We start from the raw sequence: 54854 nt of genomic DNA on the forward strand, positions 1-54854 counted from the left end.
GACGCGGTCCGTTCGCCGGCTTCCGCACGCACCCGCTCGAACAGCACGACACCGGCCGGTACGCCGTCGTCGGAATAGATCAACAACTCGCGCGTCGGGTCGGCGAGAACGCGTTCGAACCATTTTTCGTGTTCGTTCGCGGAAATCTCGTGACCGGTGAAGCTCGCCGCGCGGACCTGCGGATGATTGCGCCAACGGCGGATGTCGCCGCGGTCGGCCGGTTGTGCTCGGCGCAGCACGCCACTCTCCCGGATGTTCATTGCCAGTTCCGATTCGTACGCTACATTGCACCGCACGCATGACCCTATCCCCGGATGAACGCAAGGTAGCCGAAGAATGAATTCCATCGACCCGCCCGCCACCGTTTCCGTACTCGACCGGGACCAGATCCGCGACCTCATGACGCAGGTACTCGCGGCCCAGGGCAAGGACCTTCCGTCCGGCGAGTCGGCCGACCTGCGCGAGATCGGGTTCCGCTCGCTGGACTTCTCCGAACTGGCCCTCCGGGTGGAGGACGAGATCGGCCGCGAGCTGAACTTCGACGCGCCGGGGCTGCGCAACATCCGTACCGTCGGTGACGTTCTGGACCTGCTCGCCGAGCTCCAGGACGCGACGTGACGGCTGGCGACGCGAACCGGGTCGTCCTGCCCGACGGCACCGCGACCACGTGGCGCGCGCTGCTCGACGGCGAGCCGCTGCCCGATCCCGTCGCGGTACTCGCCGAGGACGCGGCGAGCGCGCTGCGCGCCGTCCGGCGGCACGTCGAGGACGGCACCGAACTGCTGGTCGCCGCGCGGTCCCGGGTCGACGAGACGCTGCGCGCCGAGCTGATCGAGGCCGGCTTCGCGGTCCCGTCGTACGGGGTGCCCGCGCACCGGGCGGCCGAGCCGGGCCGGTTGTGGATCCTCACCTCGGGCAGTACGGGGCGGCCGAAGCGCATCGGCCACACCCTCGACAGCCTGACCACGGTACGCGAGGCGCAGCCGCCCCGGACCTGGCTCTGCCCGTACTCGCCGGGCACGTACGCGTGGTGGCAGCTGGTGACGCTGTCGCTGGCGCAGCCCGGCCAGGACCTGGTCGTCACCGACCCGGCCACCCTGGACGACTGGCCGCGGGCGGCGGCCAAGCACGGCGTGACCGCGGTGTCGGGTACCCCGACGTTCTGGCGGCAGAGCCTGCACCGGCACGGCGACGAGCTGACAACGGTGCCGTTGAGCCAGATCACGCTCGGCGGCGAGCCCGTCGACCAGCCGGTACTCGACCTGCTGCGCGCCACGTTCCCGGACGCGCGGATCTCCTGGATCTACGCGTCCAGCGAGGCCGGCGCGGCGGTGGTGGTGCACGACGGGCGCGCCGGGTTCCCGGCGTCCTGGCTGGACCGCGACTCCGTCGACCGGCCCCGACTGTCCGTTGTGGACGGTGAGCTGCTGGTCGCCTCACCGCACCGCGGCGCGGGCGTACCGGAGCTGCTGCACACCGGGGACCGCGCGGAGGTGACCGGCGACCGGGTGCTGCTGCCCGGCCGGATCTCCGGCGACGAGATCAACGTCGGCGGGACGAAGGTGTCGGCCGGCGCGGTCCGCGAGGTCCTGCTCACCCACCCGTCCGTACGGTGGGCGCGGGTGACCGGTCGCCGCGCGCCGCTGGTCGGCCAGCTCGTCAGCGCCGAGGTCGTCACCGACGGCACCGTGGACACCGCGCTGCTGCAACGGTTCGCGGCGGAGCACCTGGCCGAGTCGGCCGTGCCGCGCCGGATCCGTGTCCTGCCCGAGATTCCCGTGAAGGAAACCCTGAAGAGCGATGTCTGACTCCCCCGTACCCGCCGCGTCCGTGGTGCTCGTCTCCGGCGGCTCCCGCGGCCTCGGACTGTCCATTGTGGAGGACCTGGTCGCGGCCGGGCTCAAGGTCGCCGCCTTCGCCCGTACGGTGACGCCGGAGCTGGCGAAGCTCGCCGACACCGAGCCCGACACCGTACTGGCCGGCTCGGTGGACGTGACCGACCTGGCCGCGGTCACCGCGTTCGTGCGGCGGACCGAGTCGACGCTGGGCCCGATCGACGGCCTGGTGAACAACGCCGCGATCGGCCAGGACTCGCTGCACGTGCACACCGCGCCGGACGCGCTGGCCCGGCTGATCGAGACGAACCTGACCGCGCCGCTGCTGCTGACCCGCCTCGTACTCCGGCGCCTGCTGGCCACCAGCCGGCGTGGCCGGATCGTGAACGTCACGTCGATCTGCGCGCAGCGCGGCTTCCCCGGACTCGCCGCGTACTCGGCGACCAAGGGCGGGATGGAGGCCGCGACCCGTTCGCTGGCACGGGAACTGCGCGACCGGGCGCTCATCAACTGCGTCGCGCCGGGCTTCTTCGCCTCGGAGATGTCGGCGGTACTCGGCAGCACGCAGCTCGACCAGATCGTGCGCCGCACGTCGACCGGCCGGCTGACCGAACCGGTCGACGTGCTGCCGGTGGTACGGATGCTGCTGACGGCGGACACCAACATCCACGGCCAGGTCCTCACCGTCGACGGCGGCTCGAACACCTGAGCCGGCGACGCCTGACGGCATCGACACCGCGAGGCAGCTACACCCGGTGTACCGGCGCCTGGCGCCCCAACGCCGGGCGCCGGTACCCCGGGGTGACGGGGCCGGTGGACCGCCCCACCGCGATCCACCGGCCGGCTTTCACTGGTGGTACACGGTGACCGCGTCGACGGACATGGTGGCCTGGTCGACGTCGCCGGCCGGGCTGGGGTGACCGTCGTCGGTGCCGCCGGCGGTGCGGTCGTTGACCGACAGGTTCACGATGAGCGCCGCGCCGTCGGACGTGAAACCGGTGTGGTCACCGGCGATCCGCTGCCCGTCGAGGTAGAAGTCGACGCGGTCGGACCCGAGGTACGCGCCGTACGTGTGGTAGCCGGCGGACAGGTCGGTGCCGGCGTCCCACCAGCAGTAGTCCTGGTCCACCTGCGGGCGGCCGACCTCGTCGGTCGTCGGGTTGTCCGGGTGGTACTCGACCGCGTCGACCTCCGGGTCCGGCCCGTTCCAGGTCCAGAAGCCGGGCCACATGCCGACGGTGCCGGACAGCTTCGCGGTCATCTCGACGTAGTCGCCGGGCCGCACCCACGCGCCGTTCTTCGGCGCCCCGCCGTTGCTGGTCGAGCCTGTCGTGACCAGCCCCGAGGTCCAGGAGTACTTCGGGTTGTCGGCGGGCCACGCCTGGCGCTTGGCGGTGATGACGAGCTTGCCGCCGGAGACGGCGAGGTTCCGCGGCAGGTTGTACTCGGACTTGTGGTCGCTGCCGTGCGGGTTGCCGGCCTGGCCGCGGCCGCCGTCGTAGTACGCGCTGGTGTCGGTGGCCCACCTGGTCGTGTCGAGCGTGTCGCCGTCGAACGTGTCCTGCCAGGTCGCGTGCCAGGTACCGGGCGGGGTCGTCGCGGCGGGCCGGGTCCGGGCCGCGGCGGTGCCGCCGGTGCAGCTCGGGCCCTGGCCGGACGACGCGGCGGCCGGTCCGGCGACGACGGTGACACCGGCCGCGAGGGCGGCGGCCAGCGCGAGCCGGGTGACACGATGTCTCATCCGTACTCCTGAGGGTGGGCACGGTGCGGTCGCACCGGGCACGAAGGGGTAGTTTCCGGTAAATGCCGGAAACCGCCCAAACAGTACCTGATGCGGCGCGGCTGCGGGCGCCGGCCGTCGCGTTCTGGTACAACGACACGACGGTGCGCGGGACTCGGCTTCGCCTGCGGCGAGCGCGATCCGCCGCACCGACCCCTTCGTGAGAGGTGACTGCGGTGACGGTTCTGGTCACGGGCGGGGCCGGCAACGTCGCCCGGATGCTCGTGCCGTACCTGGCGGATCTGCGCGTGCGGTGGACCGACCGGGTCGCGGCCGACGGCGACACGGTCGTCGGTGACCTGACCGACCCGGCGTTCGTCGCGTCGGTGACCGACGGGGTGTCGGCGATCGTGCACCTGGCCGCCGTCGCCCACCCGGCGTCGCGCTGGGACGAGCTGGCCGGGCCGAACCTGACCGCGCTCGGCACGCTGCTCGCCGCCGCGGAGGAGCACCGCGTACCGCGGCTGGTACTGGCGAGCAGCGTGCACGCGATGGGCGCGTACCTGCACGCCGGGCGTACGCCGATCGACGAGACGTGGGTGCCCGCGCCGTGCTGCCGGTACGGGTCGACGAAGGCGTTCGCGGAGTCGGCCGGGCGGGCGCACGCGTACCGGACGGGGGCGTCGGTGGTGTGCCTGCGGTTCGGCGGGGTGCAGCGGGAGCCGTTCACGCTTGGCATGCGACCGACGTGGCTCGGCCCGGACGATCTCGGCGCGCTGGTGCGCGGCGCGCTCACCGCCGACGTCGGCTACGGCGTGTACCACGGGGTCTCGGCCGGCTCCCGGTCCTGGTCGACCGCGCGGGCCACCGCCGAGCTGGGCTACGTGCCGAGTCTCGACCCCGACGCGTACCCGGTGAGCGACGACGCCGCCTCGACGCTCTGCGCCCCGGACCAGCGGTACGCCTAGTCCGACGCGTACAGGTACGCCTCGGCCAGCCAGCCGCGCAACTCATCGTCCACATCGGACGGTCCGGTCAGCCGCACCACGTTCGCGGTACGGTCGGCCGACATCCGCAGCACCCGGGTCACGCGGGGATGCCCGAGCCGGCGCGGGAGTACCAGGTAGAGGGCGAGCCAGCGGGACATCGGGCGCAGCTCGGCCAGCGTGCGCCGGCTCTTGAGGAACACGCCGACCCGCACCACGTCGGCGTACACGTCACCGAGGGTCCGCAGGAACCGCAGCACCTCCTCGTACGCGGCGCGCTGGCCCGGCGGCCGTCCCGCGAACGTCTCCTCGACGGTGCAGCCCGGCACGCACAGGTGGCCGCGCCCCGGCCGGTCGAACTCCCGTCCGCACTCGGGGCACGGCCACCGGTCCATCAGTGCATCCGGAAGTCGTACTCCGCCGGAACGGCCTCGTTGGGGAACGCGGCGGACCACAGCGCGTCGAGGCTGGTCTCACCCTCGCGCAGGTCGTCGACGACGAGCCCGGCGGACAGCACGTCCCGAGCCCGCGACGGTACGCCGGCGGCCAGCGCGGCGCGCACCTCCAGCAGCCGGACCCGCCCGTGCGTACGCAGGGCCGGCGGGGCGGCGTCGATCAGCGCGAGGCAGTCGGCGGGCCGGTCCGCGGCGAGCAGCGCGTCGCCGGCCTCCACCGCGAGCTGCCGGCAGTCCGGCACCATCCGGTACGCCTCGGCCAGCCGGTCGGCCGCCTCCCGCCGCCGCCCGGCCGCCCCGTCGAGCAGCGCCAGACCGCGCAGCGCCCACGCGGACGGCTTGTGTGCCAACGATTCCCGGTAGTCCGCGGCGGCCGACACGACCTCGCCGCACTGGTGCGCCAGCACCGCCCGGTGGTACGCGGCGAGCCAGCCACCGCCGGCGAGCCGGGCCAGCCAGTCGCCCTCGCTGCCGCCACCGCCCACATAGGACGGTGGCGGGGTGTCCGGGGTCAGGTCGGGCAGCGTGCCGTCGCGCAGCAGCGCGGTCCACGGCTCCTGCTCGGGACCGAGCGTGTCCGCACCGAACGGGGTACCTGTCTCGTCGCACCAGCCGAGCCCGGACGCGGTGCGGCGCAGGCGTTCCAGCGCGCCCCAGCCGGTACCGGCGAACAGCGCCGCGTCCGGCGCCCGGTCGGCGACGCGGTCCGCCTCGGCCAGCTCCGCGTCGAGCGCGGCCGGCGCCGGCAGCAGACCGTCCACATGGGACACCGCCGCCGCCCAGTCGCCGTGCGCGACCACCGGGTCCACCCGCGCCGGCCCGTACGTCTCCAGCCAGCTCCACGCGGCACCGCCCGGCATCGGCAGGTGCTCGTACTGCGTGGCGGCCAGCCCGGCCTGGATCTCCGCGTACCCGGAGTTGCCGGGGCTGAGCCAGTCGACCCAGTGCCGGCCGCCGGTCGAGGCGCCCCACACGAACAGCTTGCGCCCGCGCAGCCGCGCCGTGGACGTCTGCACCAGCCCGTGCCCGGCCTCGTCGACCGCGGCGATCCACGGCCGCTGCGGCGTACCGGTGTCGAAGAAGTAGTCCGCGGCGTGCAGGTTGCGCGGCGGGTACGAGCGGTCGACGCCGTCCTGCACCGGCACCGGCCGCGCCGACACCGACCCGTCGTACGCGGTGCAGAACGCGCGCGCCGCCGGGGCCAGCACCCGCACCTCCTCCGGTACGGCGGTGTTGGACCACCAGTACATGGGGATCTCGTCCGGGGTGGTGTTGCGGATCCGCACGTACACGCGCAGCGCGTCGGCGCCGTCCGGCAGCCACGCGTCGACCTGGAACACCGCGCCGCGCAGCCGCTCGTACTCCCACATGCGCAGCACCGGGACGCCGTCCGGCCGGGTGACCACCGCGGCGTGCAGCGGGGCGCAGGTGGTCGGCGAGTGACCGCGGGTGCCGATGTTCCACTCCACGCCACCGGCGAACCACGCGTTGCGCAGGGCCAGGTTGGCGGGTTGCAGCACCGGGTTGCGGTAGAGCAGCTCCCGCCCGGTACGCAGGTCGGTCAGCGACAGCAGCCGGCCGCCCCAGCCGGGCGCGAACTCCGCCCGGAGGATCCCGTTGTCGACCACCGCCGTGGTCAGCGCCGTCGTGACCCGCCGCCGCCCGTACCCGTCCTGCACCAGGTACGGCAGCAGCGTGCGCGGGTATCCGTACGCCGCGTTGCGGACGATCTCGTCCGGCAGGTCACCACCGGCCAGCTCGTACGGCGCGGCGGGCGGTCCGGCGAGCGGCGGGAGCGGATCGACCGGGCCCAGCTCGGCCACCGGCAGGTCCCGCGACGTGATCCGCACCGTACTCACGACGACCACCCTAGCCAGCCGCCCGCGCCCGCACCGCCGTCCCGCCGTACCCGGGTGACGACCGCTCAGGTACCCGTCGCGGCACCTCCACCGACCGGCCGGGTGTCCCCAGTACGGACGACCGATGACGCCCCGGTGACCGCCGTACGGCAGGCCGGCGCGGCGCCACGGGCTGCGTCGACGGGCCGTCGCGCCACCACCTCGTTATACTTCACGCCGGTCCCCGCGGTGGCGCACCGCGAAGCCAGTGGCCCTGCTGGAGAACGCGACCGGTGGTCACCAGCCCGGGTGGTGTTCTCGTCTTCTCTGGAAGGTCGTTTGTGTCCGAAGCCGCTTCCTCCGCCGGTTCCGACGTCCGTGCCGTCACCGACGCCCTCGTCGCCCAGGCCGACGCCTCCGGCCACCTCACCTCCGCGGACCTCGCGCGGGTGCTGGCCGCCGCCGAGGTGACCCCGGCCCAGGGTCGCAAGATCCTCAAGGCCCTCGCCCAGTCGGGTGTGACGGTGGTTGTCGACGGATCGGCCGGCACCACCAAGCGCCGCCGGGCCGCCGCCCCCAAGGCGCCGACGCCGGCGCGTCCGGCGACGACCACCCGCTCCACCCCCGCGGCCAAGCCGACCAACGCCGCCAAGATCACCGAGCCGGTACCGGCCGAGGAGCCGCCCGCCGCCGCGGCGCCGGCGTCCGCCCCGGCCGCCGCGCCGAAGGCTCCCGCGGCGAAGCCGGCCGTCAAGAAGGCCGCCCCAGCCAAGAAGGCCGCCCCGGCCGCCGAGCCCGCCGACGAGGCCGAGGCCGAGGCGCCCGCCGCCGCACCGGCGCGCAAGGCTGCGGCGAAGAAGACCACGAAGAAGGCCGCCGCGAAGAAGACGGCCGGGCGTACGAAGAAGGACGGCGACGAGGACGGGCCGGGCGACGACTTCGACTGGGACGACGAGGAGTCGGAGGCCCTGCGGCAGGCCCGCAAGGACGCCGAGCTGACCACCTCCGCCGACTCCGTCCGGGCGTACCTGAAGCAGATCGGTCGGGTGCCGCTGCTGAACGCCGAGCAGGAGGTCGAGCTCGCCAAGCGCATCGAGGCCGGGCTGTACGCCTCCGAGCTGCTCCGCCAGAAGGAGGAGGCCGGCGAGGAGGTCCCGCTGGAGCTGCGGCGCGAGCTGCGGCAGATCGAGCGGGACGGGGTCCGCGCCAAGGACCACCTGCTGGAGGCCAACCTGCGGCTCGTCGTGTCCATCGCGAAGCGGTACACGGGGCGCGGCATGGCCTTCCTCGACCTGATCCAGGACGGAAACCTCGGCCTGGTCCGCGCGGTCGAGAAGTTCGACTACACCAAGGGCTTCAAGTTCTCGACGTACGCGACGTGGTGGATCCGGCAGGCCATCACCCGCGCCATGGCCGACCAGGCACGTACGATCCGCATCCCGGTGCACATGGTCGAGGTCATCAACAAGCTGGGCCGGCTCCAGCGCGAACTCCTCCAGTCGATGGGCCGCGAGCCCACCCCCGAGGAGCTGGCGAAGGAAATGGACATCACCCCCGAGAAGGTGATGGAGATCCAGCAGTACGCGCGGGAGCCCATCTCGCTCGACCAGACCATCGGCGACGAGGGCGACAGCCAGCTCGGCGACTTCATCGAGGACTCCGAGGCGGTGTCCGCCGTCGAGGCGGTCTCCTTCTCCCTCTTCCAGAACGAGCTGCAGCAGGTCCTCGGCACCCTGTCCGAGCGCGAGGCCGGCGTCGTACGGCTGCGGTTCGGGCTGACCGACGGTCAGCCGCGGACGCTCGACGAGATCGGCCAGGCGTTCGGCGTCACCCGCGAGCGCATCCGGCAGATCGAGTCGAAGACGATGTCCAAGCTGCGGCACCCGTCCCGGTCGCAGCTGCTGCGCGATTACCTCGAATAGGCCGCCAGAACGTCAAAAGGGGGTGCGACCGACCGGGCCGCACCCCCTTTCCCGTCGCAGAACCAGAAAATCCACGCACCGGTACGGATTGGCGGCGTCCTGCGACCATGCACGCATGGCGGACGCGACGACGGAGTCGGCGGAGCTCCGGAACCGGGCCATGGCCCACTGGCAGGTCCTGACCCACGACTGGCGCCGGCGCAAGCTGCGCAACCGGATCGCCTGGAAGCTGTTCGGGTACGGCAGTGTCGGGTTTCCCGTCCTCGCCGCGGTCCTGGCCGGCCTCCCCCGTACTCCGAGGTGGTGGATCCTCGCCGTCAGTGCCGCCTCGGCGCTGGCCGCCGGCCTCGTGAACACCATGGGCTGGCACCAGCACTGGAGCCTGTCCCGCGACGTCGAACACCGGCTGCGTACGGAGCGGTTCCTCTTCGAGCAGGGCGCCGGCCGGTACGGCGACGTCACCGGCGACGAGCGAGCGCGCGCCTTCTCCGTACGGATCGCCGAGATCGGCACGACCGCGGACACCGTGTGGGCGGTCCACCTCGTCCGTACCGCGACGGCCCTGAAACCCACGGCCGGCGACCAGGTCGAATAGGCGGCGGCGCGGGGCACCCGGCCGGTGCCGGGCGACGCCGACCGTCCGGGTCGAGGGCCGGGTGGGAGGGCGCGGCGTCAGCCCACAACCCGGACCCGGCTGCTGGTGGCCGCGTACGTCCCGTTGATCGGGATGTCGTCGTCGAGCAGGCCGAACGTGCCGCCGACGTCCTCGTCCGGTTGGCCGTCCTTCCTGAACTCTTGTCCGGCACGATCAGCGGCACGTCGTCCGTCCCGTACGTGTGGAGCAGCTCGGCGGTGGTGTCGTCGTCGGGCAGGAACAGCCCGGCCGGTCCGCGGTACACGTGCTGCGCGGTACGGCCGTGCGGATGCGGGTGGTACCGATGGTGGCGGCGGGCTGGTCGATCGTCCCGTGCGGCTCCCCGACGGTGCCGGGCTCGACCATCCGGCGCGGGCCGTCCATGACCGCCGGGAGCAGATCAGGACGTCGGCCAGCCCGGCCTCCTACCCATGCGTACGAGGAGACGGTCCTGTTCTGTGGCGCCATCCGTCGGCGGTTTCGGGGCAGCGGCGAAGAATCGGTGCGTCGACGCGTCGTCCACGGGAGTCTCGGCAAGACCGGCGTAGATCGTAGAGATCTCCTGGTTGATCCAGCAGACCAGCTCGTGATCGAGGACGTCATCGACCCGCACGGCCCGTGCGAGATCCCAGGTGTGAACGACGGTATCCGTGGTGCGTACCGCGAGCAGCTGCCTGGCGGTGACTCGGCCGAGCGGGTAGTCGAGAACCTTGTGCAGTGCGCCAGGCTCGGCAAACGCTTCCGCGCACTCGTGTGCCGACTGGGTGAAAGCAGCCATCGGGTCGGTCCCCAGCGCGTCGACGTTCCGCAGCCGCAGGAACTCGGCGGCCGTACTTCCGCGAAGCAGGCCGACGTAGTTGATGTTGCCTCGCGTCACGTGGTTCACCAGCGCGCGCACGCTCCAGTCGGTGCACGGGTCGACCAGTCCCACTGTCCAGACCCCACCCTGGTCAGGACGTTCCTGAACCCGGCGCTGGCGAGGACGAACTTGTCGATGACTCCTTCGAGCGCCATACGCAGATCTTGAATGCCCCATCGTTGTAACGCTGGCGGCTAACGGACGCGAAGCTGCGCTTCCCGGCGGTGCGTGACGGAGATGCGAGCGGCAGGTCGGCTGACCTTTGACCAGCAGGGCACCCGGCCACGGCTAGGCTGCGACGGGCACGCCCGGATCGCCCGTTCGGCCCGGTCTCTGGCACAGATCCCGCCACGGGCACGCCGCGGCAGGTGTCGCCGTGTCGCAGGTGCCGCCGCCGGAGTCTGCGCCGCACGGGCCGGATCGGGCAGCCCTCGAAAACGAGGATGGGACTGGGTTTGCTCGTGAACGTGATCGGCTGCAAGCCGGCGAGCTGAGGGAAAGCTCCCGCGCTTGGACTCGAACCAAGAACCTGCCGGTTAACAGCCGGCTGCTCTGCCAATTGAGCTACGCGGGATCGGGTTGGCCCGCATGGGGCGAACCGACGCGGGTAAGAGTACATGAGGGGTTGCGCTGGTGACACAGGGGATCCCCGTCCCACGGCCGAGGGGTTCGCCTCGCTTTGGTCACTCTGAGCGGGCAGGATGGAACGCGCGGCGAGCGCCGGCCGGGCGACGCGCCGGAGACGTGCCAACTGAGGGGAGTCGGACATGCGCGCCAAGTGGGTCTTCCTGGCCGGACTGGGTGTCGGGTACGTGCTGGGCAGCCGGGCCGGACGGGAGCGGTACGAGCAGATCGTGGCGGCGGCCCGCCGGGTGAAGGACAACCCGACGCTGCAGGAGGCCGCCGGGGTCGTACAGGCGCAGGCGGGTCGGTTGGCGACGACCGGCAAGGACGCGCTCGGCGACCGGATCGCCGACACGAAGCTGGGCCAGACGAGGATCGCGGAGCGGCTGTTCGGCACCGCGCCGTACGAGCCGGAGCCCGCGGACCAGGGCCACCATCACCGCCGCAACGGCGTCAGCCACAGCTAGGGCTTTCCGCCCCGCGGCGGACTTGGTTCGACCGCGGGGCAAGGGAACGCCCACCGCACCCACCGCCCCCCGGCCGGCACTGAGCGGGCGGCCGGCACTGAGCGGGCGGCCGGGGCTGAGCGGTCCGCGGCAACCACCGCCGGCGGAGCACCGGCAGTACCACCGCATCACGACCGCGGCACCGACACGGCCCGCGGTACCGACGGCCCGGCCGGGTGCTGAGCGTCCGGCAACCAGCGCCGGCCGACACGGATGCCATGGCTGGGCAGCACCACCGCGGGACCACGGGCGAGCCGGTCAGGTCAGGAGGAGGCGGGCCATGCGGCGGGCGGCGATCCACAGGCCGAGCACGACGCAGACCACCAGGTACGCGACGTGGCCGAGCGCGCCGAGGTCCGGGCTGCCGGTGGTGAGGGAGCGGGTGAGGGCGACCCCGTGGTACAGCGGGGTCAGTTCGACGAGCGGCCGCACCCACGCCGGGTACGCGGACAGGGGCGTGAACGTACCGGCGAACATGAACATCACCATCATGATCACGACGACGTAGTCGAAGTCCTGCCAGCTGCGCAGGAACGTCGTGAGCGCCATGCCGAGGGCGGCGAACGCGAACCCGATCAGCAGCGCGGCCGGCCAGGCCAGGACCGCCCACCAGGACGGGGTGAGGCCGAGGACGGCCATCACGCCGAGGAACGCGGCGGAGTAGAGGCCGCTGCGGGCGAGGCACCAGCCGATCTCGCCGAGCGCGAGTTCGGTGGGCGTGACGGGGGTGGCGAGGACGGCGTCGTACAGCCGCATGTACTTGAGCTTGCCGAAGACGTTGAACGTGGTCTCGGTGAGCGCCGCGTTCATGGCCTGCACGGCGAGCATCGCGGGCGCCACGAACACCGGGTACGGCACGGTCCCGCCGCCGGGCGCGGGGACGCTGCCGACGAGGTGACCGAGCCCGATGCCGAGGGCCAGCAGGTACAGGAAGGGCTCGAAGAAGCCGGACAGCAGCACGATCCAGCCGCGCCGGTGGACGAGGACGTTGCGTTCGACGACGGCGCCGGCCCGGCGCGGGTCGACCCGCAGCAGCAGCGTGCTCAGCACCTAGACCACCAACCGTCGTCGGAACGTGCGGGCGGCGAGCGCGAAGCCCACGCCCGCCCAGACCGCCAGGTACGCCAGGTGGCCGAGCGCCGGCCACGGGTGCAGCGTGCCGAGGGTCAGGCCGCGGCACAGCTCGACCCCGTGCCACAGCGGCGACAGGTACGCCAGCGGCCGGACCGGCGCCGGCAGCTGCGACACCGGGAAGAACACGCCGGAGAACAGCTGCACCGGGATCACCGCGAACCGTTGCAGCACCGAGAAACCCTGCGCCGAGGACTGCGTCGCGGTGAACGCGAACGTCGGCGCCGCGCACGCCAGCGCGATCAGCCCCCCGACGGGGACGACCGCCACCGCCCACGGCGAGTGGACCGTGCCGAACGCGGCCATCACCGCCAGGAACACCACCACCGCCACCAGCGCCCGGAACACCACGAACGCCAGCTGCCCGAGCAGCAGGTCCACCACGCGCAGCGGCGTCGCCAGCATCGCCTCGTACGTGCGGTCCCACTCGAACTGCGAGAACACCCGGTACGTGGACTCCTCGACGCCGATGGTCAGCGCCGTCGTGGCGAGCACACCGGGCGCCAGGAAGCTCAGGTACGCGACGCCGAGGTGGTGGCCGCGGTCGACGTAGCCGCCGACGCCGAGGCCGATGCCGGCCAGGTAGATCACCGGCAGCAGGAAGCTGGAGAACACGGTCGCACGCCACGTCCGCCGATACCCCACCAGGTGGTACGCCAGCACGTGCGCGGCCCTGCCCCGCGGCACCGCCCGTACGGTCGTGGCCATCAGTCCACCAACGTGCGGCCGGTGAGGCGGAGGAACACGTCCTCCAGGCTGCTGCGGCGTACCAGAACGGACATGGGCTCGACGCCGCGGTCGGTGACGGCGGTGACGGTGGCGTCGCCGTCGGCGGTGTAGAGCAGCAGCCGGTCCGGCAGCACCTCGACGCGGTCGGCCAGCCCGGTCAGCGTGTCGGCGATGTCCCGGCCGCGCGCGCCGTCCAGGTCGGCGAGGTCGAACCGCAGCTCGACGACCTCGCGCGTGGAGAAGCGCGCGATGAGGGCGGACGGGGAGCCCTCGGCGACGATCCGGCCGCCGTCCATCACGACCAGCCGGTCGCAGAGCTGCTCGGCCTCGTCCATGTAGTGCGTGGTCAGCACGAGGGTGACGCCGCGCTGCTTCAACCGGTACAGCCGCTCCCAGACCAGGTGACGCGCCTGCGGGTCGAGGCCGGTGGTCGGCTCGTCGAGCAGCACCAGCTCCGGCTCGTTCACCAGCGAACGGGCGATCGTCAGCCGCCGCTTCATGCCGCCCGACAGCGGCTCCACCCGGTCCCCCGCCCGGTCCGCCAGCTGTACGAAGTCCAGCAGCTCGGCCGCGCGGCGCTGCGCCACCGCGCGCGGAATGCCGAAGTAGCGTGCGTAGATCGTGAGGTTCTCCAGCACCGTCAGCTCGACGTCCAGACTGTCCTGTTGCGGGACGACGCCGAGCCGGGCGCGGATCTGCGGGCCGTGGCTGGCGGCGTCCAGCCCGAGGATGCTCAGCCGGCCCTCGGAGGGCGGGGACACGCAGCCGATCATGCGCATCGTCGAACTCTTGCCCGCCCCGTTCGGCCCGAGGAAGCCGAACGCCTCACCCCGCCGTACACCGAGGTCGATGCCGGCGACCGCGGTGAAGTCGCCGAACCGCTTCACCAGCCCGGTCGCCGAGATCAGGTACCCGTCGCCGCCCACGGCCCGGACCCTAGCCCGGGGATACGACGGAACAAAGGCCAATCCGCCGCGGGCCGCCGGGCGCCGTTGATAGCTTGGCCGCATGGTCGAGTCGGCGAGCGACGAAACGGTACTCCGGGAGGCCGTCGCGCTGGCCTCGCTGGCACCGTCGATCCACAACACGCAGCCGTGGCAGTGGATCGTGCACCCCGAACAGGCCGAGCTGTACGCCGACCGGGAACGGCAGCTGACCGCCACCGACCCGGACGGCCGGTCGCTGATGCTCAGCTGCGGGGTGGCGTTGCAGCACGCGCAGGTGGCGCTCGCCGCGGCCGGCCACCCGCCGGAGGTCGAGCGGCTGCCCGACCCCGGCCAGCCCGACCTGCTCGCCCGGATCCGCCTCGGTACGCCCGCGCCGGCCGGCCCCGACCTGGTCCGCGAGTACCAGTCGATGTTGATCCGGCACACCGACCGGCGACCGTTCGCGCCGCAGTACCCGCCGCAGGACGCGCTGGACGAGCTGACCTCGGTCGCCGAGGACGCCGGCGCACACCTCCACCTGGTACGCCCGGACCAGGTCACCCTGGTGAACCTGCTGGTCAGCCGGGCCGGCGGGATCGAGGGCGACGACCCCGAGTACCGGGCGGAGCTGGCCGCCTGGACACACCGCGACTCCGCCGACGGGCTCCCGCCGGACGTGCTGCCCTCCGACGAGCCGCGCCGGGTACCGATCCGCGACTTCACCCCGGACGACGACGCCGAGCCCACCGAGGTACCCGACGCGCCGCCCGTCGCCGACGAGTACGCCCGCTACGCGGTGCTGCACGGGGACCGCGACGACGAACCGCACTGGCTGCGCGGCGGCGAGGCGCTCGGCGCCGTACTGCTCGCCGCGGTCCGGCTCGGCCTCGCCACCTCGCCGTTCTCCGACCCGGTCGAGGTCATGGCCACCCGGGAGAAGCTGGCCCGCGACATCCTGGCCGGCCTGGGCCACCCGTACCTGGTGCTCCGGTTCGGGGTGGCGAGCCCCGAGGCACCGCCCCCACCGCGGACGCCGCGCCGGCCGGCGGACGAGACCACCCGCGTCGAGCCGGAGTGAACCCGGCGAAGATCACCCGCCCGGCCCGTTGTCCGGCCCGCCGCGCGGATGGCAGCGTGGGCGCGTGACCACCGAGATCCTGCGCTACGCGGCGTTCACCGCCGACCCGGCCGGCGGCAACCTGGCCGGCGTCGTCCTCGACGCGTCCGCCCTCGACGACGCCGCCATGCTCGCCATCGCCGCCGACGTCGGCTACTCCGAGACCGCGTTCGTCACCGGCGGCGACCCCGCCACCCGCCGCTACCGCCTCCGGTACTTCAGCCCCCGCGTCGAGGTCGCGTTCTGCGGCCACGCGACCGTCGCGACGGCCGTCGCGCTCGCCGAACGCACCGGACCCGGCGACCTGACCTTCGACACCCCGGCCGGCGAGATCGTCACCGCCACCTCGACCGACGGCACCGGCCCCGCCCGCGCCACCATGACCAGCGTGCCCACCCGCTCCCGCCCCGCCACCGACGACGAACTCGCCGACACCCTGCGCGCCCTGCGCTGGCCCGCCGCCGACCTCGACCCGGCCCTCCCGCCACACGTCGCGTACGGCGGGAACGAGCACCTCGTCCTCGCCGCCGCCGACCGCGCCCGCCTCGCCGACCTCGCGTACGACGTCGACGGACTCACCGACGTCATGACCCGGTACGGCTGGACCACCGTGCACCTCGTCTGGCGCGAGACCGACGAGGTGTACCACGCGCGCGACCCGTTCCCGGTCGGCGGTGTCGTCGAAGACGCCGCCACGGGCGCCGCGGCCGCCGCGTTCGGCGGCTACCTGCGCACCCTCGGCCTCGTACCCGCCGGGCCCGTCACCATCCGGCAGGGCGAGGACATGGGCCGCCCCAGCGAACTCGTCGTCCACGCCGACCCCACCGACCCCCGGGTACGCGTCACCGGCGCCGCCGTCCCCACCGCCTGACCGCACTCTCCCGTACGGCCCGCGCCGCCCCGGCATACCGCGGGTTCCGGTGAGCCGGCCCAGCCACCGCCCGGCGCCACTCCGCTGTGTCGGTGTCGGCGAGCCGGATCCGGTACGGCGGCTCAGGGTCAGCTCGCGGAGGCGGTGGCGCGGGCCTGGGCGAACAGTTCGCCGACGAGGTCGTGGTCCGGGCCGATCACGGCCGTGCCCTCGTCGTACCGCAGCTCCCAGCTCAGGCCGTCCCGCCCCGGTACCCGGCGGGCGACGATCCGGACCCCGCCGTTCGGCAGCTCGTGGTGCGTGGAGTACGCGACGCTGCGGGTGACGCGCACCCGCACCTGGTACGGCAGCTCACCCGGGTCGCCGAGCCGGAAGTGCAGCGGCTCGTCGTCGGCGTACACGTCGGCGGGGGCGTCGGGCGCGCTGCCGGCCTCGCGTACCAGCCGGGCCGGGGTGACGACCAGCTCGCGGCCGGACCACGTCGCCTTGTGGATCTCGTGCCAGCCCAACCGGTCCCGGCCCGGCAGCCACAGGCCACGGTTGGTCGCGATCAGGTACCCCGACTCGTACGGCGCCCACGCCGCCACGTGCTCACCGGACTCGAACTCCCGCTGCGCACCGGCCGGCAGCCGGTGCCGACGGAACCGCGCCAGCAACCCCACTACAGCCCCCCGACCGCCTGCTCGCGCAACCCGCGCGCGTGCTGCTCCAGCGACGCCAGCTCGCCGAACAGCGCCAGGTACTCGTCCTTGCGCTCCACCGGGTTCATCCGCTGCACCTTCGACTTGATGTCCCGGATCCGCCGCTCCACCTCGGGCAGCTGGAGCCGCGCCAACATGATCGACACGTACCGCGGGTCGGGCTCCGCGTCGTACCGCAACGGTTCGACGGCCAGCTCCGACACCAGCGCCTGCGCGGCCAGATCGGCCGTGGCCGACCGTACCTCGTCGATCCAGCCCGGCCCGCCCGCCGTCGCCGCCGCGCCGCCCACCGCCGCGATCGCCTCGCGGATCGCCCGGTGCATCGGGTACCCGTACGGCGTGCCGTCGATCGCGTCGAACAGCGGACCCGCCAGCGCCGGGTACTGCACGGCCAGCTTCAGCGCCTCCCGCTCCACCAGCGCCTGCGGCCCGTCCGGGCGCTGCGCCGGACGCGGACGCGCCGGCGCCTCCGGACGACCCGGCTTCCCGCCCGCGCGCAGCGCGTCGTTGACCGCCCGGCGCGCCTCCTCCACCTCGATACCGATGTGGCCGGCGAGCTTCTGCACGTACCGCGGGCGGAGGTACTCCTCCTTGATCGCGGCGACCATCGGCGCCGCCGACCGCAGCGCGAACGCCTGCCCCTCCGCCGTGTCCAGGTCGTACCGGGAAAGGACGCTGCGCAGCGCGAAGTCGATCAGCGGCTCGGAGTCGGCGACCAGGTCACGCACCGCCGCGTCGCCCTTCGCCAGCCGCAGCTCGCACGGATCCATGTTGTCCGGCCCGATCGCCACGCTCGTGTGCGCCACGAACTTCAGGTCGTCGGCGAACGCCCGCAGCGCCGCCTTCTGCCCCGCCGCGTCCCCGTCGAACGTGAAGATGATCTCGCCGCGGAACTCGTCCGAGTCCATCAACAACCGCCGCAATACGCCGATGTGGTCGTCGCCGAACGACGTGCCGCACGTCGCCACCGCCGTCGGCACCCCCGCCAGGTGACAGGCCATCACGTCCGTGTACCCCTCGACGATGACGACCTTGCCCTGCTTGGCGATCTCCCGCTTCGCCTGGTCGATGCCGTACAGCACGTGGGACTTCTTGTAGATCGGCGTCTCCGGCGTGTTCAGGTACTTCGGGCCGTCGTCGGAGTCGAGCAGCTTCCGCGCGCCGAAGCCGATCACGTCACCCGACAGGTCCCGGATCGGCCACATCAGCCGCCCCCGGAACCGGTCGATCAGGTTGCCCGACCGCGCCTCCCGCACCAGACCCGCCGTGATCAGGTCCTTCGCGTCATACCCCTTGGTACGCAGGTGTCGCGTCAGCGCGTCCCACGAGTCCGGCGCGAAACCGCACTGGTACCGCGCGGCGGCCTCCCGGTCGAACCCGCGCGCCGCCAGGAACTCCCGCGCCACCTGCGCGTCCGGCGCGGCCAGCCGTTCGGCGTAGAACGCGGCGGCGTCGGCGTGCGCGGCGACGAGCACCTTCTTGCTGCCGCCGTCACCGCCCCGCGGGCCGCGCGGGCCGACACCCTCCTCGTACCGCAGGGTGAGGCCGACCATGCCGGCCAGCCGCTCCACCGACTCGGTGAAGCTCAGGTGGTCGACCTCCATGAGGAAGGAGATCGCATCCCCACCTTTCCCGCATCCGAAGCAGTTTCCGGTGAGGATGTTGTCTTCCAGGACGAAAGCGTGCCCGTCCTCGACCTCCGCGCAGAACACTTCTTCGACGCGGTCGGTACGCTCCACCGACTTGACGACCCAGCCGCGGCGGTCGAACTTCTTTTCGGCAGCGTTGAAGCGTTGCCGATGCTCCTCGATGAGGAAGAAGTCCTCGGTCAGGTCGGTGTTCGCGAAGTGGACCCGGTAGAGGCTCGACTCTTCCCGGCCCGGGAACCCGGCGCGACGTTGCTGGGTGATGCCGTACGTCCCGATGCCGAGGCGGGTGCAGAGATCGCGGACGAACTCAAGGTTCGCACGCTTTGCCGAGTTGAGCATGACGGTGCCGTCCGCGGCGACGCAACCATCGGCGGCAAAGTATCCGGCGAGCCAGCCCAGCAGGTACGGCACCGACTCGGTCAGCTCGGGCAGCTTCTTGAAGAAACGCGGAAGGTGGTGGACCAGAATCGCGTTGTCGTGGCCGGCTGCGGCACTCGTGAAGCTGTTCGGGAACCACTTCCGGAGCTGCGCGTCCTTGTCGCCGACGAGCAGGGCCACGGCACCGCTGGAGTTCTCCGTGCCATCGCCGAAAGTGATGCCGTGTGCGATACCGAACGGCGACAGTGTGCTCTGCCGCGAGTGGTTCGGCGGGTACACGTAGGCCAGTCGGTGATCAGGCCGCAGATCAGCGGTCAGCACCTCCCTGCGACTCCTCCGATCCGCACCGGAACGCACGAACCACCGGTGTTCGTCGGTCGCGTAGAGATCCTTCGTCTGGCCATTACGGCCGACCCGCACCCGCCAGAGTCGCTGCGTCCCGTACGACTTGAACGGTGCCTTCACCCATCGCGCCTGCGGCCCGAGCACCTCGTGGACGCCACCGGCGAGGTCTCTGATCTCACGCACACCCTCCCGCGTGAGAACCCGCGTCTCACCCGCGAGGCAGTGATAGAAGCCTCGCTCAGGAGTGACGTTGAAGCTGGGCGACTTCTCCTCGTGGAACGGGCACAGGCCCTTGAGGTTGCCGCCACCGGCCGGGCGCAGCGTCACCTGACCGCCGATCACCTCGACGATCGACACCTTCTCCCGTACCGCGGCGATGTCCGCGGCGACGATCCGACCCGCCATCTGTACCCGGCCACCTCCTCGCGCACCGCCGTCCATCCTCCCGCGCCCGTACGACGGGCCGCCGCCGGGGCCGCCCGCCCGACCCGGACATCCGGCCGAACGGCGGAGCCCGGTGACGGAGCGACGCTGATAGCGTCCGCGCGGCCCGGACGACCCACGAAGGATCGAGATGACCCAACCTACCCACCGGCTCACCGACGAACGCCTCTGCTGGCTCGCGGTACGCGACCACTGCGCCCGGCGGTCCCGCCGACGCGGCGTGCTCGGCTGGCTCACCCTGCTGGCCACCGCCTCGCGCGGCGGCGGCAGCGGACGCGCCGGTACCGCGATGGTCGGCGAGGAGCAGCGGGACGCCATGACCGGGAAGATGGGCGACTACGCGTTCGCCGTCGACGACGCCGCCCGGACCCTCCGCCCGGACGAGCGCGCCCACCTGCGCGCCACCGGCGAGGTACCCGACTGGTTCCTCGCCGACGTGGAGCGCCGCTTCATCGCCCTCCGCCGCTGACGCCCCTCCCCCGCCCGCGGTGGCGCGACCCCACTGCCGGGCCGCCCCGACGGCGGGCCTTGGCGACGACGGACACCACCCGCCGAGCCACGTGCGCCACGGTGGCCCGGCTCCCCTCCGGTCCGCCTTGCTGGCCGGGCATCGCGACGTGGACACCACGCGCCGAGCCACACTGCGCCGCATGGCCTGGCTCCACCGCGGGTACGCCGCAGCGGCCGGGGCCACGCCGCGCGACGCCTCGGTGGCCACCACCCGCTGAACCGCGTGCGCCACGGTGGCCTGGCACCGCCATTTCCCGCCGTACGCGGGCTCCGCCACCGTTGCCGGCTCCGCGCGGCCGTTCCGACGCGCCCGAAACGGGTGTACCTACGGCGCCGCGCCCGGTTAGCGTGACGCATGCCGCGACGACTGATGTACGTGCAGCTGAAGTCCGGGCACGACACCGACCGCGGGCCGTCGTGGATCGCCTGGGTCGAGTTCACGCGTACGTGGGCGACGGCCCGCGTGCACGGCCGTACCCTGCGCCGGTGGAACGGGGTGGCCGGTAACTTCATCGACGTCGACACCGACGAGGAGTTCTGGTTGTCCGGGCCGAAGCGCGACCGCAGCGACGGCCGGTACGGTCCCGGCCAGCCCACCGTGGACGAGGACGCCCGCGAGGCGTACGAGGAGTTCCTGGCGGGTGGGCCGCTGCCGGGCCACGAGCGCCGCTGAGTCGTGGTGGTTCTGCGCATGCTGTCAGGATCGGGTCGCCCGGGCGGCGGCTGACAGTCGTCGTCTGGCCGCCGCCAGGTCCGCCTCGATCCTGTCCCAGCGTCGCAGGATGGCGTCACGGTTGGCCGGTGCCTTCTCCGGGTCGCTTGCGTACTTCCGTGCTCGGTCGTACTCGGGCTTCAACAGTTCGCGTTGCGCCTTCAGCCGTTCGACGCGCGTTTCAAGCCGCCGGGCCGCAACGCGCCGGGAAAGCCGGCTGATGGCGTTCGGCCGGTCCGAGCCCCTCGGCCGGCCCGACCTCTTCGGCGCTACGGCGCGCCGCGGCGAGCGAGCCCGGCGCCGCGGAAGAGTGATGTCACCGTGCCGGACGACGTCGACGGCGGACAGGGCTGCGAAAGCGAACGGCACCAGCGAAAAGAGCATCACGGTACGGCCCGATGACTGATGCGCCGCAGCCTGCTCCTGGTACCCGCGGGCCTGTCCTTTGCTGAAGCAGGTGTCGCCTGGGTACATCTGCTTGCCGTCGCAGGTCACGTTGTTGGTGGTGGCGTAGTAGCCGCCAACGCCCAGCAGGCCGAGGGCCACGATCAGCAGCACGACCAGGCTGTAGATGCGGAAGCCGGGTGTGGACTGGTACCGCCGCGCCATCACCGCGACACCAGGTCGAGCCGGAGTCCACTGAGGACGGTGCTGGCGCTCGACGTGAGGCCGGCGGCGCTTCGGACGATGGTGCCGGCCACGCACAGCGCCGCCCGACGGCCGGCGTGAACGGACAGTCGCGCTCGTACGAGGCGATCGGGCATCGACGGCTCTCCAGACGGTTTGCTACGGGTATGACCGGCCCCGAACCTGACCGGTACCGTCCAGTCACGGTAGTTTCCGCACGGTACGCCGCGTTATCGTGTTGCATCACGGTGCAACACCACGGGCATGCCGGGGAGGTGCGGCGACCATGGCCGCGGGGCGGCTGAGGATCTGGTTCACCCGCGACGACCTGCATCGGCTTCGGGTCGCCGATCGACCGAGCCCGATGTGGGAACTCACCATGAGCCTGCAACGGATCCAGTCACGGCGACCGGACGGTCGGCCGACGCCTCCGATTCCGGCCGACATCGCCACGTGGCGCGCCGACGTGCTGGCCGGCGCCGATCGGTCCGCCCTGCGCGCCGCGCGCGAGGTGCTGTTGCCCTTGGCCCCGGTGTCGTCCTACTTTCCGGACTTCCTGACCCCACACGCCGGCCTGTACGGGCTTGAGGAAGGCATCGACGCCGCTTGCGCCACACCTCGCCGCCAACTCGCGGCGCAACTCGCGACGTTGGCCGCTCGCAGCGGCCCGCCCGCCTGGGGCGTGTACCTGCCGAGGCACCGGACCAGCGACCTGCACCGGTTGGAACGCGCGCTTCGTCGCTGGTTCCATGCCGCACTGGCACCCCGCTGGCCAGAACTCCGCCGCCGCGTCGCCGCGGAACACGCACTGCTGGCCCGCGCCGGCGCGAAGCATGGCCCGGACGGTGTGCTGTCCGGGCTGCGACCGTTCTCGGTCTGGCACCCCACCGAACGTTTTCTGGAGGCGCCGTATCCGATGGACCGGGACCTTCGCCTCGCCGGACGAGGGCTCACCATCGTGCCGTCCTGGTTCTGCTGCACCGCCCCGGTCACGCTGGCCGGCGACGATCAGCCCCCCGTCCTGGTCCACCCGATCGGCCACCAGCCCCCGCCGCCCACCGGGCTCGACCCCTTGGCGCGTCTGATCGGCCGTACCCGCGCCGAGTTGCTGGCCGCCGTCACGGTCGCCACGCCAGCCCCAGAACTGTGCGCCCGCACCGGTGTCTCCAGAGCTCAAGTCTCCCGCCATCTCGCGGCGCTGCGAGACAACCACCTCGTCACCGAGACCCACAGGCACGGCCGGACCTACTACACCCGCACCGAACTGGGCGACAGGCTCGCTGACGGACACTGACCGGCGAACTGTTGTTCTGCCGTGCTGCCGCCGCAGCGGGGCGATGCCTGCCTGTTCGGACGAGAGCCGATCGTGCGGGGCTGCTGCCGCAAATGCTGCACAGTACCAGCATGGCTTGCCTCGTGCCGCCGTTGCCGGGGATGCCGATCGCGGTCTGGAACGCGGCGCGGGGCGCCTCCCAGCCGCCCTGCTCCCGGGACAGGTCGCCGAGTCGCAGCGTGGCGACAGCCGCGGCATGCCGGTCGTCGGAGGCGATCTGCTCGGTCCTTCCGGCGGCCGCGAGCGCGGGCGATCGGGGCGCGCTGTCAGGTCGGTGGGCTGAGGTACGCGAGGATCGTGGGGTGGGTGCCGTCCGGTACGGTCCAGGCGGCTGGCGCGGACGTGACCCGGCGCCAGCCGTGCCGCTCGTACAGGGCGGGTGCGGCACCGTCGTCGTCGACGACGTCCAGCGCGAGCCGCAGCCCGCGTGCCGCGGCCACCGCGGTCGCCACGCGTAGCAGTGCGCCGGCGACGCCGCGCCGTCGCGCGGCCGGCGCCACGTACAGCCGGGACAGGCTCCCCACCGACGATTCCTCGACTCCCGCGGCCGCGGCCACTGCCGTCCGCCGTTCGAGGTCCGAGCCGTCGCGGACGAGTACCTGGCCGAGGACGGTGCCGGCGTCGGTCGCCACCCAGGCGCCGAGTACGCCGTCGGGGGCGAGCCAGGCCACCGGGTCCGCCGGCCACACCATCGGGTACCCGTCGGCCTCGTGTGTCGCGCGCAGTGCCGCCACGCACGCCGCCAGGTCCGCGTCCCGCCGCTCCCGTACCTCCATGCCGCGACCGTACCTGGCGCTAATGGTGTGGTGTCGCGGCGGATGCGCTGGCACGATACTGATCGGATCGCGGTACGTCGCCGGATGCAGGATTTGCGTCGGGTGCTGCCGCCCGGGTGCCGGAGGAGGCGACATGCGACGACTGTCCGCGTCGACCTGTACCCCCGGACTGCTGGCCTGAGTACGGCCGCTTCCCGCATCCTCGTTCGTTCCGCGCGCCGGGCACCGGTGCGCCATTCCCCAGGAGTACGTGATGGGTTACTCGATGCTGTCCGGCACCCGTGCGCCGGTCCGGGTCTGGACGGATCTGTCCACTGTGGATTCCGGTGCGCTGGATCAGCTGCGCAACATCGGTTCGCTGCCGTGGGTGCACGGTGTCGCGGTGATGCCGGATGTACACCTGGGCAAGGGTGCGACGGTGGGTTCGGTGATCGCGATGCGGCAGGCGGTGTCGCCGGCGGCGGTCGGCGTGGACATCGGTTGCGGCATGACGGCGGTGCGGACGTCGCTGTCCGCGGCGGATCTGCCGGACGATCTCGGTGCGCTGCGGTCGGCGGTCGAGGCGGCGGTACCGGTGGGTTTCGCGGCGCACGGTGAGGCGCTTGATCCGCGTCGGCTGCATGGTGTGCGGTCGGCGGGTTGGGACGCGTTCTGGCGCGGCTTCGGTGACCTGCACCCGCGGGTACGGCAGCTGGAGACGCGGGCCCGCCGACAGCTCGGCACCTTGGGTGGCGGGAATCACTTTTGCGAGCTTAGTATAGATATGTCCGATTCTCGGGTGTGGGTGCTGCTGCACTCGGGATCGCGGAACATCGGCAAGGAACTGGCCGAGCGGCACATGGCGGTCGCCCGCGACCTGCCGCACAACGCCGACCTGCCGGACCGCGACCTCGCCGTGTTCCTCGCCGGTACTCCGGAGATGGCTGCGTACCGCCGGGATCTGTTCTGGGCGCAGGACTACGCGCGCCGTAACCGGGAGCTGATGCTCGCGCTGGTGTGCCGTGTGCTGCGAGACGCGCTGCCGGCCGTCGGCTTCGAGGCGCCGATCTCCTGCCACCACAACTACGTCGCCGAGGAGACGTACGACGGCGTCGAGCTGCTGGTGACCCGGAAGGGCGCGATCCGGGCCGGGCGCGGGGAACTGGGCATCATTCCTGGCTCGATGGGCACCGGGTCGTACATCGTGCGCGGGCTCGGCAACACCGAGGCGTACGCGTCGGCGTCGCACGGCGCGGGTCGGAAGATGAGCCGCAACAAGGCACGGAAGGCGTTCACGGTGGACGATCTGGTCGCGCAGACGGCCGGGGTGGAGTGCCGCAAGGACGCCGGCGTCGTCGACGAGATCCCTGGCGCGTACAAGGATCTGGAGACGGTGATGGCGCAGCAGACGGACCTGGTCGAGGTGGTGCATCACCTGAAGCAGGTGCTCTGCGTCAAGGGCTGACACTGGCGGCCCGGCCGCGATGGGGGCCGGGCCGTGGGTCAGTGGTGGGCGTGGACGGGGTAGTCGGGGAGGGTGATGGCGTTGACGGCCTTGTCCATCCCGCCCATCATGAGGCGCTTGCCGGGCATCCGCATCATCATGCGGGTCAGGGCGTCGCGGAACCGGATGCCGCGGGCGGTGGCGGGCAGGAATCCCTTGGTACCACCGGGAAGTGGCTTCATGTTGGCGGCCACGTACTCGCGCATCCGCGCCTGGTACGCGGGATACGCGGTGCGGTGGTCGCCGGCGGCGGCGGCGATCTCGCCGGCGAGGACGTACGCGCCGACGATGGCCATGCTGGTACCCATGCCGACGGAGCCGGCGGTGCAGGCGTCGCCGAGGAGTACGACGCGGCCGTGGTGCCAGGCGTCCATGACGACCTTGCCGTGCCGGTCGAAGTAGAAGTCGTCGGCGCGCCACATGGATTCGAGGATGCGCGGCACCTCCCAGCCTTCGCCGTCGAGGATCCGGGCGACGATGCGCTTCTGCGCGGTGACGTCGCGCCGGTCGTACGGGATGGGGTCGCAGGCGAAGTGGACCATGGCGCGGGCGCTGCCGTGGGCGGGGTAGAGCAGGACGTTGCGGCCGCCGGTGGTGCCGTTGCCGGCGGGCATGGAGTACATGAGTTCGGTGCCGTCGAGGTCGAACGAGGCGGCGTGGGTGAACACGGCGCGGTGGTAGCCGGAGTCGGCCATCCGCCAGGAGCCGGCGGGGAAGGCGAGGCGGCGGGTGTTGGAGAAGATGCCGTCGGCGCCGACGACCATGTCGTACCGGGCGGGTGGCGCCTTCTCGAACGTGACGTCGATGCCGTCGGCGGTCTCGGCGAGCGCGGTGATGCTGTCGTCGTAGACGTACCGGACGCCGTCGGTGGCGTCGATGAGGATGCGCATCAGGTCGCCGCGAAGGATCTCCAGGTCGGCGATGATGCCGCCGGAGTCGCCGAACGCGTCGCCGGACATCTCGGCGACCCGCCGCCCGGCACTGTCCACATAGGCCATTCCGTGTACGCCGGTGTGCGCGGCGCGGATCGGCTCCATGAGGCCCATCCGTTCGATCACGGTACGGGCGGCGCCGCGGATGTCGATGCCCTGGCCGCCGGGGCGGGGGCCGGGTGCGCGTTCGACGACGGTGACGTCGATGCCGTACCGGCGCAGCCAGTAGGCGAGCGCGGGGCCGGCGACGCTGGCTCCGGAGATGAGGACGGTGGTCATGGGTGGCTCCCCGCGTACGGTCGGTGCGACTGTTCGCCCCGAGCTGTCCAGTACACTGTACGTACACCTGTGCCGGCGTCAATCCCGTTGGTACACAACGGATCCAGTAATCCAGAACGCACTAGTGCACTACGCGGCGGGTAGGGTGTCCCGCAGGGATGGTGCACTAGTACGGGGAGGTGGCGACATGACGGCGCCGTACGCGCGGATCGTGGCGGACATCCGGCAGCGCATCGAGTCGGGCGAGCTGCCGCCGGGCAGCCGCGTCCCGTCGACACGTCGGATCATCGCCGACTACGGCGTGGCCATGGCCACCGCCAGCAAGGCGCTGTCCGCCCTCCGCCAGGCCGGCCTCGTGTACCCGGTGCCCGGCGTCGGCACCGTCGTCGCCGCCGCGGGAACCGTTGCGCCGCAACGCAAAGCGGCCGCGTCCGGCACCGACGACGTGGTCCGCGCCGCGATCGGCATCGCCGACGCCGACGGTCTCGCCGGGCTGTCCATGCGCCGCATCGCCACCGACCTGGGCATGGCCACCATGTCCCTGTACCGGCACGTCGCCAGCCGCGACGAGCTCGTCGTACGGATGCTCGACACGGCGCTCGGCGAGTACCCGCTGCCGGCCGACCCGCCGGACGGCTGGCGCGCCCGTACCGAGGTGTCCGCGCGGGCGCTGTGGGCGGCCTGCCAGCGGCACCCGTGGCTCGCGCACGCGCTGTCCATGACCCGGCCGCAGGCGTCGCCGAACGGCATGGCGCACACCGAGTTCGTGCTCGCCGCCCTCGACGGCCACGACCTCGACCTGGACACCAAGATGCACGTCGGCGTCGGCGTCTTCGTCTTCGTACGCGGCGTCGCCGTCAACATCGAGCCCGAACTCCGCGCCGTACAGGACAGCGGGATGTCCGACGAGGACTGGATGACCGCGCACAAGCCGTCCATGCAGGCCGTCGTCGACCGGCGCCGCTTCCCGCACCTCGCCGCCGCGATGGCCGACGAGATCGACATGACCCTCGACTCGCTGTTCGAGTTCGGGTTGGCCCGCCTCCTCGACGGCCTCGACACCTTCCTCACCCCGCACGCACCATCCACAATGGACCGTTAGCGGAACCGAGGGAAGCGATGAATTCCTTCTCCTGGCGGCCTTCCGGACCGGCGTCTCGCCGGCGCAGCCGGTCTCGTCCGACCCGAACGGGAGTGTCATGAACGTACGCACTGGCGGTGTGTCAGCGTCGAACCCGGTGCCGGGCTACGTGTTCCGGCCGTACGGGGGCGGTGCGGATCACGGCGCGATGGCGGCCGTACGACGGGGATGCGTGGAGCGGGACCGCGTCGACCCGGGATCGGTGGTGGAGGGGCTCCCGACCGTGGCGGAGATCGCGGAGTCGTGCGCCAGGCTGGTGGACCCGGCCGGGAACCAGATCCTGGTGGAGCACGACGGTGCCGTCGTCGGCTACGCAACGGTCCGCTGGTGGCAGGAGCGGTCCGGAACGTGGCTGTACCTGCACCGTGGCTACCTGCTGCCGGGGCACCGCGGTCGGGGCGTGGGCTCGGCGATGCTTGGTTGGGCCGAGGCCCGCATCAGGCAGCTCGTCGAGCGGCAGGGCACCGCAGGTACGGCCGTGTTCGGCGCGAACGCCATGGCGGCCGAGGAGGACGCGACGGCGTTGCTGCTCGACGACGGCTACCGACGGGTGTTCAGCCTGACGGAGATGCGCCTGGCCGACCTGCGGCAGGTACCGGAGGCCGGCCGGTGGCCGGACGGCGTTCGCATCGGTGCCGTGCAGCCGTCCCACTACCGCGGGGCGTGGAAGACGGTCGTGGACTCCTACGCGGACACGTCGCACACTCCACAGTGGACGTTCGAGCGGTTCGTCGAGGTGGCGAACCCGATGTGCTGGCGGGCGGCCTGGGACGGGGACGAGCTGGCCGGCGTCGCGTTGTGTTCCCTCCGCCGGCACGACCGTACGGTGGGCGAGGTCGAGGAGCTCAGCGTGCGCGCCGGGTCGAGGCGTCGAGGGCTGGGGCGGGCCCTGCTGCTGGACGGGTTGCGCTGCCTTCGCCGGCACGGCGCGGTCACCGCCCGCCTGTACACCGGGACGGCGAACCCGCACCGCTCGTACGACCTGTACGAGAGCGTGGGGTTCCGGCGGACGAACGAGTACGTGCGCTACCGCAAACCGTTCGGCGGCTGACGGGGCGCCCGGTGCTGGTCGGTCGGCCGGCTGGGCGGGTACGCCCTTGGGCTCTCGCCGCGTGCGGGTTCGCCGGCTGGCTGGGCATTCCAGCCAGCCGGGCGGATCACGCCTGTACGAGGGACTCCAGGGGTACGGCGGGGTCGGTGAGGCGGGCGCGGTCGACGGGTCGGCCGGCGCGGACGATGGCCTCGACGTGCTGGCTGACGTCCCAGACGTTGACGTTCATGCCGGCGAGCAGCCGGTCGCCGCGCAGCCAGAACGCGACGAACTCGCGGGCCGCCACGTCCCCGCGGTACACGACCTCGACGTCGGGTGCGGCGACGTCGTCGACGTAGCCGGAGTATTCGAGGCCGAGGTCGTACTGGTCGGAGAAGAAGAACGGGACCTGGTCGTAGGGCGCGTGGTGGCCGAGCATCGCGTGGGCGGCGGCGATCCCGCCGTCGAGCGCGTTGGACCAGTGTTCGACGCGGATGCGGCGGCCGAGCCAGGGGCGCAGCGAGTTGGCGACGTCGCCGCAGGCGTACACGTCCTGGGCGGAGGTGCGGAGGTGTTCGTCGGTGACGATGCCGTTGTCGACGGCGAGGCCGCCGGCGGTGGCGAGTTCGACGGCGGGGCGGATGCCGACGCCGACCACGACGAGGTCGGCGGGCAGTTCGGTGCCGTCGCCGAGGACGACGCCGCTGACCGCGTCGCTCGTGCCGCGGAACTCGGTGACGCCGGTGCCGAAGCGGAACCGTACGCCGTGGTCGGTGTGCAGGGTGGTGAAGAAGCCGCCGAGTTCGGCGCCGAGTACGCGGTGCAGCGGGGTGGGTTCGGGTTCGACGACGGTGACGTCGAGGCCGTGCGCGCGGGCGGCGGCGGCGACCTCCAGTCCGATCCAGCCGGCTCCGACGACGACCAGCCGGCCGCGGTCGCCGGCGGCGCGGAACCGGGCGAGCAGGAGGTCGGCGTCCTCGATCGTACGCAGGTAGCGGACGCCGGGCAGGGTGCCGCCGGGCACGTCGAGCTGGCGTACCCAGGAGCCGGTGGCGAGCAGCAGCTGGTCGTAGCGCAGCTCGTGGTAGCCGTCGAGGGTGAGCAGGTGCCGCGTGGTGTCGAGCATGGTGGCGCGGACGCCGCGGCGCAGGTCGACGTCGTGCTCGGCGTACCAGGAGGTGTCGTGGACGAAGGCGACGTCGCGCGGGTCGCTGCCGGTGAGGTAGCCCTTGGACAGCGGTGGCCGCTCGTACGGGCGTTCCTCCTCGTCGGCGAGCAGCACGATGCGCCCCTCGTACCCCTCGGTGCGGAGCGTCTCGGCGGCCTTGGCGCCGGCGAGCCCGCCGCCGACGATCACGAACGTCTCCGGTGTCCGCGCCCCGGCCGGGCGCCCCACCTGCATGGCCTCGTCCCGTTCGGTCTCGCCGTCCGGCCCGGTCGGATCGGTCATGGCCGCGGCCGATCGGCGACCGGGGACGTGTCACCCGCGGCTCGGCGGGGCGAACCAACAGTCATGTGCACAGACTGCCCTCATCGCGGGGTTCGGACAACCGGAACGGGCGATCACGTACGGCGGCGACCGAGCAGCGAGCCGGCGAGCAGTACCGCGCCGACGACGGCGACGGCGATGCCGAGCCGGTGCAGCCCGCTGTCCGGATCGGTGCCGGCGGCGAGCACCTCGATGAGCGCTGCGGCGAGGTTCGCCCCCACGTACTGGGAGGTCCGGTAGAGGCCGGAGGCGGCGCCGGTGGCGTCGGCGGGGGCCGCGGCGTACATGGCGGTCTGGTTGCCCATGTTGTTGAAACCGTTGGGAATGCCGAGCACGGCGCTGACCGCGAGCAGGACGAGTACGGGGGTCGCGGAGTGCACCACGGTGGCGAGGACGACGCCGCCGGCGAGCAGGCCGAGCGAGCCGATCAGCAGCGGCGCCCGCGGCCCCCGGGTACGCACCAGGCGGGTGGCGAGCACGGTCATGAACACGCCGAGTCCGGCGATCGGCAGGACGACGAGTCCGGCCTGGGCGGCGTCGAGTCCGCGGCCCTGTTCCAGCCAGGACGGCAGCCCGTAGAAGATCGCGTAGAACGCGACGTAGGTCAGCGCGGTCCGCAGGTACGTGCCGGTCAGGGCGCGGTTGCGGCCGAGCAGCCGGACGTCGAGGAACGGTTCGGCGCAGCGCAGTTCGCGCCACAGCAGCAACCCGGCCAGCGGTACGAAGACCGCGGCGAGCCACCAGCGCGGGTGGTCGGCGAGCGACAGGAGCAGCAGCATCAGGGTGGTCATCGCGCCGGCGAACAGCAGCAGGCCGGGCGGGTCGAGCCGGCGCAGGGACGCCGCGACGCCGAGCCGGTGCGGGCTGGTACGGCCGGCGGGGCCCCAGCGCAGGACGGTGACCGCGGCGACCGCCACGAACGGCAGGTTGACCAGGAAGATCGCCGGCCAGCCGAACGCGCCGACCAGCAGCCCGCCCAGGCTGGGGCCGAACGCCACGGCGGTCTGCGAGCAGATCGACAGGATGCCGAGCGCCCCCGACGCCCGCGCGCCCGTACGCTCGGCGACCGTCCGTACCATCGCCACGCCCGCCGGGTACTGGGCGGCGGTGCCGAGGCCGAGCAGGACGCGGCAGGCGACGAGGACGCCGACGTTCGGCGCGAACGGTGCGGCCACGGACGCGACCGCGACGAGGGCGAGGCCGGTGAGGAACACGCGGCGCGGGCCGACCAGGTCGGCGAGCCGGCCCATGGTGGGCGCGCCGACCGCGGTCGCCAGGTACAGCGCGGAGATGAGCCAGGAGACCTCGGCGCCGGCGCGGAAGTCGCCGCGGATGCCGACGAGCGCGACCGCGATCATCGACGAGTTGAGCGCCTGGAGCAGGGTGCCGAACGCGATGGAGCCGACCAGCCGGCCGGGTAATCGGGCCGGTGCGTCGAGCCGGGTGGTGGCGGTCGCGGTCATGCGTCGGCGAGCCGGTCGAGCAGCCGGCCGGCGATGCGCAGCACGTCGCGTTCCTCCGGGCTGAGCCGGTCGGCCATGGTGACGGCGAGCCAGGTACTGCGCCGGGCGCGGTCCTCGGCGAGCAGCGCCTCGCCGTCGGCGGCGATGGCGAGCAGCACCTGCCGGCCGTCGTGCGGGTCGGACTGCCGGGTGACCAGGCCGGACTCGACCAGCTCGGCCATCGCGCGGGCCATCGACTGCGGGGTGATGCCCTCGGCGGCGGCCAGCTCGGTCACGGTGGCCGGGCCGTCGCGGTCGAGCCGGCCCAGGGCGTCGATGCGGGTGAGGCTCAGGCCGTGCGGCGGGCGCTCGGCGCGCAGCCGGCGCACCAGCCGCATCATCGACAGCCGCAGCTCGTTCGCCGCGCCCGCGACCTCGCGGCTCACCGTCTCCTCGGTCATGTCTTCACCCTAGCTGAGCATTTTTGCGTACGCGTCGCCCAGCGGTGCGGTTTCCCGCGTCTGATTGCTCACCCTGGCTGAGTACTACCCGGCGGTGAGGCGGCGGTGCCAGGCGTACGCGGAGGTGTCGGTGAGGCTGGCCACCTGGTCGACCACGACGCGCAACCGCGCCGCGTCGTCGGTCGCCCTCCGCCAGCGCGGCGCGTGCAGCGGGTCCAGCGCCGCCGGCGCCCGCAGCGTCAGCTCGTGCACCAGGTCGCGCAGCACCTCGCGCTGCCGCTCGTACCGGGGGCCGGCGTCGGGCCGGGCCAGGATGTAGCGCCAGGCCATGCCCTTGAGCAGCGCGCACTCGGCCCGGGTCCGCCGCGGTACCACCAGGTCCGCCGCGTACCGCCGCAGCGGGCCGTCGCCGGACGCGTTCTGCGTGGAGCACACCGCGGCGTCCACGAACCGGCCGGTCAGCGCGCTCGTCGCGCGTTTCAGGGCGATCATCGCGCCGTGGCCGCCGTCGTACCCGGCGAGCGGGGCGACGACGGGATCGGTGAGCAGCTCGACCAGGACGGCGGCGAGGTCGGTCGGCGACTCCGTCGAGTACCGGCCGGCGACCAACTCGCACAGCGCGGCGCGCTCGTCCGGGTCGGCGAGCAGCTGCGGGCGCAGGATGCCGGCGTGTACGCCGTCCTCGATGTCGTGCACCGAGTACGCCACGTCGTCGGCCCAGTCCATCACCTGCGCCTCCAGGCACCGGCGCAGCTCCGGCGCGCCGTCGCGCAGCCAGTCGAACACCGGCATGTCGTCCGGGTACACGCCGAACTTGCGCCCGTCGCCCCGCGGCCACGGGTACTTGCAGGTGGCGTCGAGGGTGGCGCGGGTCAGGTTGAGGCCGCGGCTGGCGCCGTCGTCGACCTTGGCCTCCAGCCGGGTCAGTACCCGGAGCGTCTGCGCGTTGCCCTCGAACCCGCCGCACGCGCGGGACAGCTCGTCGAGCGCGTCCTCGCCGTTGTGGCCGAACGGCGGGTGGCCGACGTCGTGCGCGAGGCCGGCCGCGTCGACGATGTCGGCGTCGCAGCCGAGCCGTTCCGCCATCTCCCGGCCGATCTGCGCGACCTCCAGCGAGTGCGTCAGCCGGGTACGCGGGAAGTCGTCCACACCCGCCTGGTACACCTGGGTCTTCGCGGCGAGCCGCCGGAACGCCGCGCAGTGCAGGATCCGGGCCCGGTCGCGCGCGAACGGGCTGCGCCGCGCCCCCGAGTCCTTCGGCGCCTCCTCGGTGTACCGCGCCACCGAGTGCGCCCCGTAGCCCCCATCGACGCCCATCACGCCACAGCGTACGTCGGGGTCGGGCGCGACCCGCCGGTCCGGAACCACCGATCCGCCCGCCCGAACGGCTCAGCGGTGCGGAAAGCGGTTGTGTCGGCGTCCCGCGTCGCTATCCTCCGGGCCATGCCGATCAGCCTGCCGCAACCCGCCGTCGACGTCCGCGACACCGTCCGCGACGTCGTGGACCGACTGTCCCTGGTACCCGATGACGGGTGGGCACGGCCCGCCGCGGGCCTGGACTGGTCCTGCCGGGAGACCGTCGCGCACATGATGGACGACCTCGGCGGGTACGCCATGCAACTGTCCGGCGAGCGCGGCCACGGCGACTCGTACACGCCGCTGGTGGAGGGGATCCGGCCGCGCGCGGACGGGCCGAGCTTCCTGTTCTGGCCGGAGGAGGACGGTGGCACCCGGGCGATCTGCGAGAGCCTGGACGCGGTCGGCGGTCTGCTCGTGGCGGTGGTCGCGGCGGCGCCGGCGGACCGCATCGGCTGGCACCCGTACGGCAACCCGGACGCGACCGGACTGGCCGCCATGGGCATCGCCGAGACCACCCTGCACACCCGCGACATCCTGACCGCGCACGGCATCGACTACCGCCCGGACGACGCGATCGTGGCCCGCGTACTCGACCGGATCTTCCCCGCCGCCGCCCGTACCGGGGATGCGTGGCACGACCTGCTCGCCGCCACCGGCCGTACGCCCGAGACAAAGGGCATCACCTGGCGCTGGGACTCCGCCGCCCACTGACGCCCACACCCGGCGAACGGTCGGAAACCCGGCCCCGGCGACGTACTTCCCGGATTCGCCGATCGGGGCCGGCCACGCCCTGGCGTGCGACGCGGACGGTTGTCGGCTGGCCCCAGGGAATCGCGACCGCGCGGACTGCCGGACGACGCGGCCCGGCTGCTCGTCACGCAGACCTTGACCGCAGCCACCACCTCATCACCGACTGACGCGGAACCCCTTGGTACTCAAGGGAAAGCGCGTCGGACCCGCCGTGACGCGAGGGCGGGCCGCGGCGCGCATCGCACGCCCGATGCGACGTCCCCGGGTGGCCGCGGCGCCGCCCGGGGCGTCCGCAGCGGCTACTCGCGGCTGGCCATCGCGACCGCTTCCTTCTCCAGGTCGACGTACGGTTCGCCGGACACGTCGACGATCGCCTCGTGGATGGTGCCGCCGACGAACTCGTACGGGGAGACGCCCGGGTAGTCGTCGGTCACCGGCTCGGCCGGATCCTTGCCGACGTTGAGCCCCTCCCCCACCAGCGAGAAGTTGCCGGGCTGGGTGGTGATGCGGCCGTCGCCGACCTTCCGGTCGTTGATGTAGAGGGTGAGCGTGCCGGTGGCGGGCATCGCGTCGCCCTCCCGTTCGAACACCGCCGCCAGGACCACGTCGCCGGTGGGCAGGTCGGTGTCGGCCTCGACGACCTGCAGGTTGCTGCCGACGAAGTTGTACGCGTACTTGAGCCGGCGGTCCTTCACGTACAGGCTGTGCCCGCCGAAGCGGGCGCCGTGGGAGAACAGCACGCCGTTGGCGTCGGTGGAGTCGACGGTGACGGTGACGGCGATCTGGTAGCTGCGGTTGCGGATGTTCACCGCCGCGGACTCGGGCACCTCGGCCGCGTCCGGGTAGTAGACGTACCGGTCGCGGGGTGGCGCGATCTGCGGGCGGGTCGGGTCGGCCAGCACCTCGACGGCGGTACGGTCGTCCAGCGGCAGCCCGTGGTACTTGCCGGCCTCGTTGAACCAGATGTTGACCATGTCGCGCAGCTTCACCGGATGTTCGGCCGCCAGGTCGTGCATCTCGGTCGGGTCCTCGTCGGTGTGGTACAGCTCCCAGCGGTCGTTGTCGAAGTTGCTCCACCCGGCGATCGTGGGGTGCACCGAGACCGCCTTCCAGCCGCGGTGCCAGATCGCCCGGGAGCCGAGCATCGAGTAGAACGCGGTCTGCTTGGGGGTCGGCGCGTTCGCGTCCTCGAACGTCGGGCGCAGGCTCACCCCCTCCAGCGGGATCTGTTGGTACCCCTTGATTTCGGTGGGCAGCTCGATGCCGAGGCAGTCGTACAACGTCGGGACGATGTCGGTGGCGTGACAGTACTGGTGGCGCAGCTCGCCGCGGGCCCTGATGCCGCGCGGCCACGAGATGATGAGCGGATCAGCCACTCCGCCCTCGAAGTTGTACCGCTTCCACAGCTTGAACGGTGTGTTGAACGCCCACGCCCAGCCGGACGGGTAGTGGTTGTACGTGGCCGGCGAGCCGATCTGGTCGAGGTAGCGGAGGTTCTCCGCCATGTCGTCGGGGATCGAGTTGAAGAACTTGTTCTCGTTGACCGACCCGTTGGGCCCGCCCTCAGCGCTCGCGCCGTTGTCCGACACGAAGACGACGACGGTGTTGTCCAGCTCGCCGGACGCTTCCAGGAAGTCGAGCAGACGGCCGATCTCGTGGTCGGTGTGCGACAGGAAACCCGCGTACACCTCCGCCATCCGGCAGAACAGTCGCTGTTCGTCCGCCGACAGCGAGTCCCACGGGCGTACCACGTCGAGGTCCGGCCACTTCTTGCCGTCGGCGCTCGTCTCCTCGACGTACGGGTTGATCGTCGTCAGTTCGGCGTCGGCCGGCAGCACGCCCAGCTGCTTCTGCCGTTCGAGCACCAGTTCCCGGTACCGCTCGTAGCCCATGTCGAACTTCCCCGCGTACTTCTCGATCCACTCCTTGGGCGCGTGGTGCGGGGCGTGCGTGGCGCCGGGGCAGAAGTACATGAAGAAGGGTTTCTCGGGGGCGATCACCTTGGCGTCCTTGACGAACTCGATCGCCTTGTCGGTCAGGTCGGTCGTCAGGTGGTACCCCTCGGCGGGGGTCGCGGGCTGCGGCACCGGATGGTTGTCGTACACGAGGTCCGGGTACCACTGGTTGGTCTCGCCGCCGAGGAACCCGTAGTAGCGCTCGAATCCGCGACCGATCGGCCAGTTGCGTTTCGAGGACGCCAGGTTCATCTCGTCCGACGAACACAGGTGCCACTTCCCCAGCATGTACGTGTTCCAGCCGCGTTCGCCGAGCACCTCCGCGACCGTGGCGCACTCGAACGGGATGTGGCCGTTGCCGTTGGGAAACCCGGTGGTGGCCTCCGCGATGCAGGCCATTCCGTTCGTGGTGTGGTTGCGGCCGGTGAGCAGGCTCGACCGGGTCGGTGAGCAGAGCGCCGTGGTGTGCCAGTTGGTGTAGGTCAGCCCGGACTGCGCCAACCGGTTGATGTTGGGCGTCTCGATGAGCCCGCCCCACGGCTGCGCGGCGGAGAACCCCATGTCGTCGAGAACGATGTAGAGCACGTTCGGCGCGCCCTCCGGAGCAACCGGCTGCCGGTACGGTTCCCAGTCGGGTTCGGAGTCCCGGATGTCGACGTTGATCACACCGTTGAATTGCTTGGCCACTTCGCTCTCCCCCGTGACGAAGTTCCGCCGGGCAGGGTCGATCGAGAGATCTCTAGGGAATGCGCGCCCGCAGATCTCCCGGTGCGCGGGCACCGGCGAACGACAGGAAATCCGTCCGTCGCAACGCAGGCGACCGACCAGACAGAATCTAGTGGACCGGCGTTCGCGCCGGAGGAGAACTCACGAACGGGACGCGCAACGGCGAGACGCGTACGGATATCCTGCCGGCCATGGCGCGATCCGTGTGGACCGGCACCCGTGAACGGCTCGCCCGGCTCGCCTCGACACCCGGCGCCGGCGCGGTGTTCGGATCGGCCGGCCACGGCTGGATGCTCCAGCCGCCGCTCCCCGCCGACGAGCTGGCCGAGGCGGAAACGCAGCTGCGGGTGGAGTTTCCGGCCGGGTACCGGTCGTTCCTCACGGAGGTCGGCAGCGGCGGGGCGGGGCCCGCGTACGGCCTGTTCCCGCTGCGCACGGTCGGCGGGCGGTGGCAGTGGGACGGCGACGGCGCCGACCTGACCGGCCTGTCGACGCTGGACCGGCCGTTCCCGCACGTCGAGGCGTTCAACCCGGCCGACGGCCTGCCTGCGCCACCGCAACCGGGCCAGTACGTGACGACGGCGGAGTTCAACGCGGCCGAGGACGCGTACTGGGAACGGTACGACGCCGTCGTCCTGGATCCGGCGCACTCGACCGGCCTGCTGTACCTGTGCCACCTGGGATGCGCGCGGCGGGAGGCGCTCGTGGTCAGCGGCCCCGCCCGGGGCCAGATGTGGGCGGACGACATCGCCGGCGGCGGTGGTTTCCGACCGCTCGGCGACGACGACGGAGCGCCGCTGGACTTCGCCCGGTGGTACCTCCGGTGGCTGGAGCTGGCCGAGGACCAGGTGACCGGTTCCGTCGACGGTTGAGCCGCGCGGAACGGCCGGGAACGGTGCCGGAGGCCGCCGGGTCTTACTCGACAGGGGCCACCGGCTCGGAATCCCGGTGATCAAGGAGGCGGAAACGGTAGCCTCGGATGATGAGTCTCGTTCCGTGCCGGACCTGCCACGGCAGCGGCCACGTCGAACGGCCGACCGCGATCGTGCTCCGCGGCTCCCGCGGCACCGTCCTCGCCGGCCACCAGTGCCCCGCCTGCCACGGCGCCGGCTGGTACGTGTCCGCCGCGAAGCCGGCGCACCGCCCGCCCGAGTAGACGAGCGGCCTGTCTGTCCACAGTAGACGTAACGGACGGCGGCGGTCGCGGGCTCGGCGGCCGTGTGCATGCGACGCAGTGTTGCCGAGCACGGCGTGCTCCATTGACTCAACGGCCGCGGCGAGAGTTCAGACGCCGGCGTGCTCGACGTCCCACGCGACGTTCGTTGGCCGCCGCCCGGTCCGCATGTACTCGCGGACGGCCTGACGCACGGTCGGAGGCGTCACCCGCGTCTCGCTCGGAAGGAAGTCGGTCGACTCACCGTGCATGTCGAATTCGATCGGGTCCGGCCAGTCGCTGAGGCCCGTCTCATGGGCGAAACCGCCATCCGGACCGACGTAGAGCAGGCACGACCGCTCCGCGTGCCCCAGGCCGAACTGGAGGCCGTACGGCATCCGCACGGTGCCGTCATCGTCACGGAACCCGTCGGTGGTGGAGGTGACCTCGACAATCATCGGCGTGCCGCACCGCTGCGCATCGTCCGTCAAGTAGTCCAGGATGAAGTCAAGTCGGCGCGGGTCGTCGACCGTCTCCTGTTTCGCGCCGAACGGCTGGTCAGGGTCCCGACCCCAGCTCACGGTGACGTTCATCGAAGCCCCTTCCCGTTCCCTTCGTAACTACCGTAATGCGTCACGTTGCCGTTGTCGTCTGCGACATAGATGTGGATCTTGCTACCGGATGGTGTGACCTCCGGTAAGAGCACGTCGCAGCCGAACGGTCCGGTGCACGGATCGTTGTTGAGCACCAGGACCACCTCCGCCGGGGCGCTGGAGCTGCGCATGTGCCCGGCCACCAGGCCCTCCACGTGGTGGTTCACCGAGGTGAGTTGACCGTACGGCGGGTTGCGATAGAACGGGCTCAACCCGGCGAGCCGTACCGGGTCACCATCTCGACCCGACCGGATCATCCCTGGTAGAAACTGGCCACCGTTTCGGGTGAACGCGATGCCGGTCGTCTTCCCCTTCCCGAATCGGCGGGGCAGTCCCTTGGCTGCCTGCTGCACGTAGGTGGGCACTCGAGCGGACGAGCCGACTGGCTCCCAGGCCGGCGGCGTCGGGGCTCCGATGCTCGGCGCCGGTACCGTCGGCGGGCCGCCCGCGTCGCCCGTGCCGGCCCCGATCTGGACCAGGTAGCCGTTGAGGGCCTCAACGCTGGCGGCGATCCGGCGCCGGACGTCGACCAACTTGCCGACGGCGTGGGTGAGTGCGGCGACGGCGTCGGTCGGTTCGGTGCGCTGCGTTCCCTCCACGACAGCGCCGAGGGCGCCGACCGCGGTGGTCAGGCCCTGTTCGGCCTGCGCGGCGGCGCCCTCGGCGTCCTGTGCGTCCTTCATGGCGGCGCGGATCTGCGCGGCAACCTGTCTGATGCTGGTCACGGGTTCGGTCTGTCCTCCCGGCCGAACGTCGTGTCAGCCTCGGCGAGGCCGGCGGTGGTGGCGCGGAACTCCTCCGTGGGGGCCACGCACAACGACCGACCGCGCCGCGTGGCCCATCCGCAGGCGACGAACGCGCGCAACGTCTCCGCCGCGGACGTGCACCCCACGACGGTCTCCATGTCGTACGCGGTGATCCACCCGTCCATCGCGCCGGTATGGCTTCGCTGCGCCAGTTCCCGCAGGATCGTCAAAGCCAGCGGGGTCATCGACGGTGGATCGGCCGGCTGGTCGGGGCGCGGATGCCCGGCGCCGCTCATCGGCTGGCCACCAGGACCACGACGACGAGCAACACCAGCAGGCTTCCGCCGGACAGCGTGACGACGATGCGCCGCCCCGCGCCGCGTACCGTCGCCACGAGCAGCGCGAGCAGACCGGTCAGGACGATCAAGCCCGTTGCCTGCTGTCCGCCGGTCACGACGTCACCGCCGTACCGAGGGCCAGCGCGGCCACCACCGTTGCCGGGACCGTGCCGCGCACCGGGTTGCGCAGTACACGGCTGCCTGGGGCCGGCTCGGCGGACGTGGCCAACGGCAGGGTGCTGGAGGTGTCCCGGCAGCCGAACCGACCGCGGGTGCCCACGTGCACCCACGACGACCCCACGGGTTCGATCTGCTCGTGACAGTGGCGGCAGAGCCGCGGTGGGTCAGCGGGCGGGCGGCGGGCAGGGCGCGGCGTGTGCCGGTCGGGCGTCATGAAACGAATCTCCAGAACCTTGAACGTGGACACGGATGACGGCGCCGAGGCGCGGCAGGAAGACGACCGCGACGCGGGACGCGCCGTCCGGGATCGGGTCAGCGGGGTGGGTGAGTCGGTGGCCACGCAGGAGTGCCCAACCATGCGGCAGAGCCACCGACCCCACCACCGCGTACCAGCACGGCGGTGACGAGCCCACCGCCGTCCTGGCCGAGGAGGGCAGCCACACCCGATCACCGCGGACCGGGTACGGCGCGTTCGACGCGCAGCCGGTTGACGTCAACCAGGACCCGCGCGTGCCGGCCGGTGTCGACGTAGCTGCCGTGCAGGTAGAGGTGTTCGGGCGCGTAGGCACTCTCGACCCGCTCCACGTACAGCCAGGCCGACGGACGTCCGCCGCGCACCAACGCCGACGGCGTCAACCACGCCCACTCGCCCACGTGCGGCTCCGCGCCGATCACCGTGTCGTAACCGTCGCGGACCTCCCGCCCGCGCAGCTCGGCCGGGATCGTCATGGACCGGATCGCCCCGCTGCTGTGCGCCCCCATGGTCTGTCCCTTCCGGGACCGACTCCGGCCCGCGTAGCGGATGAACTGGAGAGGGGTGCGGAACGTGCGGCCGTCGGTCGCGGTGACCTCGGCCTGATTGTCGCCGGACAGGTAGGTCTCGGAAACCTCGAAAGTCTCCGAGCCGATGCGGGCCAGGTCGCCGGGCGCCACGATGCTCACAACGCACCCCGTTCCCGCGCCAGCCGCAGCGCTGCCGCCATGCTGTCGGGCCTGGTGTGCTCGCTCCAGATGGCGCGCAAGGTGTCCCCACCGGCGTCGTCACCTGTGTCGATGGTCGCGGTGCGGCGCCTACCGAACGGCCACCACCCGCGTGTTCCGATACGCTTCGACCGCCTCACGGATACCTCCCAAGGTGTGGAGTGAGGCAGAGGCGTGGTGCGCCGCGATGGTGCTTTCCAGGGCTGTCATCGCCGGTCGCACCACGCCTCCCTTCTACGGCCCACCGCTACGAGCGGGCCGATCCTGACGGCCGGATGCCGACTGTTCAGCCAAATCCCCTGAACGGCTGTGCGCACCCGACCGGTCTGCAAACCCTCATGTCCGTCAGACAACGCAGAGGGTGATACCTGCATACTGCCCGCGAAAACACCGGCCTGCAATACTCATGACGGTTCGACACGCCGAGGATTACCCGCCCGGATTAGCCCGTTGCGTAATACGCGGCGCGATGATTTCATGACGCATGAATGACTCATACAGGTCGAGTAAGGAGGAGGTGAGAGATGTCGGAGACGGTTGCCTCGGCCGGCTCGACGGTGGCGCGGCGGCAGCTCGGACGAGAGTTGAGCATCCTGCGCAAGTCCCTCGTTCCAGCCATCAGTCAGGTCAAGGCGTCGCGGGAGATGGGGTGGTCGCAGGCGAAGCTGCACCGCTTGGAGGCGGGTAAGCCGGAGGTCACCATCCTGCGTCGAGACATCCGCGACCTGTGCGAGATGTATGGCGCCAGCTCGGCCCGAGCAGCCAAGCTCATGGCGATCTACGAGCAGACCCAGCTTGCCGGCCCGTGGGCCAGCCGGTACGGCGAGATCCCTGACTGGTTCCAGCTCTACGTGGAACTGGAGCAGGCGGCATCTGGCCTGCGCGAGTACCACACCGAGCTGATCACCGGCGTGTTCCAGATCCGTGAGTACGCCACCGAGCTGGTACGCCTCGATCTTGAAGGCCGCAACACCGACGCCACCGCCGACGTGATCGCTGAGCGCGTGGAGATCCGACTGAAGCGCAGCGAACTGCTGACTCGGGAACTTCCCGCCGCGCCCACCTTCGACATCGTGCTCAACGAGGCGATCATCCGCCGTCCGGTGGGAGGCCCACACGTCATGGCACGGCAGCTTCGGCACCTTGCCGAGGTCAGCGAACTTCCCAACGTGACGTTGCGGATCGTGCCGTTCAGCGCAGGTCTGCACCGCGCCGCGCTGGCCGCCGGAGCCTTCGTGATCTTGGACTTTGCAGCAAACGAGGAGCCGACCACCGTCTACTCGGAGGGGCTGACCGGCGCCGCATACCTCGACCAGGACAACGAGACCGCCGCGTACATCTGGGCGTTCGACGGCCTGACGAAGTCGTCTCTTGATGCATCCGCGTCAAGGGATCTGGTTATCACCGCGTCGAAGGAGTACGAGAGATGATCGTCGACCTGGCGGGCGTCGCGTGGCGCAAGTCGAGTCGTTCCAACGGGCAGGGCCAATGCCTTGAGGTTGCCGGCCTCGACAGCCCGGTGTGGAACAAGTCGCGTCGCTCCAACGGGCAAGGGCACTGCGTGGAGGTGGCCAGCGATGCACGTGCCGTTGCAGTCCGCGACTCGAAGGACCCGACAGGACCGGCACTGCCGTTCGATGCTCGCGCGTGGACCGCGTTCGCCGAGCTGGTGAAGACGGGCCGGTTGGACGCCGCCTGATCAGCAACACCCGAACGGGAAGTGGGCCGACCCCGCACCCGTGGAGTCGGCCCAGCCGTTCACGCCCGCGTCGAAGGAGTTCGAACAATGAGCTATCGCCTGCCGCTGTCGTTCGACCTGCGGGATCCGAAATGGTTCAAGTCCTCCCGCACCAACGGCCAGGGGCAATGCGTGGAGGCTGCGACCGACGGCGCCACTGTCCTGATCCGCGACAGCAAGGATCCCGACGGCCCGCGCCTGGGGGTGTCCGCGCAGCAGTGGACCGCACTCAGTGCGCTGGTGAAGTCGGGCGGGCTCGACCTGCCGGCCAACTTCTGAGCCCATCGCAACAAGGCGGGGGCCGCGTGCCGTGCGGCCCCCGCCTTGTGTATCAGCTCGGAACTGACTCAGCCCTTGGTACGCAAGGGAAAGCGCGTCAGGCGCGGCGGTAGGTGAGGGTGAGGTCGTGTTCCCAGGTGGTGCCGTCGGTGGACTTCTCCCAGGCGCCGGCGATGGTGTCGCCGTCGACGCGGGCGGTGAACCGTTGGCGGAACGGTAGCGGCGAGAAGTCCGCCGTCTCGCGTAGCAGCCGCCAGACCGTGCCGTCGAAGCTCATCGCGTACACCCGGGCGATGCCGCGGTCGTCGAAGTAGTGCTGGGTGTAGCCGCCGGTGGCGGGGTCGGGGGCGACCAGCATCATCGCGTCGGGCGCCTCGGCGATCGGGGTTTCGCTGCGCTGCACCAGGAACCGGCCGCCCAGCGTCCACTCGAACACGCTGCGCGCGCCGCCCATCACGCCGACCGAGGGGATGTCGGCCTCCACCGTCCACTCCCCCACGAACACGTCCAGCCTGGCCAGTTCCTCCGGCCGTTCCGTCGTCACCATGACCACCTCCACGGGTACCGACGTCCGCCGGTACCCAGAATCATCGCCCCGCGGTACGCCGGGCGGGGTGACCTGTGGCATGTGCGGGTGACGGGCGGGCGGGGCGGCTCGTACCGTGACGGTCGTGGGGGCGGTACGCGAGACGGCACGTTACTGGCGGCATCCGGCGCTGCCGGGCATCGACCTGCTGCGCGCCCGGTACGTGTCGCACCGGTTCACCCGGCACACGCACGACGCGTACGCGATCGGGTTGGTGCGGTTGGGTGTCGAGGAGTACCGGTACCGCGGTGGGCTGGAGCGGGCCGGGGCGGGCGGCATCCCGATCGTGAACCCGGACATGGTGCACACCGGGCACGCCGGGGTTCCCGACGGCTGGGCGTACCGGATGCTGTACCCGACGGTGCCGGTGGTGCGGTCGGTGGCCGACGAGCTGGGCCTGCCGCCCGGTACGCCGTGGTTCCCGACGTCGATCGTGTACGAGCCGGAGCTGGCGCGCACCCTGCTCGCGGCGCACCGCGCGGCCGACGCGGGCGACGCGCTCACCGCGTCCAGCCTGACCCGGCTGCTGCTGGCCCGCCTGCTCTCCGGGTACGCGGCGCACCGGCCCGCCGTACCGGCCGCGACGAGTGCCGGGGCGCGGGTCGCCGAGACCGCCCGCGACGTGCTGCTCGCCGACCTGACCGATCCGCCGTCGCTGGAGGACCTGGCGGCGCGGCTGGGTACCGGGCCGTTCGCGCTGCTGCGCGCGTTCCGCGGCCGGTACGGGATGCCGCCGCACACGTGGCTGACGCAGCAGCGCGTGTCGACGGCCCGCACCCTGCTCGACGCGGGCGTACGGCCGGCGGATGCGGCGCTGCGCGTCGGGTTCGTCGACCAGGCGCACCTGAGCCGGCACTTCCGCCGCATCCTCGGCGTACCGCCGGGTGCGTACCAGCGCGGCCGTTCGCCGGACGTAGCGGACGGCGCGGCGGGAACCGGGCGCAGGATCGTACAAGAAACGGGGTCCGGGTCGGCCCTACCGTCGGGGACGTGACCACCCAGAACATCCGGGACGCCGAGGAGGCTCCGGTGAAGGGCCGGCGGGCCGTGCTGCGCGACGCGTTCGGGGTCGGCGTGGCGGTCGGGGTGTCCGGCGTCGCGTTCGGCGGCACGGCCGCGGCCGGCGGGCTGAGCGTCGCGCAGGCCTGCGCGCTGAGCCTGCTCGCGTTCACCGGCGCGTCGCAGTTCGCGCTGGTCGCGGCCGTCGCCGCGGGCGGCAACCCGCTGCCCGGCGCGCTCGGCGCGATCCTGCTCGGCTCCCGCAACGCCCTGTACGGCCTGCGTCTCGGCCCGATCCTCGCCCTGCCCACCCGGCTGCGGCTGCCCGCCGCGCAGTGGGTCATCGACGAGACGACCGCGGTGACCATCGCCCAACCCGACCGCCGTTCCGCCCGGCTCGGCTTCACCGCCACCGGCGCCACCCTGTTCGTCCTCTGGAACGCCACGACCGCGGCCGGCGCGCTCGGTGCCACCGCCCTCGGCGACCCCGCCCGGTACGGGCTGGACGTGGCCGGGCCCGCCGTGTTCCTGGCCCTGCTCGTACCGCAGCTGCGGCAGGCGGGCGCGAAGCTGCGACTCGACCGGGAACGCTGCTGGGTCGCCGGCATCGCCGTGGTGATCGCGCTGGCCGCGAGCCCGTTCCTGCCCTCCGGCGTACCGATCCTGCTGTCGGCGCTGGCCGTGCCGCTCGTGCTGGTGGCGGGGAGGCGACGGTGAGCCGCGACATGCTCGTCTGGATCGCGATCCTCGCCACCGCCGCGGGATGCTTCGCGTGGAAGATCCTCGGCCTGTCAGTACCGGCCGGGCTGCTCGACCGCCCGCTCGTCCGCCGCTTCGCCATGCTCGTACCGGTGGCGCTGCTCGCGGCGCTCACCGCCGTGCAGACCGTGACGTCGAGTACGGGACAGCTGACGGTGGACGCGCGCCTCGCCGGGCTCGCCGCCGCGGCCGTCGCCGTACTGCTGCGCGCGCCGTTCCTGGTGGTGGTCGGCGGTGCGGTCGCCGTCACCGCGCTGCTGCGCCTCACCGGAATCGGTTGACACGCAAGGGATTCGGCTCACGGCCGGCGGCCGTCCGGTGGCACCCGGACGGCCGCCGATCGGCCACGTACCCGCCCGTACCCCGGGTTCCGGTGCGCGGACCGGTGCCGTGTGCCGTGCCGGCGGGGGCCACCCATCCGCCGGACACGTCGCAATCTACGGCCGCCTCCTGTGGTACGGGAAGCGATCGCCCCGGACCTTGAGCCGGGCTTGAGCCACCTCGTCGCCGCACCGCCTGCGCACGCCGCCGCCCTGGCACCCCGCGCGACGTGCACGTCGTGGCGCCGGCGGTCCGGGCGCGGACGATCTCGTAGCCGTCCTCGTGCCGTGCAACCGTTGCGTACCAACCGGATCCGTCGGTGAGCTCGACGGTCAGGAACGTCCGCGTCGTCGGGCAGGGCTCGCAAGTCCACTTCGGACGGATCGGCGCTGCGATCGCCGTTCTCGCACTCGACGACGCAGAAGTCGGCGGCCATGCGCCCTCCCGGAGCGGTCGGGCGACGGGCCGAGACTGCCACCGCCCCGCACGCTCAGTCGGTGCGGCGGATGGCGCGCAGCCAGAAGTGGTGCCGGCGGATCTCCAGCGGCCCGTGCGTGTCGATGTACCGCTGGACGCGGCGCAGCCGGTCCGGGTCGCGCACCGGGTCGTACCCGGGGACGGCCCACGGGACCTGCCGCAAGTACCAGGCGAGCGGCGCCACGTCGTGGTAGGTGGTGACGTCGGCGCCGACCCCCGCGTCGACCACGGTCAGGCCGCCCTCGGCCGCCTGGTTCACCGCGTACCGCAGGGTCCAGTCGCCGGCCGGCGGTACGGGCAGGTCCAGCAGCCGGTGCAGGGTGCCGTCGCCGGCCGCGACCTGCTGCGTGACGAACGTGCCGCCGGGCCGCAGCACCCGCGCCACCTCCTCCGGCCGGTACGAGGAGTGCCGGTTGACGACGGCGTCGAAGCTGGCGCCGCGGAACGGCAGCCGGCCCGAGCGGTCGGCGGGGCCCTGGTCGACGTTGTCGAGGGCGCCGTCGGTGTGCACCACGGTGACGCCGAGCGGGGCCAGCCGCCGCCCCGCCACCGGTACGTTCGGCGGCCAGGACTCGGCGGCCACCACCCGCGGCAGCGCCGTCGTACGGCCGTCGAGCCAGCCGGCCAGCCACTCGCCGCCGCCCGTACCGAGGTCGAGGAGGGTGGCGGTGTCGGGGCCGGCGGCCGCGTCGATCAGGGCCCGGTAGTCCCACGGCGGCGGGGTGCTGACCATGCGGCCGTCGAACCGTTCGAAGTCCCAGCCGGACGTGTCGGCCGCGAGTCCCTCGGCGATCAGGTCGTCGGGGTCGGCCGTCTGCTCGGGCGTGTGCGCGCTCATGCTCCGGCCTCCCGTCAGCGCGCCCGCAGCACGCAGAACTCGTTGCCCTCGGGGTCGGCGAGTACGACGAAGGTGGCGTCGTCGCCCTGCCCGACGCTCACCCGCCGGGCGCCGCGGTCGACCAGCCGTTCGACCTCGGCGGCCTGGTCGTCCGGGTTGAGGTCGAGGTGCAGCCGGTTCTTCGTCGCCTTCGCCTCCGCCACCGGTACGAAGACGAGCGCCGGGCGCGCGTTCTCGTCGGCGGCCACGTCGGTCTCGTGCCGGTCCTCGTACACCACGCGGTAGTCGAGGGTCTCGGCCCACCAGCGGGCGAGCCGGGCGGGGTCGGCCGCGTCGATCACGACGTGTTCCCACTTGCTAGACATAACGTCCTATTCTGCCCGGCGCCAACGGTTCCCCAGCACCGTACGCGCCCGCCCGCGCGGAATCGAGGCCCGCCCGGGCGTACACGCGAGACGCCGCCCGCCCGGTCCGCACGGACCGGACGGGCGGCACTGTACGGCACTCAGCGGGTGTCGGAGTCCGATCCGGTCAGCGCGGCACGGCCCGCCTCCAACCGGGCCACCGGTACCCGGAACGGTGAACAGGACACGTAGTCCAGGCCGACCTCGTGGAAGAAGTGCACCGAGTCCGGGTCGCCGCCGTGCTCGCCGCACACGCCGACCTTCAGGTCCGGCCGCGCCTCCCGGCCCTCCCGGGTCGCCAGCCGCACCAACCGGCCGACGCCGTCGCGGTCCAGCGTCTCGAACGGCGACACCCCGAAGATCCCCTTCTCCAGGTACGCGGAGAAGAACGCGGCCTCCACGTCGTCCCGGGAGAAGCCCCACACGGTCTGGGTCAGATCGTTGGTACCGAAGGAGAAGAACTGCGCGGCGCCGGCGATCTGGCCGGCGGTCAGCGCCGCCCGCGGCAGCTCGATCATGGTGCCGATCAACAGATCCAGCGCCACCCCGGTCTCCGCGGCCACCTCGGCGAGCACCTGCTCGGACTCGGCGCGGATGATCTCCAGCTCCTGCACCGTACCGACCAGCGGGATCATGATCTCGGCGTGCGGGTCGCCGCCCGCGTCCCGCCGCGCCGCCGCGGCCTCCGCGATCGCGCGTACCTGCATGGTGAACAGGCCCGGGATCACCAACCCCAGCCGGACTCCGCGCAGGCCCAGCATCGGGTTCTGCTCGTGCAGCTTGTGTACGGCCTGGAGCAGGCGCAGGTCGTTCTCGTTGGCGTCACCGCGCGCCTCGGCGAGCGCCACCCGTACCGACAGCTCGGTGATGTCGGGCAGGAACTCGTGCAGCGGCGGGTCGAGCAGCCGTACCGTCACCGGCAGCCCGTCCATCGCGGCGAAGATGCCGATGAAGTCGTCGCGCTGCAACGGAAGCAGCTCCGACAGCGCCTCCTCGCGCTCCTGCTCGGTGTCCGCCAGGATCAGCCGCTCCACGTACTGCCGGCGCTCGCCCAGGAACATGTGCTCGGTACGGCACAGCCCGATGCCCTGCGCGCCGAACCGCCGCGCCCGCTCGGCGTCCTCCGGCGTGTCCGCGTTCGCCCGTACGCCGAGGCTGCGCGCCTCGTCCGCGTGCGTCATGATCCGGTGCACCGCGGTCACCAGCGGGTCGTCGTCCGCCACCTGCCGCCCCTCGAAGTACTCGACGACCGGGGACGGCACGACCGGCACCTCCCCCCGGTACACCATGCCGGTGGAGCCGTCGATCGACAGCACGTCACCCTCTTCGAGGATCACGCCGCCGGGCGCGGTCAGCCGGCGCCGCTTGGTGTCGACGTCCAGGTCCTCGGCGCCGCACACGCACGTCTTGCCCATGCCGCGCGCGACGACCGCCGCGTGCGAGGTCTTGCCGCCGCGGCTGGTCAGGATGCCCTCGGCGGCGATCATCCCGTTCAGGTCGTCCGGGTTGGTTTCCCGGCGCACCAGGATCACCTTCTCGCCCGACCGCGACCACTTGACCGCCGTGTACGAGTCGAAGACGACCTTGCCGACCGCCGCGCCGGGCGAGGCGTTCATGCCGCGCGCGATGCGCTCCTTCTTCGCGTCCGCGTCGAACCGCGGGAACATCAGCTGCGCCAGCTGCGCGCCGTTCACCCGGCGGACCGCCTCGTCGAGGTCGATCATGCCCTCGTCCACCAGCTGCGCCGCGATCGTGTACGCCGCGGCCGCGGTCCGCTTGCCCACGCGCGTCTGGAGCATCCACAGCTTCCCGCGCTCGATCGTGAACTCGATGTCGCACAGGTCCTTGTAGTGACGCTCCAAAGTGGACATGATGCCGAGCAGCTCGTCGTACGAGGTGGGGTCGATCTCCGCGAGCTGCTGCAGCGGCACGGTGTTGCGGATCCCGGCCACGACGTCCTCGCCCTGCGCGTTCTGCAGGTAGTCGCCGTAGATGCCCTGCGCGCCGGACGCCGGGTCGCGCGTGAACGCCACCCCCGTACCGGAATCCATGCCCAGGTTCCCGAACACCATCGCGACGATGTTCACCGCCGTGCCCAGGTCCGCCGGGATCCGTTCCTGCCGCCGGTACAGGATGGCGCGGTCGGCGTTCCACGAGTCGAACACCGCGCGGGTGGCCAGCGCCATCTGCTCCCGCGGCTCCTGCGGGAAGTCCCGCCCCGTCGCGTCCCGCACGATCTTCTGGTACACGTCGACCAGCGCGCGGAAGTCCTCGGCGCTCAGGTCGAGGTCGGAATCGCTTCCGCGGGAACGCTTCTGCTCCTCCAGCGCGTCGTCGAACCGCTCCCCGTCGATGCCCAGCACCGTCTTGCCGAACATCTGGATCAGCCGCCGGTACGAGTCCCACGCGAAGCGTTCACTGCCGGACTGCGCGGCGAGCCCGTGCACGGACGAGTCGTTCAGCCCGACGTTGAGCACCGTCTCCATCATGCCGGGCATCGAGAACTTCGCGCCCGACCGTACCGAGACCAGCAGCGGATCGGACGGGTCGCCGAGCCGGCGGCCGATGCTCTCCTCCAGGCGCGCCAGGTGATCCGCCACCTCGGCGCGCAACCCCTCCGGCTCGCTGCCGGTGGCCAGGAACGCCCGGCACGCGTCGGTGGTGATCGTGAAGCCGGGCGGTACGGGAAGGCCCATGTTGGTCATCTCGGCAAGGTTCGCGCCCTTGCCGCCCAACAGATCCTTGAGGTCCTTGTTGCCCTCGGCGAAGTCGTACACGTACTTCGTCACGCCGACCCCTTTCGTGGCCGGGGCCGCGCTGCCCCGGTCGCTGATGTGTGGCCGCAGGTTAACGAATGTTCAGCACCGTACTGAACGCCATCGTGACACTTTGCACTCCGCCCGGCTACCACCTGAGTTCCCGCGTTTGTGACCGCGTTTACCCGCGCGCAAACGCGCACGGTTGAGCCACTTTCGCCAACATCAGCAAAAGTCACCCGCCAGTACTCCAGCGCCCCGCACGCGCGGTGGACCGCCGAGTCAACGCCCTCTGTCGACTGTCCACAATGGATAATCCACAGTGGAGCAACCGGGGCCGTGGACACCGCGCTGGGTCCGCTCCTGGCGCGCCAACCGAACGAGTGACCTCCGAAGGGACGACCACCGACACCGAGATCGTCCCGATACCAAGGGCCGGGAGCCCCGACGCCCGGGTACGCGCCACCAACGCCCGAAGGCCTCCGGCGCCGGCGGTCCGCGACACGGTCCCTCGCCGCGGCCCACCGCGCACGCTGCCGGCCTTGGTCAACCGCGCAGGTGACAATCGCGCGCCGCGATGCAGGCGGCCAACTCTCGTCAACCGCGCAGTGTCCGATCGCGGTTGCGGGTGACCGGCGCGGGTGATGGCGCGGGTGGCCGGCGCAGCATGCTCGGTCCGGCCGCCCGCGGGACACAAGCTCGCGAGCGGGCTCCGCGGCACAGGCAGCGGCCGACGGAGGTAACGGGGCCGGCAGACAGACAGGGTCGGGCGGGAAGGACGGAGACCCGCCGGGGCAGGGCCGGCCGGACAGGTGGGCCGGGGGCCGGCGAAAGGGCCGGACATGAATACCGCCCGTCCCGCGGTGGGCGGGACGGGCGGTATGGGGGTCGCACCCCGGGGGGATGGGGTGTCGATACGGGTCATCGTGCCGGCGGCGGCGCAGGAGGGGAAGGGCACGCCGGCCGTTCTTCAGATGGCGACCGTACGGACACGACCCGTGGCGGATCGCCAGGACGACGGCGCGGCCACCCGACTCGGGACGTACCGGCGCTGAGCTGGGACGGGACGCGCGGGGGCGGTCAGGATGCTGGGCGGGCGCGGACCCCACCGCCACGTGGTGACATATGTAGATCTGCAGTGAGCGGGCGACCCTACGGGAAGGCGGGTCCTGCTCGGCGCCGTGATCGGAGCGGCCCGCGGTCGACGGCGCCCGCGGCGGGACCGGCCGCGATGCTCGACCGACCTCCTTTCGGAAGCCGACGACTCAGACCGTTTCCGAGTAGGGCTTGACTCCTCTTCGACACCACGGAGCCGGACCGCGACCGTACCGCTCAGCGAGTTCCGGATCGACTGGGCCTCGAACGGCCAGCGGCGCCCGCGTCGGCGGTTGCCCCGGCCGGCGGCACTGACGGTCATGCCGACGCGACGTCGTACGACGGCGGCCAGCCAGTTCGGCGCCGGTGTGGTCACCCTCGTCCTCTGCGGGATCGGGGTCGCCGTCACCGTCACCAGCCATGACCGGCGGTACCTGCTGGCCGTCGTCGTGCTCGGCGCCCTGACCGTCCTCCGCATCGGGTACGCGGTGCGGCTGCGGCTCGCCGACGGCAGCTGGACCGCGCCCAGCGACCGACCCTAGAGGGTGAGCATCTGGGCCAGCGCGCGCCGCACCTCGGCGCCGCGACGGTGCGCGCCGGCTACCGCTCAACCGCATGCCTTCGGCCGCAGGCCGGACCAGTCCTCATCGCGAGCGGGCGTCCGCGGCGGACATGTCGCCGGCCTCCGCCAGGTACCCCGACCAGCTGTCCGGGTCCCATTCGGCCCCGGCGGACCGCGGCCAGCGCGGCGGACTGCCAGGGCTCGTCGACCAGCCGGCGGATGGTCTCGTCCGCGAGCCCTCCTGCGATCCGGTGCGCGGTCCGCAGCGGAGGCGGCCGCGTGGGCGCGCCTGTTGCTGTCCGACTCGTCCATCGTCGGGCGGAAGGGCGGGGCGGCGGGTCCGACTATGCTGGCCGGACGGCGCGGCAACCCGCCGGCGGAGTACGACACGAGGTCGGTGACCGGCAGGGACCGGGCGGCGGCCGGAGACGGACCGATGGCAGACCCCGACCGCACCGACGACCGCGACACCACCGACGCACTCGACCCCGACGACGCCGAACTCGCGGCCGAACTCGACCTTCCCGAGCACGGCCAGGCGTACAAGCTGGGGTATCTGGTGGCGCGCCTGCTGCCGCGGGTGCTGTTTCCCGTGGGCGCCGTCTTCGCGGTCATCGGGCTGTTCCATCAGTCCTGGTCGATCTTCGTGATGTGCGGCATCGTCGCGGTGGCGATCGTGCTGCACGGCATCGCCGAAATCATGGACTACGAGGTGCTGCGCGGCCTGCCGACCGGTACGCGGACTCTCGTCGTCGGCATCGTCTCCCTCGCCATCGGTGCCGCGCTCGGCATCACCACCATCGTCTTCGCCCTCACCCACTGACCCGACCGGCGCCGCTTCGTTGGCCCTCGCATCACCTCGTACCGAGGAGCGCCGGCCTGCGCCGCGCTCATCCTCGTTCGCGCTGGCCGGGCAAGCCGGCTCCGGCTCCTTCCGGCCCCCGCGCCGCAACCGTGTGGTACGCCGTCGCGCTGGCCCGCGGGCGCGCCTCCGCCGCGGATGGCCCGGCGCGTACGCTCTCCGTCGCGATCGTCCCGCCGCGCCGCGGTGCGTTCGTGGTGTTCTGCCGCGTTCGGTACCCGGTGCGTGCCCGCGGGTGGGTGATCTGGTGGTACGAGCAGGAATCGAGAAGCACCGGTGACCTGGGCGGCCGTACCGTTTGGTGTGCAGCGGCCGCCATCGCGCCGCGACGACCGCACCGAAGGGCACAGGAGCAATGGCTGACACCGAGAGTGGTTTCACCGCCGCCGAGCGCGCCGCGATGAAGCAGCGCGCCGCCGAGCTGCGCGCCGAGGGCAAGAAGGGCGAGAAGAAGGCGGACGGGCTGCAGGCGGCCCTCGACGCGATCGCCAAGATGGACCCGGCGGACCGCGCCGTCGCCGAACGGGTGCACGCCACGGTGAGCACCGCCGCCCCCGACCTGCTGCCCAAGACGTGGTACGGGATGCCCGCGTACACGAACGCCGACGGCAAGGTCGTCGTGGCGTTCAAGAACTCCGGCAAGTTCGGCACCCGGTACTCGACGCTGGAGTTCCAGGACGCGGCGAACCTCGACGACGGCGACATCTGGCCGGTGTCGTACGCGATCGTGGAGTGGACGCCGGCGGTGGAGAAGAAGGTGACCGAGGCGCTCCGCACCGCCGTCTCCTGACCGACGGCGTCGCCCGCGCGGGCCGGTACCGGCCACCGACGCGCGGGCGTCTCCGTCGCAGGCGGCGCGGCGGGAACCGTTGCGCCACATGCCGACCGCCGTCCGCGCGCACCGGGAACCCCGGCCGCCGCCCACACCGCGCGGGTGGACGGGGCGGTGCAGGGTGGGTACGACGGGATCGGAGAAGGGCGGCGGGCGGTGAAGGTGGCGGTCCGGGTACGGCGGGCCCGGTACGGCGGCAGGGACTGGCGGGTGATCTGCCCGTCCGGCGACACCGGCCACGCGGTGCTGTGGGAACAGCAGGTCTGCACCTGCGGGTACGAGCTGTGCGTGGACCGGCGCGCGGCGTACCGGATCGGGGTGCTGTGGTTGCTGGCGGCGCGGTCCCGGCACAGCGTCGTGTGGCTGCCGCTGCGCGGCGCCGAACGGGATCCGGACGAGTCGCTGGCCGGGCCGCGGCTGGATCTGGTGCTGAGCCACCACAGCCTGCAACTGCGGGCGTCGTCGTGGCCGCGGCTGCGCGGTGCGCTCGACGCGGGCGCGCCGCAGACGGTGTCCGTCCCGGCCGGCTACCTGCCCGACGCCGCGGACATCGACCACACCACCTGGTACCACCGGGAACAGCGCGACCTGATCCACCACCGGGTCCACGCGGACACGTTGTTCCTGGCCGGCAGCGCCCCCGTACTCCGGCAGACCGCGCGCAGCCTGTTCGAGGTGGCCTTCGAGGCGCCGGGGTCGGCGCCGGGTGAGGAGGCGGCGCAACACGTCTGCCGCGAGATGTACTGGCCCGATCCGCGCACGGGCGACTCGCGCGGCATCCACGTGGCGTACCGGTCGCACTGGCCGGCCCCCGCCTGACCGTTCCGGCGAACGCGCCGCGGTACGAGCGACGAACCCGCTCGGCCGCGGCGACGTCGTCCGGGGTGACGGGTGGCGCGCAGGCCGCGAATCCGTTCGCTGGAGCCAGGTCCGCCGCCGTCAGTGGCCGGTGGGGTCGTCGCGGCCGGAGATGCGGACGCCGAGCAGGTGCGGCTGCGCGCCGGTGTCCTCGCCGGAATCGCCGCCGGGCGCGCCGACCAGGTCGGTGGGCAGGACGACGACGGCGGTGACGCCACCGGCCGGGGCGCGCCGCCACTGGACGGTGACGCCGTGCCGGCGCGCGATGCGGCTGACCACGAGGATCCCGGGGCCGTCGTCCGGCCGTACGGTCGCGCCACCGGTCTTCAGGTACGCGTTGCGGGCGTCCAGTTCGCGCGCGGTGACCTCGGCGCGGTGGTCCTCGACCTCGACCGCGTACCCGGTGCCGACCCACTCGCCGCGCAGGTCGACGGGCTGGTCGGGGGCGGCGTCGAGCCCGTCGTCGATCAGTTCGGCGAGCAGGTGGATGACCTCGGCGGCGGCCGCGCCGTCCAGGGTCGCCGGCTGCACCGGCCCCGGTCGCGGCCGGCCGAAGTCGCGCGCCTCCCCCACCGCCGCGCGGACGACGTCGTTCAACGGCAACGGTTCCCGCCACCGCCGCGGTACGGCCTCGCCCAGGAGTACCAGCTGGGTTTCGAGGAGGCGGCGTTGCCGGGTGGCGCGGTGGTCGAGGTCGAACAGGCCCTGGAGCGTCGCGTCGTCGTCGGTGCCGGCCTCCAGCGTCTCCAGCCGGGTGAGCTG

The 54854-nt window shown here is 72.2% G+C and carries 57 protein-coding genes, 1 tRNA gene and 1 pseudogene (2 of these 59 running past the window's edge); 29 read left to right on the forward strand and 30 right to left on the reverse strand.

The features are described from left to right. A protein-coding gene (locus Aru02nite_RS11655) for a GNAT family N-acetyltransferase (protein ID WP_239076614.1) crosses the window boundary here: on the reverse strand, nt 1-239 show its start. Its footprint begins 361 nt before the window's first position; only the first 239 of its 600 coding nucleotides appear in the window; the start codon lies at nt 237-239; its stop codon lies off the left edge, out of view. A gap of 97 nt (nt 240-336) precedes the next feature. Here Aru02nite_RS11655 and Aru02nite_RS11660 point away from each other — a divergent pair, with 97 nt between their 5' ends. The 3 genes from Aru02nite_RS11660 to Aru02nite_RS11670 are packed head-to-tail and all read left to right on the forward strand — an operon-like array spanning nt 337 to nt 2544. Further along, complete coding sequence (locus tag Aru02nite_RS11660) at nt 337-618, forward strand: acyl carrier protein (protein ID WP_203657452.1); 282 nt, start codon at nt 337-339, stop codon at nt 616-618. Then, nucleotides 615-1808 (forward strand): AMP-binding protein, encoded by a 1194-nt coding sequence (locus tag Aru02nite_RS11665; RefSeq protein WP_203657453.1) that lies wholly within the window; start codon nt 615-617, stop codon nt 1806-1808. Before Aru02nite_RS11660 ends, Aru02nite_RS11665 begins: the two co-directional genes overlap by 4 nt. Further along, complete coding sequence (locus tag Aru02nite_RS11670; RefSeq protein ID WP_203657454.1) at nt 1801-2544, forward strand: SDR family NAD(P)-dependent oxidoreductase; 744 nt, start codon at nt 1801-1803, stop codon at nt 2542-2544. Before Aru02nite_RS11665 ends, Aru02nite_RS11670 begins: the two co-directional genes overlap by 8 nt. A gap of 138 nt (nt 2545-2682) precedes the next feature. Here Aru02nite_RS11670 and Aru02nite_RS11675 read toward each other — a convergent pair whose 3' ends face one another. Beyond that, on the reverse strand, nt 2683-3576 hold the full coding sequence (locus tag Aru02nite_RS11675; protein ID WP_203657455.1) for a glycoside hydrolase family 16 protein: 894 nt from the start codon (nt 3574-3576) through the stop codon (nt 2683-2685). A 215-nt stretch (nt 3577-3791) separates the two neighbouring features. Between Aru02nite_RS11675 and Aru02nite_RS11680 the strand changes: the two genes are divergently transcribed. Next, nucleotides 3792-4523 carry an NAD-dependent epimerase/dehydratase family protein gene (locus tag Aru02nite_RS11680; protein WP_203657456.1) on the forward strand — a complete coding sequence of 244 codons (732 nt, stop codon included), beginning with the start codon at nt 3792-3794 and terminating at the stop codon, nt 4521-4523. Here the strand turns inward: Aru02nite_RS11680 and Aru02nite_RS11685 are convergent. Continuing rightward, complete coding sequence (locus tag Aru02nite_RS11685; protein WP_203657457.1) at nt 4520-4936, reverse strand: DUF5655 domain-containing protein; 417 nt, start codon at nt 4934-4936, stop codon at nt 4520-4522. The two genes, Aru02nite_RS11680 and Aru02nite_RS11685, sit on opposite strands and share 4 nt — an antisense overlap. Beyond that, a complete protein-coding gene (locus tag Aru02nite_RS11690) occupies nt 4936-6855 on the reverse strand; it encodes a DUF5107 domain-containing protein (RefSeq protein WP_203657458.1) in 1920 nt (639 codons plus the stop codon). The genes Aru02nite_RS11685 and Aru02nite_RS11690 overlap by 1 nt, the downstream gene beginning before the upstream one ends. Before the next feature lie 320 nt (nt 6856-7175). Here Aru02nite_RS11690 and Aru02nite_RS11695 point away from each other — a divergent pair, with 320 nt between their 5' ends. Next, nucleotides 7176-8756, forward strand: a complete 1581-nt coding sequence (locus Aru02nite_RS11695) for an RNA polymerase sigma factor (RefSeq protein ID WP_203657459.1) — start codon at nt 7176-7178, stop codon at nt 8754-8756. Between the two features lie 115 nt (nt 8757-8871). Beyond that, entirely contained in the window at nt 8872-9351 is a 480-nt protein-coding gene (locus tag Aru02nite_RS11700) for a DUF4231 domain-containing protein (RefSeq protein WP_203657460.1), read from the forward strand. Between the two features lie 439 nt (nt 9352-9790). Here the strand turns inward: Aru02nite_RS11700 and Aru02nite_RS11705 are convergent, their stop codons facing one another. Together Aru02nite_RS11705 and Aru02nite_RS11710 are read right to left on the reverse strand one after the other, a co-directional pair. Beyond that, nucleotides 9791-10321 carry a TIGR03086 family metal-binding protein gene (locus tag Aru02nite_RS11705; protein ID WP_203657461.1) on the reverse strand — a complete coding sequence of 177 codons (531 nt, stop codon included), beginning with the start codon at nt 10319-10321 and terminating at the stop codon, nt 9791-9793. Nucleotides 10322-10750: 429 nt separating this feature from the next. After that, a tRNA-Asn gene (locus Aru02nite_RS11710) sits at nt 10751-10823 on the reverse strand. A 193-nt stretch (nt 10824-11016) separates the two neighbouring features. Between Aru02nite_RS11710 and Aru02nite_RS11715 the strand changes: the two genes are divergently transcribed. Next, nucleotides 11017-11340 (forward strand): hypothetical protein, encoded by a 324-nt coding sequence (locus Aru02nite_RS11715; protein WP_203657462.1) that lies wholly within the window; start codon nt 11017-11019, stop codon nt 11338-11340. A 297-nt stretch (nt 11341-11637) separates the two neighbouring features. Here the strand turns inward: Aru02nite_RS11715 and Aru02nite_RS11720 are convergent, their stop codons facing one another. From Aru02nite_RS11720 to Aru02nite_RS11730, 3 genes are read right to left on the reverse strand one after another with little or no spacing between them, the layout of a single operon-like run. Next, a complete protein-coding gene (locus Aru02nite_RS11720; protein WP_203657463.1) occupies nt 11638-12429 on the reverse strand; it encodes an ABC transporter permease in 792 nt (263 codons plus the stop codon). Continuing rightward, on the reverse strand, nt 12430-13218 hold the full coding sequence (locus Aru02nite_RS11725) for an ABC transporter permease (RefSeq protein WP_203657464.1): 789 nt from the start codon (nt 13216-13218) through the stop codon (nt 12430-12432). It lies immediately after the preceding gene. Next, on the reverse strand, nt 13218-14165 hold the full coding sequence (locus Aru02nite_RS11730) for an ABC transporter ATP-binding protein (protein WP_239076615.1): 948 nt from the start codon (nt 14163-14165) through the stop codon (nt 13218-13220). Before Aru02nite_RS11730 ends, Aru02nite_RS11725 begins: the two co-directional genes overlap by 1 nt. Nucleotides 14166-14247: 82 nt before the next feature. Between Aru02nite_RS11730 and Aru02nite_RS11735 the strand changes: the two genes are divergently transcribed. After that, nucleotides 14248-15243, forward strand: coding sequence for an Acg family FMN-binding oxidoreductase (locus Aru02nite_RS11735; RefSeq protein WP_203657466.1), 996 nt, complete (start codon nt 14248-14250; stop codon nt 15241-15243). 64 nt (nt 15244-15307) lie between these two features. Further along, nucleotides 15308-16153 carry a PhzF family phenazine biosynthesis isomerase gene (locus Aru02nite_RS11740; protein ID WP_203657467.1) on the forward strand — a complete coding sequence of 282 codons (846 nt, stop codon included), beginning with the start codon at nt 15308-15310 and terminating at the stop codon, nt 16151-16153. 128 nt (nt 16154-16281) lie between these two features. Here Aru02nite_RS11740 and Aru02nite_RS11745 read toward each other — a convergent pair whose 3' ends face one another. After that, on the reverse strand, nt 16282-16806 hold the full coding sequence (locus tag Aru02nite_RS11745) for a hypothetical protein (protein ID WP_203657571.1): 525 nt from the start codon (nt 16804-16806) through the stop codon (nt 16282-16284). A gap of 8 nt (nt 16807-16814) precedes the next feature. Continuing rightward, the gene (gene dnaG / locus Aru02nite_RS11750; RefSeq protein ID WP_239076616.1) at nt 16815-19631 is read right to left on the reverse strand and encodes a DNA primase; all 2817 of its coding nucleotides are present in this window, start codon (nt 19629-19631) and stop codon (nt 16815-16817) included. 169 nt (nt 19632-19800) lie between these two features. Here dnaG and Aru02nite_RS11760 point away from each other — a divergent pair, with 169 nt between their 5' ends. Continuing rightward, on the forward strand, nt 19801-20139 hold the full coding sequence (locus tag Aru02nite_RS11760; protein ID WP_203657468.1) for a hypothetical protein: 339 nt from the start codon (nt 19801-19803) through the stop codon (nt 20137-20139). 396 nt (nt 20140-20535) lie between these two features. Continuing rightward, a complete protein-coding gene (locus Aru02nite_RS11765; protein WP_203657469.1) occupies nt 20536-20853 on the forward strand; it encodes a hypothetical protein in 318 nt (105 codons plus the stop codon). 24 nt (nt 20854-20877) lie between these two features. Here Aru02nite_RS11765 and Aru02nite_RS11770 read toward each other — a convergent pair whose 3' ends face one another. Beyond that, entirely contained in the window at nt 20878-21501 is a 624-nt protein-coding gene (locus Aru02nite_RS11770; RefSeq protein ID WP_203657470.1) for a hypothetical protein, read from the reverse strand. A gap of 304 nt (nt 21502-21805) precedes the next feature. Here Aru02nite_RS11770 and Aru02nite_RS11775 point away from each other — a divergent pair, with 304 nt between their 5' ends. Then, on the forward strand, nt 21806-22813 hold the full coding sequence (locus Aru02nite_RS11775; RefSeq protein WP_203657471.1) for a winged helix-turn-helix domain-containing protein: 1008 nt from the start codon (nt 21806-21808) through the stop codon (nt 22811-22813). Between the two features lie 305 nt (nt 22814-23118). On the opposite strand, the gene Aru02nite_RS11780 is transcribed toward Aru02nite_RS11775, so the two are convergent. Then, nucleotides 23119-23628 (reverse strand): GNAT family N-acetyltransferase, encoded by a 510-nt coding sequence (locus Aru02nite_RS11780; protein WP_203657472.1) that lies wholly within the window; start codon nt 23626-23628, stop codon nt 23119-23121. 253 nt (nt 23629-23881) lie between these two features. On the opposite strand from Aru02nite_RS11780, the gene Aru02nite_RS11785 reads away from it, so the two are divergent. Next, nucleotides 23882-25072: an RtcB family protein gene (locus tag Aru02nite_RS11785; RefSeq protein ID WP_203657473.1), complete on the forward strand. Its 1191-nt coding sequence runs from the start codon at nt 23882-23884 to the stop codon at nt 25070-25072. A 38-nt stretch (nt 25073-25110) separates the two neighbouring features. On the opposite strand, the gene Aru02nite_RS11790 is transcribed toward Aru02nite_RS11785, so the two are convergent. After that, on the reverse strand, nt 25111-26322 hold the full coding sequence (locus Aru02nite_RS11790; protein WP_203657474.1) for an FAD-dependent monooxygenase: 1212 nt from the start codon (nt 26320-26322) through the stop codon (nt 25111-25113). 187 nt (nt 26323-26509) lie between these two features. On the opposite strand from Aru02nite_RS11790, the gene Aru02nite_RS11795 reads away from it, so the two are divergent. Both Aru02nite_RS11795 and Aru02nite_RS11800 read left to right on the forward strand, forming a co-directional pair. Next, nucleotides 26510-27424 (forward strand): TetR/AcrR family transcriptional regulator C-terminal domain-containing protein, encoded by a 915-nt coding sequence (locus Aru02nite_RS11795; protein ID WP_203657475.1) that lies wholly within the window; start codon nt 26510-26512, stop codon nt 27422-27424. 211 nt (nt 27425-27635) lie between these two features. Further along, nucleotides 27636-28514 carry a GNAT family N-acetyltransferase gene (locus Aru02nite_RS11800; protein ID WP_203657476.1) on the forward strand — a complete coding sequence of 293 codons (879 nt, stop codon included), beginning with the start codon at nt 27636-27638 and terminating at the stop codon, nt 28512-28514. A 106-nt stretch (nt 28515-28620) separates the two neighbouring features. Here the strand turns inward: Aru02nite_RS11800 and Aru02nite_RS11805 are convergent, their stop codons facing one another. The 4 genes from Aru02nite_RS11805 to Aru02nite_RS11820 form a co-directional block, all read right to left on the reverse strand. Then, nucleotides 28621-29943, reverse strand: coding sequence for an NAD(P)/FAD-dependent oxidoreductase (locus Aru02nite_RS11805; RefSeq protein ID WP_239076617.1), 1323 nt, complete (start codon nt 29941-29943; stop codon nt 28621-28623). Between the two features lie 113 nt (nt 29944-30056). Beyond that, nucleotides 30057-31445, reverse strand: a complete 1389-nt coding sequence (locus tag Aru02nite_RS11810) for an MFS transporter (RefSeq protein WP_203657477.1) — start codon at nt 31443-31445, stop codon at nt 30057-30059. Further along, complete coding sequence (locus Aru02nite_RS11815) at nt 31442-31885, reverse strand: MarR family winged helix-turn-helix transcriptional regulator (protein ID WP_203657478.1); 444 nt, start codon at nt 31883-31885, stop codon at nt 31442-31444. The genes Aru02nite_RS11810 and Aru02nite_RS11815 overlap by 4 nt, the downstream gene beginning before the upstream one ends. An 84-nt stretch (nt 31886-31969) precedes the next feature. Continuing rightward, nucleotides 31970-33202 carry a deoxyguanosinetriphosphate triphosphohydrolase gene (locus Aru02nite_RS11820; protein ID WP_203657479.1) on the reverse strand — a complete coding sequence of 411 codons (1233 nt, stop codon included), beginning with the start codon at nt 33200-33202 and terminating at the stop codon, nt 31970-31972. Nucleotides 33203-33328: 126 nt separating this feature from the next. Between Aru02nite_RS11820 and Aru02nite_RS11825 the strand changes: the two genes are divergently transcribed. Next, nucleotides 33329-33955 carry a DinB family protein gene (locus tag Aru02nite_RS11825; protein WP_203657480.1) on the forward strand — a complete coding sequence of 209 codons (627 nt, stop codon included), beginning with the start codon at nt 33329-33331 and terminating at the stop codon, nt 33953-33955. A 338-nt stretch (nt 33956-34293) separates the two neighbouring features. On the opposite strand, the gene Aru02nite_RS11830 is transcribed toward Aru02nite_RS11825, so the two are convergent. Beyond that, on the reverse strand, nt 34294-36636 hold the full coding sequence (locus tag Aru02nite_RS11830; protein ID WP_203657481.1) for an arylsulfatase: 2343 nt from the start codon (nt 36634-36636) through the stop codon (nt 34294-34296). Nucleotides 36637-36866: 230 nt separating this feature from the next. Here Aru02nite_RS11830 and Aru02nite_RS11835 point away from each other — a divergent pair, with 230 nt between their 5' ends. Then, the gene (locus Aru02nite_RS11835) at nt 36867-37547 is read left to right on the forward strand and encodes an SMI1/KNR4 family protein (protein WP_203657482.1); all 681 of its coding nucleotides are present in this window, start codon (nt 36867-36869) and stop codon (nt 37545-37547) included. Nucleotides 37548-37657: 110 nt separating this feature from the next. After that, nucleotides 37658-37831, forward strand: a complete 174-nt coding sequence (locus Aru02nite_RS11840) for a hypothetical protein (protein WP_203657483.1) — start codon at nt 37658-37660, stop codon at nt 37829-37831. A 128-nt stretch (nt 37832-37959) separates the two neighbouring features. On the opposite strand, the gene Aru02nite_RS11845 is transcribed toward Aru02nite_RS11840, so the two are convergent. The 6 genes from Aru02nite_RS11845 to Aru02nite_RS11870 all read right to left on the reverse strand — a co-directional run bounded on the left by Aru02nite_RS11845 (nt 37960) and on the right by Aru02nite_RS11870 (nt 40687). Then, nucleotides 37960-38421, reverse strand: a complete 462-nt coding sequence (locus Aru02nite_RS11845; protein WP_203657484.1) for an Imm1 family immunity protein — start codon at nt 38419-38421, stop codon at nt 37960-37962. Beyond that, complete coding sequence (locus Aru02nite_RS11850; protein ID WP_203657485.1) at nt 38418-39206, reverse strand: DddA-like double-stranded DNA deaminase toxin; 789 nt, start codon at nt 39204-39206, stop codon at nt 38418-38420. Before Aru02nite_RS11850 ends, Aru02nite_RS11845 begins: the two co-directional genes overlap by 4 nt. Next, entirely contained in the window at nt 39203-39472 is a 270-nt protein-coding gene (locus Aru02nite_RS11855) for a hypothetical protein (protein ID WP_203657486.1), read from the reverse strand. The genes Aru02nite_RS11850 and Aru02nite_RS11855 overlap by 4 nt, the downstream gene beginning before the upstream one ends. Before the next feature lie 47 nt (nt 39473-39519). Further along, nucleotides 39520-39681 carry a hypothetical protein gene (locus Aru02nite_RS11860; protein WP_203657487.1) on the reverse strand — a complete coding sequence of 54 codons (162 nt, stop codon included), beginning with the start codon at nt 39679-39681 and terminating at the stop codon, nt 39520-39522. Next, the gene (locus Aru02nite_RS11865) at nt 39678-39866 is read right to left on the reverse strand and encodes a hypothetical protein (RefSeq protein ID WP_203657488.1); all 189 of its coding nucleotides are present in this window, start codon (nt 39864-39866) and stop codon (nt 39678-39680) included. The genes Aru02nite_RS11860 and Aru02nite_RS11865 overlap by 4 nt, the downstream gene beginning before the upstream one ends. A gap of 326 nt (nt 39867-40192) precedes the next feature. After that, nucleotides 40193-40687 carry a hypothetical protein gene (locus Aru02nite_RS11870; protein ID WP_203657489.1) on the reverse strand — a complete coding sequence of 165 codons (495 nt, stop codon included), beginning with the start codon at nt 40685-40687 and terminating at the stop codon, nt 40193-40195. A gap of 563 nt (nt 40688-41250) precedes the next feature. Between Aru02nite_RS11870 and Aru02nite_RS11875 the strand changes: the two genes are divergently transcribed. From Aru02nite_RS11875 to Aru02nite_RS11885, 4 genes and pseudogenes are all read left to right on the forward strand, one after another. Further along, nucleotides 41251-42156, forward strand: a complete 906-nt coding sequence (locus Aru02nite_RS11875) for a helix-turn-helix domain-containing protein (RefSeq protein WP_203657490.1) — start codon at nt 41251-41253, stop codon at nt 42154-42156. Continuing rightward, nucleotides 42153-42233 (forward strand): annotated as a pseudogene (locus tag Aru02nite_RS37445) (DUF397 domain-containing protein); the annotation flags it as partial. The gene Aru02nite_RS11875 and the pseudogene Aru02nite_RS37445, both read left to right, overlap by 4 nt. A gap of 12 nt (nt 42234-42245) precedes the next feature. Continuing rightward, nucleotides 42246-42425 (forward strand): DUF397 domain-containing protein, encoded by a 180-nt coding sequence (locus tag Aru02nite_RS11880; RefSeq protein ID WP_308446264.1) that lies wholly within the window; start codon nt 42246-42248, stop codon nt 42423-42425. An 87-nt stretch (nt 42426-42512) separates the two neighbouring features. After that, entirely contained in the window at nt 42513-42743 is a 231-nt protein-coding gene (locus Aru02nite_RS11885) for a DUF397 domain-containing protein (RefSeq protein WP_203657492.1), read from the forward strand. Between the two features lie 97 nt (nt 42744-42840). On the opposite strand, the gene Aru02nite_RS11890 is transcribed toward Aru02nite_RS11885, so the two are convergent. Then, complete coding sequence (locus Aru02nite_RS11890; RefSeq protein WP_203657493.1) at nt 42841-43290, reverse strand: hypothetical protein; 450 nt, start codon at nt 43288-43290, stop codon at nt 42841-42843. Between the two features lie 124 nt (nt 43291-43414). On the opposite strand from Aru02nite_RS11890, the gene Aru02nite_RS11895 reads away from it, so the two are divergent. From Aru02nite_RS11895 to Aru02nite_RS11905, 3 genes are read left to right on the forward strand one after another with little or no spacing between them, the layout of a single operon-like run. Further along, nucleotides 43415-44323 (forward strand): AraC family transcriptional regulator, encoded by a 909-nt coding sequence (locus tag Aru02nite_RS11895; RefSeq protein WP_203657494.1) that lies wholly within the window; start codon nt 43415-43417, stop codon nt 44321-44323. After that, nucleotides 44320-45045 (forward strand): AzlC family ABC transporter permease, encoded by a 726-nt coding sequence (locus tag Aru02nite_RS11900; RefSeq protein ID WP_239076618.1) that lies wholly within the window; start codon nt 44320-44322, stop codon nt 45043-45045. Before Aru02nite_RS11895 ends, Aru02nite_RS11900 begins: the two co-directional genes overlap by 4 nt. Further along, nucleotides 45042-45368 (forward strand): AzlD domain-containing protein, encoded by a 327-nt coding sequence (locus tag Aru02nite_RS11905; protein WP_239076619.1) that lies wholly within the window; start codon nt 45042-45044, stop codon nt 45366-45368. Before Aru02nite_RS11900 ends, Aru02nite_RS11905 begins: the two co-directional genes overlap by 4 nt. A gap of 530 nt (nt 45369-45898) precedes the next feature. On the opposite strand, the gene Aru02nite_RS11910 is transcribed toward Aru02nite_RS11905, so the two are convergent. From Aru02nite_RS11910 to ppdK, 3 genes are all read right to left on the reverse strand, one after another. Next, nucleotides 45899-46723: a class I SAM-dependent methyltransferase gene (locus Aru02nite_RS11910; protein ID WP_203657495.1), complete on the reverse strand. Its 825-nt coding sequence runs from the start codon at nt 46721-46723 to the stop codon at nt 45899-45901. Nucleotides 46724-46737: 14 nt separating this feature from the next. Continuing rightward, nucleotides 46738-47088 (reverse strand): VOC family protein, encoded by a 351-nt coding sequence (locus Aru02nite_RS11915; RefSeq protein ID WP_203657496.1) that lies wholly within the window; start codon nt 47086-47088, stop codon nt 46738-46740. 140 nt (nt 47089-47228) lie between these two features. Next, nucleotides 47229-49916 carry a pyruvate, phosphate dikinase gene (ppdK, locus tag Aru02nite_RS11920; protein ID WP_203657497.1) on the reverse strand — a complete coding sequence of 896 codons (2688 nt, stop codon included), beginning with the start codon at nt 49914-49916 and terminating at the stop codon, nt 47229-47231. Nucleotides 49917-51298: 1382 nt separating this feature from the next. On the opposite strand from ppdK, the gene Aru02nite_RS11925 reads away from it, so the two are divergent. The 4 genes from Aru02nite_RS11925 (at nt 51299) to Aru02nite_RS11940 (ending at nt 54053) form a co-directional block, all read left to right on the forward strand. Then, nucleotides 51299-51520 carry a hypothetical protein gene (locus tag Aru02nite_RS11925; protein WP_203657498.1) on the forward strand — a complete coding sequence of 74 codons (222 nt, stop codon included), beginning with the start codon at nt 51299-51301 and terminating at the stop codon, nt 51518-51520. Nucleotides 51521-51976: 456 nt separating this feature from the next. Beyond that, the gene (locus Aru02nite_RS11930; RefSeq protein WP_203657499.1) at nt 51977-52363 is read left to right on the forward strand and encodes a hypothetical protein; all 387 of its coding nucleotides are present in this window, start codon (nt 51977-51979) and stop codon (nt 52361-52363) included. A 394-nt stretch (nt 52364-52757) separates the two neighbouring features. Continuing rightward, nucleotides 52758-53192, forward strand: coding sequence for an iron chaperone (locus tag Aru02nite_RS11935; RefSeq protein WP_203657500.1), 435 nt, complete (start codon nt 52758-52760; stop codon nt 53190-53192). A gap of 144 nt (nt 53193-53336) precedes the next feature. Further along, nucleotides 53337-54053 (forward strand): hypothetical protein, encoded by a 717-nt coding sequence (locus tag Aru02nite_RS11940; RefSeq protein ID WP_203657501.1) that lies wholly within the window; start codon nt 53337-53339, stop codon nt 54051-54053. Nucleotides 54054-54173: 120 nt separating this feature from the next. Here Aru02nite_RS11940 and Aru02nite_RS11945 read toward each other — a convergent pair whose 3' ends face one another. Next, nucleotides 54174-54854: the 3' portion of a histidine kinase gene (locus Aru02nite_RS11945; protein WP_203657502.1), read on the reverse strand. Its footprint extends 222 nt past the window's final position; 681 of the gene's 903 nt are visible here — the last part of the coding sequence; the start codon falls outside the window, past its right edge; it ends in the stop codon at nt 54174-54176.

Source organism: Actinocatenispora rupis, from assembly GCF_016861975.1.
Lineage (GTDB): Bacteria > Actinomycetota > Actinomycetes > Mycobacteriales > Micromonosporaceae > Actinocatenispora > Actinocatenispora rupis.

What these genes read in the sequence shown, in the direction of transcription:
- Aru02nite_RS11735 (WP_203657466.1), top strand. Translation starts at nt 14,248, where the DNA reads ATGGTCGAGTCGGCGAGCGACGAAACGGTACTCCGGGAGGCCGTCGCG.
- Aru02nite_RS11795 (WP_203657475.1), top strand. Translation starts at nt 26,510, where the DNA reads ATGACGGCGCCGTACGCGCGGATCGTGGCGGACATCCGGCAGCGCATC.
- Aru02nite_RS11715 (WP_203657462.1), top strand. Translation starts at nt 11,017, where the DNA reads ATGCGCGCCAAGTGGGTCTTCCTGGCCGGACTGGGTGTCGGGTACGTG.
- Aru02nite_RS11770 (WP_203657470.1), bottom strand. Translation starts at nt 21,501, where the DNA reads ATGGCGCGGCGGTACCAGTCCACACCCGGCTTCCGCATCTACAGCCTG.
- Aru02nite_RS11810 (WP_203657477.1), bottom strand. Translation starts at nt 31,445, where the DNA reads ATGACCGCGACCGCCACCACCCGGCTCGACGCACCGGCCCGATTACCC.
- Aru02nite_RS11660 (WP_203657452.1), top strand. Translation starts at nt 337, where the DNA reads ATGAATTCCATCGACCCGCCCGCCACCGTTTCCGTACTCGACCGGGAC.
- Aru02nite_RS11675 (WP_203657455.1), bottom strand. Translation starts at nt 3,576, where the DNA reads ATGAGACATCGTGTCACCCGGCTCGCGCTGGCCGCCGCCCTCGCGGCC.
- Aru02nite_RS11775 (WP_203657471.1), top strand. Translation starts at nt 21,806, where the DNA reads ATGGCCGCGGGGCGGCTGAGGATCTGGTTCACCCGCGACGACCTGCAT.
- Aru02nite_RS11910 (WP_203657495.1), bottom strand. Translation starts at nt 46,723, where the DNA reads ATGAGCGCGCACACGCCCGAGCAGACGGCCGACCCCGACGACCTGATC.
- Aru02nite_RS11930 (WP_203657499.1), top strand. Translation starts at nt 51,977, where the DNA reads ATGGCAGACCCCGACCGCACCGACGACCGCGACACCACCGACGCACTC.
- dnaG (WP_239076616.1), bottom strand. Translation starts at nt 19,631, where the DNA reads ATGGCGGGTCGGATCGTCGCCGCGGACATCGCCGCGGTACGGGAGAAG.
- Aru02nite_RS11935 (WP_203657500.1), top strand. Translation starts at nt 52,758, where the DNA reads ATGGCTGACACCGAGAGTGGTTTCACCGCCGCCGAGCGCGCCGCGATG.
- Aru02nite_RS11835 (WP_203657482.1), top strand. Translation starts at nt 36,867, where the DNA reads ATGGCGCGATCCGTGTGGACCGGCACCCGTGAACGGCTCGCCCGGCTC.
- Aru02nite_RS11855 (WP_203657486.1), bottom strand. Translation starts at nt 39,472, where the DNA reads ATGACCCCGCTGGCTTTGACGATCCTGCGGGAACTGGCGCAGCGAAGC.
- Aru02nite_RS11815 (WP_203657478.1), bottom strand. Translation starts at nt 31,885, where the DNA reads ATGACCGAGGAGACGGTGAGCCGCGAGGTCGCGGGCGCGGCGAACGAG.
- Aru02nite_RS11700 (WP_203657460.1), top strand. Translation starts at nt 8,872, where the DNA reads ATGGCGGACGCGACGACGGAGTCGGCGGAGCTCCGGAACCGGGCCATG.
- Aru02nite_RS11845 (WP_203657484.1), bottom strand. Translation starts at nt 38,421, where the DNA reads ATGAACGTCACCGTGAGCTGGGGTCGGGACCCTGACCAGCCGTTCGGC.
- Aru02nite_RS11875 (WP_203657490.1), top strand. Translation starts at nt 41,251, where the DNA reads ATGTCGGAGACGGTTGCCTCGGCCGGCTCGACGGTGGCGCGGCGGCAG.
- Aru02nite_RS11885 (WP_203657492.1), top strand. Translation starts at nt 42,513, where the DNA reads ATGAGCTATCGCCTGCCGCTGTCGTTCGACCTGCGGGATCCGAAATGG.
- Aru02nite_RS11670 (WP_203657454.1), top strand. Translation starts at nt 1,801, where the DNA reads ATGTCTGACTCCCCCGTACCCGCCGCGTCCGTGGTGCTCGTCTCCGGC.
- Aru02nite_RS11840 (WP_203657483.1), top strand. Translation starts at nt 37,658, where the DNA reads ATGAGTCTCGTTCCGTGCCGGACCTGCCACGGCAGCGGCCACGTCGAA.
- Aru02nite_RS11915 (WP_203657496.1), bottom strand. Translation starts at nt 47,088, where the DNA reads ATGTCTAGCAAGTGGGAACACGTCGTGATCGACGCGGCCGACCCCGCC.
- Aru02nite_RS11805 (WP_239076617.1), bottom strand. Translation starts at nt 29,943, where the DNA reads ATGACCGATCCGACCGGGCCGGACGGCGAGACCGAACGGGACGAGGCC.
- Aru02nite_RS11825 (WP_203657480.1), top strand. Translation starts at nt 33,329, where the DNA reads ATGCCGATCAGCCTGCCGCAACCCGCCGTCGACGTCCGCGACACCGTC.
- Aru02nite_RS11925 (WP_203657498.1), top strand. Translation starts at nt 51,299, where the DNA reads ATGCCGACGCGACGTCGTACGACGGCGGCCAGCCAGTTCGGCGCCGGT.
- Aru02nite_RS11725 (WP_203657464.1), bottom strand. Translation starts at nt 13,218, where the DNA reads ATGGCCACGACCGTACGGGCGGTGCCGCGGGGCAGGGCCGCGCACGTG.
- Aru02nite_RS11820 (WP_203657479.1), bottom strand. Translation starts at nt 33,202, where the DNA reads ATGGGCGTCGATGGGGGCTACGGGGCGCACTCGGTGGCGCGGTACACC.
- Aru02nite_RS11765 (WP_203657469.1), top strand. Translation starts at nt 20,536, where the DNA reads ATGCCGCGACGACTGATGTACGTGCAGCTGAAGTCCGGGCACGACACC.
- Aru02nite_RS11760 (WP_203657468.1), top strand. Translation starts at nt 19,801, where the DNA reads ATGACCCAACCTACCCACCGGCTCACCGACGAACGCCTCTGCTGGCTC.
- Aru02nite_RS11790 (WP_203657474.1), bottom strand. Translation starts at nt 26,322, where the DNA reads ATGACCACCGTCCTCATCTCCGGAGCCAGCGTCGCCGGCCCCGCGCTC.
- Aru02nite_RS11890 (WP_203657493.1), bottom strand. Translation starts at nt 43,290, where the DNA reads ATGGTGACGACGGAACGGCCGGAGGAACTGGCCAGGCTGGACGTGTTC.
- Aru02nite_RS11785 (WP_203657473.1), top strand. Translation starts at nt 23,882, where the DNA reads ATGGGTTACTCGATGCTGTCCGGCACCCGTGCGCCGGTCCGGGTCTGG.
- Aru02nite_RS11685 (WP_203657457.1), bottom strand. Translation starts at nt 4,936, where the DNA reads ATGGACCGGTGGCCGTGCCCCGAGTGCGGACGGGAGTTCGACCGGCCG.
- Aru02nite_RS11780 (WP_203657472.1), bottom strand. Translation starts at nt 23,628, where the DNA reads ATGGAGGTACGGGAGCGGCGGGACGCGGACCTGGCGGCGTGCGTGGCG.